Origin of the sequence: Sphingomonas longa (assembly GCF_016892685.1) — a bacterium.
GTDB classification, from domain to species: Bacteria; Pseudomonadota; Alphaproteobacteria; order Sphingomonadales; family Sphingomonadaceae; genus Sphingomonas; species Sphingomonas longa.
The window spans coordinates 1-57,527 of the sequence record NZ_JAFEMC010000008.1; the positions used below are offsets into that span (position 1 = coordinate 1).

A 57,527-nucleotide genomic window follows, 5' to 3' on the forward strand; every position below is an offset into this window, starting at 1 on the left:
TGATATCTGGATTGGAAAATCAGCTCGGCGGCAAATTCATAATTATCGGCCTTAAAGGAGCAAAAGCCGACTGTGATTTGCAGAAGGTCTGCGCCTCCGGAGATACCATTCTCCGTGATAACAAGGCGAAATACTTGCGGCCTAAAGATTTAAGCCTAAGTAGAAAGCCCGTCGCGGCCATCGTTTCTGTATTGACGGCCAGCAATACACCGGAAGGGTTTGACGTCGTCCTGTCAGTTTATGATGTAAAATCAGGTGCCGTAACACAGCGCCGCGCCGAAATCGGATATCGCGGCGGTGAAGTTTCGACACAGGAGCTGCGTCGACTCGTTATAGTCGAAAGCTGAACTACCGGATACGGTGCTGACCGCGATCTGTGACAATCCCGCCGTGCAGTCGGTAGGGGTGGAGGATGACCACCTTCACATCCAGTATCGCTAGCCGCACGTTCGCGCCGCTGCTGCTGCCCGTCCTGCTCATCGCCGGATGCGGACCGGCCGGCAACGGAAGGGCGGAAAACGCGTCGGCAACCGCACCGGACAGGGTTGCTGATCGCCCGGCCACCGCAACGGCGCCGGCGACGCCTGTCGCGATCGCTGGCACACTGGGCGGAAAGCAAGACCTCGCCGTCGTCTACACCGCCGATCTGGCGCAGGCGGTAGCGGGCGCAAGGAAGATCCCCTTCCGGGCAAAGGGTGACATCGGCGGCATGATCTGCTCGCCTGCGACGATCAGCGGCAAGGACGCCGCATCACGCGCGCTGACGCTGACGCTGCCGGAGAATGCCGAGACGCGGGCGCATGTCCTGACCGTGGTTGCGCCGGAACGCGGCCTGCTGGAAATCTATTCGCCCTATGACGGCGCGGCCGAGGCGGACGACCTCGTCATACCGTCGCAGACGATCGCTTGGGCCAAAGCGCGTACCCGGAACGTCTTCACCACTAACACCGACCAACTGGACGGTCTACGCCCGGGCCGTGACGCACCCGAGCCGCTGTTCCTAGAGGCGGGACGTTATCGCTTTGCACTGGTGAGCGGCATTGATGCCGCCCTACTCAAGGCGAACGGCGCCCAGGTTGAGGTGATGGCGGCTTGCTCGTTCGACTGGACGCCGTGATACAAACATCGCAGCAATATCGACAATATACGAAAAACTGATGGTGGAGGCGTTGCACAGCCATCGGGCGGGCCGGGTGAGCCACGGGGCGATCTGAGTGGAGAAGGTGCCGGCTGCGAATTTAGCAGGGCTTCGGCCGACGATGCTCACGTGGATTCATTTGACCAGAATCCGGTTGGATGCATGCGGCAGTGGTTCGAGGACCCGGGTGTGCCGATCCCGTCGGCGATCAGCGCGCTGATCGGGATCAGCGACGCCGATGTCACCGGGCAGCGGATCGACGAGCACGAAGCCACCGGGATCATCGCTGGGTGCGACGTCGTCATTGCCCACAACGCCGCCTTCGATGCACCGCGTATCGAGCAGCGGCTGCCCACGACGGCAGGGCGTGCCTGGGCCTGCTCCTGCCACGAGGTCTCCTGGCCTGAACACGGGCTCGACGGCCGCAAGCTTGGCCATCTCCTCATGCAGCTCGGCCTCTTCCACCGGGTCACCGCGCCGCAGCTGATGTATGGGCGACGGTCAACCTCCTCGCCCAGTCGTTGCCGGGCGGCGATACCACCGGGGTGCTCGAGCTCGTCACCCGCGCTGGGCAGCCCACCCTCAAGGTCGAAGCCTGTGACGCGCCGTTTGCCGCCAAGGACGCGCTCAAAGCGCGGCTACCGCTGGCATGTCGCACGACGCACATGGTGGTCCGAGATCGCGACCGCGGACGAAGCGGTCGAGCGGCAGCGGCTGGCACAAGTCTGCTAGTGCCGGTCACTGCGCATCGCGACGGTTACGTGGTGTGAGCGGCATCGCTGACAGTGGGATGCACAAGGTATCTTGAACAATTTGTCGATGATAATCGGTAAGCTTGGCCCGTTATTCACCGCAAAAAACTTGTGTTTTGACGTCCTAGCGAATTCGCCCCCACCCGCGTTGTCCGCAGGTGGGGGCGAACTCGCAGCCACAGTCATGCCGCAGCCGGGGCTTTAGTTGCTGTCGGAATCGTCTTCCTGATCGTCGATGACGAAATAGGCGCCGACGGCGATGCCGACTGCGATGAGGCCGGCTGCGATCGGGCCGGCGCTGGGGCCGCCGAACTTGTTGGACTTGCCGCTGGTCGACGAGGCGCGGGCGCTGGACAGCGACAGCTTGCTGGCGGCGTTCGACGACGTTGCTGCGGGGGCGGCGCTGGCAGCGACGGGAACGGCGGTCATGGCGATGGCCGAGGCGGCCAGGGCGATGGATTTGAACATAGAGATACTCCCGGGGTTTTCTGCGGCGCGGTGCCGCGGGTCGATCGACAAACAGGTCGACCGGCACCCACCAAACGCCGGCCGCGCCGAAAAGTTTGAAAGCGAGAAATCCGCAAGCGATTATGCTGGCAGTCCGATACGTATCGGCCGTCGATCCGATCATCACTGTGGCGGAACCGCCAACATACTTCCGATTCGGATCGATCGTAGAACTGGCGTTTTGCGAGTCCGATCAGACTGTTAATGGCCAGCATGGGTCACATTGGAAATTTTTAGCGTTGATAGGGCGCTCAAATGGTCGGTCAAACTAGCATATTGAGAAATAACCGAAAACGCTTGGTGGCGATGCGCGGCCTCCCAGTAACGTGTTGCGAGAAGGCAACAATTCCGATTGCGCATGTGGATCGTTGCTCCAAAATCGATTGACAACGAATCCTCTAGTCCGACAAATCGGATCGATCTCAGGACCGCGGCAGAAACAGCGGCCTGATAAGGGGGGATATTCTGATGAAGCATGTTCTGCTGCTGGCTTCGGCCGCACCGATGGCGCTGTTCGCTGCGTTCGCATCTACGCCGGCACTTGCCCAGACAGCCACGCCGCAGGAACAGCAACAGGCCGTACAGCCCGATGCCGGCGTCGACGAGCAGGCTCCCGTCGCACAGGAACGCGCCACGCGGTCCGCGCAGGGACGCAGCCCCGGTACGCAGGCCACCGAAAACCTCGGCGACGACAGCAACGCCCAGGTCGCCGACGAAGGCCGCAGCCCGGAAGAGATCGTCGTCACCGGCTATCGCGCCAGTCTCGGCAGCGCGCAGGCGATCAAGCGCAATTCGGACGCGATCCTCGACGCGATCGTCGCGCAGGATATCGGCAAGCTGCCCGACAACACTGCCGCGGAATCGCTGGCGCGCGTCACCGGCGTGCAGGTCAACCGCTTCAGCGACGAGGTCAGCCAGGTGCTGGTCCGCGGCCTCCCCGACGTCGCCACCACCTTCAACGGTCGCGACATCTTCACCGCCGAGCTGCGCCGGTCGCAGTTGCAGGATTTCCCGGCGGGCGCGCTCGCCGGTCTGGAAGTCTACAAATCCGGCACCGCCGATCTGCTCGAACCGGGTCTCGCCGGCCTGATCAACGTGCGTTCCCGCCGGCCCTTCGACTTCACCGAGAAGTTCGTCCTCGCAGGCGGTATCCGCGGCACGTACAACGACCAGAACAAGAAGTACGACCCGCTGGGCAACGTCCTTGTGTCGGCGCGCGGTGACACGCCGCTGGGCGAGGTCGGCGTGCTGCTGAACGCCTCCTACCAGCAGGCGCATTACCGCAACGCGGTGCGCTGGGCCGATGGTTTCGTGACCAACCCCAGCGCGGGTACGACAATCGTCCCCGCCTCGGTCGGTCGCGACTTCAAGATCCCCGCCGCGGTCGGCGTCTACAACGACAGCGGCAAGCGGTGGCGGCCGGCGGTGAATGCCAGTGTGCAGTGGAAGCCGGCAGGGAATTTAGAGCTCTATTACGACTTCCTGTATCAGGGTTACCGCGGCGACATCGCCAACGACTGGTTCCGCGCGCCGCTGCTCGACAACAACCCCACGCTCAGCAACATCGTGCTCGTCGACGGCAAGCCCGATCAGGTCGAGAGCCTGACCAAGACCGGCGGGTTCCGGCCGGAGGCATATCGCAGCACGCAGCACGGCTACACCAACACCTATCAGGCCGCAGGCGGCGCGAAGTGGGATATCGGCCCGGCGCACCTGTCAACCGACCTCGCCTATACGCGCAGCGAATACGGCTCCGACGAATGGAGTTTCGACACGGCGTGGACCGCCGCGCCGCAGGTCGATGTCGACTTCTTCGTGAAGGGCGGCTCGTCCTTCGCGCTGCCCGGCTTCGACGCGGAGAACCCCGCCAACTACAAATGGCGCGGCTATTACGAGAGCATCTACCGCGTGCAGGGCAAGGGCTGGCAATGGCGCGGCGACCTGGACCTCGACACCAACGTGTCGCTGTTCCCCAAGCTGCAATTCGGTGCGCGCTGGACCGATCGCGAAGCGTCGCTGGAGCGCGGCAACCGCTATGCCTATACCGAGACGCTGGGCCTGACGCTGGCGCAGACTCCCGCCCAGCCGCTGGGGCTGACGCAGAACGTGTTCCGCGGCGATCAGGGCTTTACGAGCTGGCTGATGCCGACCCGTGCCGGCGTGGCGGGCAATGCCGAGGCACTGCGCCAGTTCTCCTATGACTCGCTGGTGAAGATCGTCGCCGCCAACCCGAACGATCAGGGCTATCGCGACGCGCTGGCCCGGTTCGCGACGCCGAACATCCAGCTCAACCCGCAGGACTCGTTCTTCGCGGAGGAACAGACCTACGCCTTCTACGGCCAGACCAAGTACGAGTTCGATGTCGGCTCGCTCAGGGTCGACGGCCTGATCGGTGCGCGCGTCGTCAACACGGTCGGCAAATACAGCGGCATTTCCAGCGTGTTCTTCGACGGTGTCCGGGTGTCGGAGCCGCGCGTGACCAAGGCCAATTACGTCGACATCCTGCCCAATGTCAGCCTGCGCTTCCGCCCCGACGACAAGCTGCAGGTGCGCTTCGGCTTCACGATGACGCGCACGAAGCCGGAATTCGGCCAGCTCAACCCGGCGCTCCGGATCGACCAGAACACGGCCCCGATCACCGGCCCGATCCTGCCCGATACGCGCTTCCCGTTGGCGTTGCAGGGCCGCCCGGTCGCCTATGGCAGCGGCGGCAACCCCGACCTGCAGCCGTTGACGTCGAAGAATTACGACGCGTCGGTCGAATATTATTTCAGCCAGACGGCATCGATCACCGCCGCGGCATTCTACCGCGACCTCAATGGCTTCATCAACAATTTCACCACCCGTACGATCGACCCGGTCTATGGCCTGATCGAGATCAGCCGGCCGGAGAATTCGGGCAAGGGCCGGATCAAGGGCTTCGAGGTCGGCGCGCAGACCTTCTTCGACTTCCTGCCCGGCCTGCTCAGCGGGTTCGGCGTCCAGGCGAACGTCACCTATCTGAAGGGGGAAAACCGCTTCCCGGCCAATCTCTTCCTGGCAGCGACCGGATCGGCGACGCCAGCCCCGTTCGTGAAGATCCCCGGCCTGTCGAAATGGACGTACAACACCGCCCTGTTCTACGAGAAGGGCGTCATCTCGACGCGCCTGTCGCTCAACAACCGCACCGCGTTCCTGAACAACCAGTTCCTGCCGACGTCCGATTTCTACGACGGCGAGGGTACGCAGAATATCGAGCGGCTGGACTTCTCGTTCAACTACACGCCGATCAAGCAGATCACGCTGACGTTCGACGCGGCGAACATCCTGGCGAAGCCGTTCAACAACTATCGCCAATATGCGCAGGATCGCTCCTATCCGCGCGATATCCGCGAAGAGGGCCGCTATTACGGTATCGGCGCTCGCTTCCGCTTCTGATCGACCGGGAGAAGCACAGTGGGTGGCACAGGCGGGACGTTCCCGCCTGTGCCACCCCGATCGTTTACGCCGGGGTCCCTTACCCCTTCAGGCCCTATACCTTCAGGCCCTGCGCCTTCGGCAGCACGGTGATGTCGGACGATCCCGACCAGATGTTGATCTGACCATCGGGGGCCGCGGCGTCGATCGCGGCGAGTTCGTCGCTCTCGAAATCAAGGTTGCCGAGCGCATCGAGCGCATCGTCGAGCTGTTCCACGGTGCGCGCGCCGATCAGCGCCGAGGTGACGCGCGGATCGCGCAGGACCCAGGCGATCGCCATCTGCGCCAGCGTCTGGCCCCGTCCCTTCGCGATCGCGTCCAACGCCCGGACCGCGTTGATATTGCGGTCGGTCAGCAGCGTTTCCGACAGCGACCCTCCACGCGCTGCGCGTGCGTCCTTGGGGACGCCGCCCAGATATTTGTCGGTCAACATCCCCTGCGCTAGCGGCGAGAAGGCGATGCAGCCGGTGCCGAGATCGTCGAGCGTCCCCAGCAGCTCACGCTCGATCCAGCGATTGAGGATCGAATAGCTCGGCTGGTGGATGAACAGCGGCACCTTCTCCGCGGCGAGGATCGCGGCCGCCTGTCGCGTCAGGCCCGGTTCGTAGGAGGACAGGCCGACATACAGCGCCTTACCCTGCCGATGCAGCTGGACGAGCGCGCCCATCGTCTCCTCCAGCGGCGTGTCGGGATCGACGCGGTGCGAGTAGAAGATGTCGACATAGTCGAGGCCCATGCGCTTCAGGCTCTGCTCGCAACTGGCGATCAGGTATTTGCGCGACGATCCGATGTCGCCGTACGGGCCGGGCCACATATCCCACCCCGCCTTGGTCGAGACGATCAGCTCGTCGCGGTGACCGGCGAAGTCGGTCGCGAGGACGCGGCCGAAATTCTCTTCCGCCGAGCCGTAGGGCGGCCCGTAATTGTTCGCGAGATCGAAATGGGTGACGCCGCGATCGAACGCGCGCCGCAGGATCGCACGGCCTGTCTCGAACACGTCGGCACCGCCGAAATTCTGCCAGAGCCCGAGGCTGATCGCCGGCAATCTGAGGCCACTGCGGCCGGTACGCCGATACGGCATCCGGCCATCATAGCGCGCGGGATCGGGAACATAGGGGGCGGGATAGGGCATCAGGCAAACCTCCGTAACGGAGGGCGGGGTTACCGCGCGGGAGCATAGACGCCAACCGCGCCGGGCGACGAAAGTCGCATGGGATCAGGCAATTGATCGGTTGGTGGCGTAGCTGCCGTCTGCCGCGAATGGGGATAAATTTGGAGTGGGCCCGACTTCGTCACGCTCCCGTCTACGGGCTTCGCCATTTGCCGATTGCACCCGGAATCCGCGTGATTCATGGTGGTGGCGCGATGATGCTGAGCCCCCTCTCCCCTGCGCCCGCGCTGACCTTGCCGGTGCTGATCGCGGAGGCGGAGCCGCAGGCGCAGATGCGGTTCCTGGAGTTCTTCGCGGCGACGATCCGGAACGTCCACACGCGGCGCGCCTATGCGCGCGGCTGCGGCGACTTCCTGGCGTGGTGCAGCGAGCGGGGCGTCACTGCCCTGCCGCAAATCCAGCCGCTGCACGTCGCCGCCTGGATCGAGGAACTGGGCCGCGAGGTTTCGGTGCCGACCGTCAAGCAGCGGCTGGCGGGGGTGCGGCATCTGTTCGACTGGCTGGTGCGGACGCAGGTGGTGCCGACCAACCCCGCAGTGTCGGTGCGCGGTCCCGCCTATAGCGTGCGGCGCGGCAAGACGCCGGTGCTCGACCCGCACGAGGCGCGCACCCTGCTCGACAGTATCGACGTGTCGACATGTATAGGATTACGCGACCGCGCGCTGATCGCACTGATGACGTACAGCTTCGCGCGCGTCGGTGCGGCGCTGGCGATGCGGGTGGAGGATGCCTTTACGCAGAACCGCCGGCTGTGGGTGCGGCTGCACGAGAAGGGCGGCAAGCTGCACGAGATGCCGTGCCACCATAATCTGGAGGAGTATCTCCACGCCTATATCGATGGCTGCGGGCTGGCGGAGGATCGCAAGGGGCCGCTGTTCCGCACGATCGCGCGCGGCACCGGCCAATTGAGCCGGACCCCCCTGCCCCAGGCCAATGCCTATCAGATGGTCCGCCGGCGCGGGCTTGCAGCGGGGATCGGGACGGCGATCGGCAACCATTCGTTCCGGGCGACGGGGATCACCGCCTATTTGAAGAATGGCGGCACGCTGGAACGCGCCGCGGCGATGGCGAACCACTCCTCGACCCGCACGACGCAGCTCTACGACCGTCGCCACGACGGCGTGACGCTGGACGAGGTCGAACGCGTGATGATCTGACGTGTCGAGGTGTCGACAGGTATACGCAGGTAGAGGCTACTGGCCGTTCGTCTGATCTAGGCCCACCCGCTTATCGGACGGACGCTTCGAGGTCGGCGTCGGGCCAGCGATACAGGGTGCCGACACGCCATGGATCGGATCCTTCGGGTTCGGGATGGTCCGCGGGATAGCGATAACGCGCCTCGGCATCCTCGGGGAACGCGACGCCCTCGCCCAGCCATAACAGCCGATAGGCGAGTGTGCTGCGGGCAGGTTCCATCGGTCGCACCGGCGCCTGCATCAGCCAGGCGACATCGGCGCGATAGGCATCGAACGCGTCGATACAGGCCCCGATCAGCGACAGGAGAGTATCCCGTGCCTGCATCTGCGGCGGGAGGGCGGGAAAGCGTATTTCGTTCGGGCGCCGGGGAAGGCGCGGGTGTGCCGGCCCGCCGGGCTGGTCGTAGTGGATCTCGACGAGCTGGGCTTCTCCCTCCGCCCGCCGGCGATTCCAGAAGACGATCGTGGTACCGGGATCCGCGTCCGACCGGCGACCGTGCAACCGGGCCAGATCCAGCCATTGTTCGACCGTGAGGTCATCGACCAGCGGCATCGCCTCCATCGTTTCGAAGCTGCCGCCTCGCCCGCGTGGGGAAAGCTCGGCGAACAGCGGATGTACCTGCGCCAGCGCTTTCGCCATGTCGCGCGTGCGCGCGAGATTCCATGCCGGAGGACGCGCTCCTGCCGGCCATTCTACCGAAAGGGACAGATGTTGCGTGATCGAGTCCGTCATCGCGGTTCTGGTGGCATCGGATCATGCAGCACCGGCGTAGCGATGCCGGCCTGCGTGAATATGCCGGCGATGGCCGCCGTGTCATGGGCCGTCTGCACGTGCCATTCGTTACGAATGCCCAGCACGGTAGCTGCCGCCTGCTGATCCCGACCCTGGCCCTCGATGCCGATCGGCGCGTCCGACCAGATCGCATGCGGGCATCACTGAACTCGCGCGATGCGGAGGCTGGGGGTGCCGTCGAAGGAGGCGAGATAGGTTCCGAGTGCGGCGCGCTTGATCTTGACGCTGTCGCCCGTTTCGGGCGGAAAGCGCGAGGCCTCCGCGGTTTTCCAGGTCGATCCGTCGGCCAGGACGACGACCCAGCGATCGCGGCCGGAACGCTCGACGCTGCGCACCGTCGAGTCCAGATTCTGGATCTCGGGCATCTTCTCGCCGGCGCGTCCGAACAGGTTTGTCGTGGGAAGCTGAAACCCGAACAAGGAGCGTCGCTTTTCGGCCACTTCCTCGCGACTGAGGATGGCGATGTCGTTGCTGGCACGCGCGGTTTCGAGCGCCGAGGAGGCCCGATCGAAGCAGGCCAGCCGTTCGGTCGGGCCGGTGATCGAGCGGCAGCGGGTGACGGCCTCGATGAGCTTATCGCCGGTGTCCTTGCCAGCCGTCTGCCCTGTCGAAGGCGCGCTTAGAACCATAAGCGGCACCGCCAACATCACGCGCTCAAAACGTCGCATCGACCATAATCCTATCTCTTTTCCAGTCATCTGCGTCATGCACGATGCCCGGTCGGATCACTGTGCCTGATATGCAACATCGCCTGTGAAAATGGCCGATCCGAGCGCATTATCCCGTCGTCTACGTTGCAATAGTGTTTCACTCGACGCTACGTTTGTAACCAATAAGGGTGCGATCAGAACATCCGGGGACCAAAAAATGCGTCACGCGCACAAGCGCGGGCGCAAAGTCTTTGTTGTAGCTAAAGGGGTGATTTTACATGAACTTCCGTTCGCGTCTGCTGGCGACCACGCTGGCTGCCAGTGTTCTGGCCATCGTACCGGCCCATGCCCAGACCGGCCCCGGCCCGGATTCGGGCACCGGCACGCCGACCAACAACATCGACCAGAACGCGACCGGTGAGCCTGCCGAAGGTGGCGAGATCGTCGTGACCGGATCGCGCATCGCGCGCCGCGACCTCGAAACCGCCGCGCCGATCGCGGTCGTCGGCCAGGAAGAGTTCAAGCTGTCCGGCACGGTGAACGTCGAGCAGGTCATCAACACCCTGCCGCAGGTGATCCCGGGCAGCACCGCCTTCTCGAACAACCCGGGTGGCGGCGTCTCGACGCTGAACCTGCGCGGTCTGGGCGAGAACCGCACGCTGGTGCTGGTCAACGGCCGCCGCTGGATGTTCTACGATGCGAGCCAGATCACCGATCTGAACACGATCCCGGCCTTCCTGCTCGAGGGCGTGGACGTCGTCACGGGCGGCGCATCGGCGGTCTATGGTTCGGACGCGCTGGCCGGCGTCGTCAACTTCCGCCTGCGCACCGACCTGAGCGGTGTCGAAGCCGGTGGCCAGTACGGCCTGACCGAGCGCGGCGACGGCCGTCGTTACGAGGGCTATGTCGCACTCGGTACGGCGCTGGCCGACAATCGCGGTCACGCGACCGTGTATGCCGAGTATTTCCGCCGCGAGGCGATCTTCCAGGGCGCACGCAGCTACTCGCGCGAAGCTCTGGGCGATAATGGCGACGGCAGTGCGCTGATCCCCGGCGGTTCGTCGACGACGCCGACCGCTCGCCTGACCTCTACCTATGGCGCGGCCTGCCCGACCGGGAACATCTTCTGCGGTGGCGGCGCGTTCTTCACGGAGCCGGGCGTCAGCCGTCCACGCGTGGCGACCGACCTCTACAACTTCGCGCCGGCCAACTATTTGCAGGTCCCACAGGAGCGTTACCTTCTCGGCGGTTATGCCGATTACGACATGGGCGGCGGCAACACGGCGTATGTCGAGGCGAGCTTCGTCAACAACCGCGTTGCCAACGAACTGGCGGCGACGCCGGTGACCGGCACGTTCCAGGTGAACATCAACGCGGTGTCGCCGTTCCTGTCGGCCGCCAACATCGCGGCGCTGCGTCAGCTCGACACGGTTGCGATCGCTGCCAACACGGTCCTAGGTGACGGGATCGTGCCGCTGTCCGTGCAGCGGCGCGTGCTGGAGACGGGTGGCCGCAACTCGCTCGACGAGCGCAACGCGTTCCGCATGCTGGTCGGCGTCAAGGGTCCGATCGCCGAGGGCTTCAACTACGACGCGTACTATAGCTATGCGCGGACCCGGAACGCCAACGTGCAGGCGGGCAACATTTCGCGCGCGGCATTCCAGGCGGGTCTGAACGGCTCGGCGGATGCGATCAACATCTTCGGCCCCGGCACGCTGACCCCGGCGATGGTCGATCAGATCTCGATCGTGGCGCAGAACGGCGACATCTCGGTGTTGCAGGTAGCCAACGCCTCGGTGTCGGGCGGCCTGTTCAACCTGGGCCTGGGCGGCGGTGACGTCAGCATCGCGGCCGGTGGCGAGTATCGCAAGCTGTCGGCGGAGTTCATCCCCGACACGGCGCTGTCGTCGGGTGACGTCATCGGCTTCAACGCCGGCGATGCCACCATCGGCAGCTACAACGTCAAGGAAGTGTTCGGCGAGCTGCTGATCCCGGTCGCAGCGCGTATCCCGGGCGTCTACAACCTCGAACTCACCGCTGCGGGTCGCTATTCCGACTATTCGCTCGGTAACGTCGGGGGCGTCTGGACCTATGCGGGCGGCGCGACCTATTCGCCGATCCGCGACATCACCTTCCGTGGTCAGTACCAGCGGGCGGTGCGTGCGCCGAACGTGGCGGAACTGTTCGCCGGCGGTGCGGTGAACTTCCCGCAGGCGCAGGACCCTTGCGCCCTGGCCTCCGCCGCGGCCAACGCGACGATCCGTGGCCTTTGCGTCGCAACCGGCGTCCCGACCAATCTGGTGGGTACCCCCGGACTTCAGATCAACAATCAGATCCAGATCCAGACGGGCGGTAACCCGAACCTTCAGGAGGAAGTTTCGGACTCCTACACCGCCGGCGTGGTGCTGCGTCCCAGCTTCCTGCCGGGCCTGTCGATGACGGCCGACTATTTCAACCTGAAGGTCGAGAACACGGTGTCCTCGCTGGGCGGTGGCTTGGTCAACACGCTGGACCTCTGCTATAACGTTCTACAGGACATCAGCAGCCCCTATTGCCAGGCGTTCGTCGGGACCCGTAACGCATTGGGCCAGTTCGACGGCACGGTCCTGCCGCTGATCGGCACCGCCAACGTGTCGACGTTGAAGGCCGAGGGTGTCGACGTTCAGGTCGATTACCAGACGCGCTTCCCGCTCTCGATGATGGGTCGCGACGACTCCCGCTTGGCCTTCTTCTTCCTGGGCACCTACACCCGGAAGAGCGACCTGACCCCGGTCGCCGAGCAGCCCGATATCGTCACCAAGTGCGCGGGAACCTTCGGGCTTACCTGCGGCAACCCGACGCCCAAGTACAAGTGGACGTCGCGCGTGTCGTGGATCGACGGCGGCCTGACCACCAGCCTGCGCTGGCGTCACCTGTCGGCAGTGCGGGACGACGACGATACGTCGGACTTCTTCGTCGAGCGTATCCCGGCCTACAACCTGGTCGACCTGAGCTTCTCGTTCAACATCACCGACCAGTACAATCTGTCGATCGGCGTCAACAACCTGTTCGACAAGAACCCGACGGTGCTCGGCAGCAACCAGCAGCAGGCGAACACCTTCCCCGGTACGTACGACGTGCTCGGCCGCGATTTCTTCGTGTCCACGCGCTTCAAGTTCTGATCGCGGACGGCGGGCCTAGCGCCCGCCGTCCTTCCGGAAACGGAGCGTAAAGCGCCTGTACGGGACACCGTGCAGGCGCTTTTGCATGCGCGCTGTCGGGCGAAATCATGTTCGCAGGTGAACGCTGGACTCGGGCACGGACGCGGCATCATAAGGTGCGGGTCATGATTGCGGCTATTGTCACTGTCGGCATCCAGGCCGCTACCAGGCTGGTGCTCGGTCGTAGACCGACGCCGTCGTCAGATCACCTAACGTGCTGACGTGTAGGAAACGACTGATGTCCGGTTGGACATGCCACCTGCGCCATTACCGGTCACGAAGCCAACCGGTGATGGCGAAGCGGGTCGCCCGCGCGAATGGCGGAACATAGGTGACGTGATGCGCCTGCGGCACCCGGAATAGGTTCAGCGCATTGAACCGCGGCCGCCAGCCGGCAATGATATCGCCGTCTGCGTCGAGGAAGTTCAGATAACCGCCCCAATCGGGCCGCCAGTCCTCGTCGCAGAGGTTCAGGACATAGGCGACGCGCCGACCTTCGTTTTCATGACTATCGTTATGCACCGCCAAAAAATCGCCGGCGCTGAAGAAGGTGGCCTGTGCATCCGCCTTGATGATCGACGCGATGCCGGTGATCGCGCGAGCCGTGTCGAGGAAGGGCGTGTCGTTCAGATGTTCGACCAGCGCGTCATGCGGCCCGCTTGGCTGCCATGCCTGGAGATAGGCGTGGATCATCGGATAATGCGCGAACCGGAACGCATAATCCTGCCCGGCGGCCGCGGTGTTGACCGCCACGGCCAGCGTCGTGCGTTGTTCCGGCGACATGGCGCGCAGTTCTTCGCGGCGCATCGACGACGGACCGCCAGCGCCGGCCTGCCACGCCGTTCCCCACGGTGTCTCCGATGCGAGAATGCGGCGGATGGCGTGTGCGCACGGGTCGGTCAGAAAATCGCGGATCTGCACGCGGCCGTCCCGCGCGAACGTCGCGGCTGCGGTGCCGATGTCGATCGTCGGCGCGATATCGAACAGCCGCTGCATCCCCTACCCTCCCCATCTCGGTTCGAAAATATGGCAATCTCTTCGATTTGCCGGCTGGGCGTGGCATAAGGCCGGACCGATGTCATCGCCACCTTTTGCCCTGAACCCGGCGCTGGACGCGACCGCCCTCGCCGCCCGCTTCGCGCGGGACGGGCGGTTGCAGATCGTCGATATCCTCGCCCCTGAGTCCGCGACGATGCTGCACGCGATGCTGCGGGAGCGGACCGACTGGCGTCAGGTTTTGAACAGCGGCGGGCGTGTGATGGAGCTGGATCGCGCCACACGCGCAGCGATGTCCGAGGAGCAGCGCGCCGCGCTGGACACGGCGGTGTATGCCGCGGCGCGTGCCGGCTTCCAGTATCGCTACGAAACGATCCGCGTGCCCGACGACGAGGCAGCACGCCGCACTAGCGACGATCCGCTGGCGGCGTTCGCCTCCTGGCTGTCCTCGGGAAAACCGCGAGCGTTCCTGCGGATGGTGACCGGTGCGGACGGCATCGATTTCGCGGATGCGCAGGCCACCGCCTATGCGCCCGGCGATTTCCTGACCGGGCATGACGACGCCGTGGCGGGGCGCCATCGTCATGCGGCTTATGTCCTCAGCCTCAACCCCATGTGGCGGACCGAATGGGGCGGATTGCTGCTGTTCCACGCCGGCGATGACGGCTGGGCCCAGGCGGTGGAGCCGCGCTTCAACACGCTGAACCTGTTCCGGGTACCTCAGATGCACAGCGTGTCGGAGGTGACCCGCGCTGCGGCTTATCGTCGCTATTCGATCACGGGGTGGCTGCGAGGCCAGTGAAAACGGATACATTTTACGAGTGTGACTATCGACTCGTCGAACTGTCGACAATCAGACGATGCGGTGTCTGATTGCAGCGCATGGCAATCTTTGCCATGATACTGGCGGAGACACCGGCATGGCATCCATGAACATATCGCTGCCCGACCCGATGCGGGATTACGTGCAGGACCGGATCGACAGCGGGCAGTATGCGAGCGCCAGCGACTATGTGCGCGACCTGATCCGTCGCGACCGCGGCGGGATCGAGAACGAGGAGCGCTGGCTGCGTGATCTCGACGGCTCGATCGCGCAGAGCCTGGCGGAGATGGCGGCGGGCGGCGGGGTCGACCTCGATGCCGCATGCGACGCGGTGCTGATCGAACTGGCGACGACGGACGGCCAGCACCGTTCGTGAAGGTCGTCCTGTCGTCGCAGGCCGTGATCGACCTACGACACATCGCCCGCTTCATTGCCCGGGACAATCCACCCCGTGCCGTCTCTTTCGTCGCCGAACTGCGCGATGTTGCGGGGCGGCTGGGCGAACTGCCGCACGGTTTCCCGCTGGTGCCGCGTTACGAGCGCCACGGTATTCGCCGACGATCGTGGAAGGGCTATGGCATCCTCTATTCGGCACTGCCCGACCGGGTGTTCGTCCACCGCATCGTCGGGCCGGGGCAGGATCATGATCGGGCGTTGGGACTGAGTTGACGTCCAGTCGACGTGTCGTGATGTAGACGTGTATACTACGTCGATTAGGCCGTCCCTCTCCCCGGCCGACCGAATTCATGCGCCCGTTTCCGTTAAATGGCGTACCCTGCACACGAGCGTATCGCTCCGAGGATCACGGGCATGGCGAAGAGCCAGCGTAAGTCGAACAAGGAAGTCCGCAAACCCAAGGCGGAAAAGATCAAAACCAACGCCTCGGCGGTTTCTACCAAAAATGATCCCGTGGCGATGCTGACTATCAAACGATAGGCGCGCACGACGACGATCGCGATCGTCAGCTTATTTTCTCCCCCGCCAGAATTATGAATGGAACGACGATGTCGCGAGCGATCAACATCACCGCTACCGAAGCCGAAGTCCGCGCCAGCGCCCTGAAGAACGGTGCCGCCATCAGCGCGATCGAGACGATCCTGTCCGGTGGCACCCGGGTCGTGTTCATGAACGGCGACGACGCCGAACGCATGCGCACGGTGTTCAAGAAGCAGGTCATCGCCGGCGCGGTCACGCGCACGCGCTGGGTCCGCAACGTCTGAGCCGGTCTGTGCGTGAACCGGGTAGGGCCTGAACCGGGTAATGCTTGAACCTGACCGCGCGGCCGCGGCGCAGCGCCGCTGGACGCAGACCGACATCACGACGCTTCGCGGCCGTCTGGAGGCCGGCGAGCGCGTCGACGATATCGCATCGGCGCTCGCTCGCACCACCGACGGCGTCCGCCAGATGATGGTGCGGCTAAATCTCGCTCGCTAACGCCTCTACGTGTCGACAGGTCGACAGGTCGACATGTCGACCTGTCGACCTGTAGAGGCGTGGTGCCGATGGTCAATACATGGCTGGCGAGCTACTGCTGAATTCCTACTCGAAAGCACGAACTTTCGATTTTTGAACCCACCCGCAACTCGATATTGGCAACGCCGAGCGATTGCGGCTCGTGACGGATATTCCGACCTCGTCGTCCGTCCTCCAAGAGCAGTATATCGGCTTTTGTCGAGTGTACGAAGAGGGTTGGGAACCCCGAAAGACGGGGTTTGGCACCGATAACGGCACCGGCTCGCAACGTCATCCTTTGCGGCCCATCGTCATAGCCTGCGACGGGGATGCCAAAAGTTCGTGCTTTCGAGTAGGAATTCGCAAATGGCCCGATCGACCACCCCGACCCGTTCCGCAGCCCGGCCTCGGGATAGCAAGAAGCCGGCCACGCCGCGTTCGCCGCAGCGCGATCTGTTCCAGCTCGACAGTCCGCTGACCGCCGAGATCCGCGGCGAACGGTCGCTGATGGCGTTCCCGTTCTTCGCGCTCAGCAAGAATGCGTGGATGAAGCCGCTGACCTATGATCACGCGACCGTCTCGATCGAGGTTCGCCCGTCGGCCAGCGGCGTCGCGACGATCTACGACAAGGAGATCGTGCTCTACATCGCCAGCCTGATGGCGGCGAAGATCGAGGCGGGGGAGGATGTGGTCCAGGACTTCGTCTTCACCGCGCACGACCTGTTCTCGGTCACCGGCTCCAACCACTCGGCGCGCTCCTATGGGCGGCTGTCGGAGGCGCTGGAGCGATTGCAGGGCACCCAGATCAAGACCAACATCGAAGCGGGCGGGGAGGGCGAGGAAGGCTTCTTCTCGTGGCTGTCCGAGGCGCGACTGCACTATTCGCGCACCAAGACCGGCGAGCGCCGGCTGAAGGCGGTCAAGGTGCGGCTGTGCGACTGGCTGTTCCGCGCGATCCTGCGCGATCGTCAGGTGCTCGATTATGCCGCGGCCTATTTCCAGCTCGGCCCGATCGAGCGGCGCATCTACGAGGTCGCACGCTCGACCTGCGAGGAGGGCCCGGACGGACCGGTGCCGCTGGAAATCGATCTCGCCACCTTCCGGCTCCAGATCGGCTACCAGAACCCGCTGTCGAACTTTCGTGCCGCGCTGAAGCAGATCGCGGGCACCGACACGATCCCTGATTACGACATCGCGCTGATCGAAACCGCGCCGGACGCGGAGCCGCGCGCGGGCCGGGGGCGCAAGACCGCCCCGGTCAGCGTCGTTATCACCCGGCGCGAGCGGGTCGAGCCCGAATCACCTGCATTAGCCACACCGATCGATTCGGTAGCGGCTCAGTAATTCCTACTCGAAAGCACGAACTTTCACGGTAATTGTTACTCGAAAGCACGAAGTCGCGCACCAATTCCTACTCGAAAGCACGAACCGGGTGCGACATTTGCATCGGAAATGGTGAAGTTTTTCGAATTCCTACTCGAAAGCACGAACCGGGAACACTTTCACTGTTGGTTTTTTGCTGCAACAAGCGGGGTCACGGCCGGTTGGGCCGGCTACACAAAGCTAATGGAGCGGCTGTGACCACATAAAGGAAAGCCCGGCACGAAGGCCGGGCATCCCAAGGGTATCATTGGAGCGACGTCGCCAAACGTCGAACCGGAAGTAACAACTCCCTCCATCTACCCCCGAACGAACGTCAGTTCAAGGATGCGCGTTTCGCGCCACGCCCTCTTTTTGTCCCGGTCCCAGCCCCTGAAGGGGATGGAAGATGACGGCGTTTACTCTCGGGGAGGCGACGGCGCTGGCGCTCGGCCGCGTTCGGCCGTCCGGAACGGCGCTTCGTAGCGGTGGGCGGACGCCCGCCCGCTCGGGTGCTCCTCACCGTACTGGCGCACCGGTGCTGCGCGGCAGTATCGAGGCGGGGACGTTCGAAGACCTGTTCTTCGCGGTGCCCGCCAAGGGCGAGACCGACCGGCTGCTGCGCATGGCGCGGGCCGCGCTCGATGCCGGACGACGCCTGAAGCGGGCGGCGCGGGTCGAGGCGCGCGAGCTGTCCGCGACCGAACGGACACTCGCCGCGCTGACCGCAGGCGCGGTACGCGTCTATGAGGAGATCTGCACGCTGGCGCGCCTCAACGCCGGCCGCGTGTTCCCCACCTACGATCATCTCGCCCAAGCGACTGCGCTGGGCCGCGCGACCGTGGCGCGCGCGCTCCACGCGCTGGAGGCGGCGGGCTTCCTTCTGCGCCAGCGCCGGTTCAAGCGGGTCGAGGAGGCGGGGGACGAGCCAGCACCAGCAGCATCGGGCGGACGGGGCAGGGGGCCGCGTTACGCCCAGACCTCCAACGCCTATCGCCCGTTGCTGCCCGGCCGCATCCTCGGCCTGCTACCGCGCTGGCTGCGTCCCGCACCGATCCCGGTCGACGCGCTCCAGCATGCCCAGGTCCGCGACGAGGAGGTTGCGGCGATGCATGCCACGCTGTCCTGCCGCGAACTGGCGCAGGCGACCGTCGGGGGCGCGCTCGGCCGGGTCCTCGCCTCGCTGGGGGCACGGATCGACAGCATAGCCTGTGAGTCTCAAAACCATCCGCAACCGCTACTGGATTCCTATATCCCGAGTTCAAACGGAGTTGGCCTGAACGGCCAACAACGAAATTGATGACCACAGAAAAGCGCGTGATCGCGAAATACCCAATCAACAGCACAGCGCCAGTTCAGGAGCGTCGGCTTCGCCGCCGCAATGCTCCCTAGAGGAAGCAGGCGGTTTTCGGTTCGGACGATCGCCAGCGGCGTGCTGGCTGAAACGCCGTCGATATGTCGGAAAGACGTTGAAGTGTTGGTGTCGACATGTAGAGGTACCGACATGAAGACAGCCAGTCGGACGATCGCGATCATCAGCCAGAAAGGGGGGGCGGGGAAAACCACGCTCGCGCTCCACCTCGCCGCGGCCGCCCAGGATGCCGGCGCGGTGTCGCTGATCGTCGACACCGACCCGCAGGCCACCGCCAGCCAATGGGCCGCTTGGCGACGGGACGCTCCCCCAGAAGTGATCGACAGCCCGCCACCCCGCCTCGCCGCCAAGATCGAGGCCGCGAAAGGGCAGGGCGCGCAGGTCATCGTGATCGATACGCCCCCCCACGCCGACAGCGCCGCCCGCGCTGCGGTCGAGGTCGCCGATCTCGTCCTGATACCGTGCCGGCCAAGCGCGTTCGACCTGTCCGCAATCCAGACCAGTGCCAAGCTGGTGCAGTTGCTGCGCAAACCCGCCTTCGTCGTCTTCACCGCCGGGCCACCGAATGCACCGCGCATCTATCAGGAGGCTGGCGAGCTGGTCGAAGGGTTCGGAACGCCGCCCTGTCCGGTGCTGCTCCCCGACCGCGCCGCCTATCGTCACGCGTCCGCCGAGGGCCGGTCGGTGATGGAAGCCGAGCCCGCCGGCAAGGCCGCGGAGGAAGTGCGCGAACTCTACCGCTGGGCGTGTCGACAGCTCGACATGCCGACACCCCGTTTCAGGAAGGTCAAACCATGAGCCGCAAGCCCAGCTTCGCCAATTTGCGCGCCCGCACACCGGAACCGGTCGCTGCGCCTGCGTCGGAGCCGCCCGAACCCCGCGCGAACAGCCGCGAGGGCCGCAAGCAGATCGCCGGCTTCTTCACCCCCGACATGTCCTTCGCGATGCACACCCTGGCGCGGCGTCAGGGGCGGAGTTTACAGTCGCTGATGGCCGAGGCGTTCAACGACGTGCTGCGGAAGCACGGGGAGAGCCCGGTGGGGGAGTGACCCGCTCAGTTGAAGCTCAGTCGCCATTCGCCGCATTGATGATAGCCTTGCCATATGCGGTCTTCTTGAAGACCTCGCCTCTGGCCCGTGCCTGATCGGCGGAGATGAAGCCTTGCTGGAAGGCGATTTCCTCGAGGCAGGCGACCTGGATGCCCTGGCGGTGCTGGATGGTGCGGACGAACTCGGAGGCTTCGAGGAGCGAGTCGTGGGTGCCGGTGTCGAGCCAGGCATAGCCGCGGCCCATCTGTTCGACGAACAGGTCGCCGGCCTGCATGTAGAGGCGGTTGAGGTCGGTGATCTCGAGCTCGCCGCGGGGCGAGGGTTTCAGGTCGCGGGCGAACTGGACGACGCGGTTGTCGTAGAAATACAGGCCGGTGACCGCGTAGTTGGACTTGGGCGCGGCGGGCTTCTCCTCGAGGCTGATGGCGCGGCCACCCTCGAGTTCGACGACGCCGTAGCGCTCCGGATCGTCGACGCGGTAGGCGAAGACGGTCGCGCCGTCCTTGCGTGCGACGGCGCTGGCGAGCAGGTCGGTGAGGTGCGCGCCGAAGAAGATGTTGTCGCCCAGCACCAGCGCGACGTTGTCGTCGCCGATGAAGTCCGCGCCGATCGTGAAGGCCTGCGCGAGGCCCTCGGGCCGGGGTTGCTCGGCATACTGGATGGTCAGGCCGAGCAGCGAGCCGTCGCCGAACAGCTGGCGGTAGTTGGGCAGATATTCCGGCGACGAGATGATCAGCACGTCGCGGATGCCGGCGAGCATCAGCACCGACAGCGGATAGTAGATCATCGGCTTGTCATAGACCGGCAGCAGCTGCTTGTTGATCGCCAGCGTCGCGGGGTGGAGCCGGGTGCCCGAGCCGCCGGCGAGGATGATGCCCTTCATGCGGGTACTCCCAGAAGTTCGTCGAGGATGTCGGAAAGCGCCGCCTGCCAGTCGCGTGGGCGGATGCCGTAGGCGCGCTCGATGGCACCGTGGCCGAGCAGCGAATTCATGGGCCGGCGCGCGGGCGTCGGATAGGCCGCGGTCGCGATCGGCTGGACGGCGGGGGCGGGGCCGCCGCGCAAGGCCGCCTGCCGGAAGATCTCCTCGGCGAAGCCCGCCCAGCTGGTCGCGCCGGCGTTGGAGAAGTGGAAGGTGCCGACGGGCGCGTCCGGGTGCTCGACCAACCGCACCGCGATCGTCACGAGCGCCGCGGCGAGATCGGTCGCCGAGGTCGGGCTGCCATGCTGGTCGGCGACGACCGACAGGGTGGGGCGGTCCGCGCCGACGCGCAGCATCGTCTTGATGAAGTTATGCCCGGTCGCGCTCACGACCCAGGCGGTGCGGACGATGACGTGGCGCGCGGTGCCGGTGCGGACCGCCAGCTCGCCGCCCAGCTTGGAGGCCCCGTAGACGTTGAGCGGTGCGACCGCATCGTCGACCTCCCAGGCCCCGTCCTTGTCGCCGGGGAAGACATAGTCGGTCGACACCTGCACCAGCGGGATGTCCGCCGCCTTGCACGCCGCGGCGAACGCGGCGGGCGCCAGCGCGTTGACCGCCCAGGCGGTGACGAGGTCGTCCTCGGCCTTGTCGACCGCTGTGTAGGCAGCGCCGTTGATGACCGCGGCGAAGGGCTGGCCATCATGGCCGGCCGCGACCCTTGCGGCGATGGCGGCGGTGTCGGTCAGGTCGAGATCGGCCGCATCGCTGGTGACGACATGGTAGCCGTCGGGCCAGACATGTTTGGCGAGCGCGGTGCCGAGCTGGCCACCGCCCCCGGTGACGAGGATGGCCTTCACGCGGCGAGGCCGCGGCGCTGGTCCGCCTGCCGCTCGTCGACGATGGCGCGCCACCACGCCTCGTTGTCGAGATACCAGCGCACGGTCTTGGCGATGCCGGTCTCGAAGGTCTCGGCGGGCTCCCAGCCGAGTTCGTCGCGGATGCGGGATGCGTCGATCGCGTAGCGCGCGTCGTGGCCCGGACGGTCGGCGACGAAGCCGATCTGCGTCGTGTAGCTCTCGCCGTCGGCGCGCGGGCGAAGATCGTCGAGGATGGTGCAGATCGTCTCGACCACCGACAGGTTGGTCTTCTCGTTGTTGCCGCCGACATTGTAGCTGCGCCCCGGCTGGCCACGCTCGAACACGGCGCGCAGCGCGCGGACGTGATCCTCGACGTAGAGCCAGTCGCGCACGTTGGCGCCGCGGCCGTAGACGGGCAGCGTCTCGCCCGCGAGCGCCTTGACGATCATCAGCGGGATGAGCTTCTCGGGGAAGTGATACGGCCCGTAATTGTTCGAGCAGTTGGTCACGACGACCGGCAGGCCGTAGGTGTGGCCCCAGGCGCTGACGAGATGGTCGGACCCCGCCTTCGACGCCGAATAGGGCGAGCGCGGGTCGTAGGGCGTATCTTCGGTGAACAGCCCCTCGTCACCGAGCGAGCCGTAGACCTCGTCGGTCGAGATGTGGTGGAAGCGGAAGCGTGCGCGCGCGTCCTCGTCCAGGCCCGACCAGTAGGTGCGCGCGGCGTCGAGCAGCGTGAAGGTGCCGACGATGTTGGTCTGGATGAACGCGCCCGGCCCGTCGATCGAGCGGTCGACATGGCTCTCGGCGGCCAGATGCGTGATGACGTCGGGGCGGAACCCGGCGAGCGTCTTCGCGACCAGTTCGGCGTCGCCGATATCGCCCTGCACGAAGCGGTAGCGCGGGCTGTCGGACACCGCCTCGACGGTCGTCAGCGTGCCGGCATAGGTGAGCTTGTCGAGGTTCAGGACCTCGTGCTCGCTGTCCGCGATGAGGTGCCGGACAAGCGCCGAGCCGATGAAGCCGGCCCCGCCGGTGACGAGTACGCGCATGCGAATAACCTCAGGAAAGCGGCGCCAGCGGGCGGCCGTCATAGGAAAAGGGGCTGTTGAAGGCGGCGAGCGCGGGTTGGGCCGCGTCCTTGGGCGAAATTTCAGGACTGATGCCGGCTAGCATTAGCTAGTCAATGAAAATCTATAGAACACTAAAATACATTATTTTATTGATAAACAATAGCAACTAAGGCAGAATAATTTCATTGGTTGGAGTTTCTCCCAACGAAATGGTCAGTATTTACGATAAGAAGCCTTCGAAACTTGGTTAAAATAGAGGAAAATGTATAATGCGCTAGAACAGCTTCTCGACCATTAATCCCACGACTAGTAGCATCATATTCGCCATGCGCCTCGGCTAAGGCGGTGACTAGCTCGGTTAACGCATTGACATCGCCCGGTGCAAGTATCCAGCCGGATTGCTCTTCGCGGACGGTCAGCGACAATTCAGAATCTGGGTCAGCGATTGCAATGATTGGCGTGCCGGCAGCCATAACATTGTACATGCGGCTTGGAACAGATAAGCCCTTCATTTCATCGACGAACGAGATGATCGTTGCCGTTGCACTCGCAAGCATCGGGCCAAGCATCTCTCTCGGTTGACGCGGTAAAAAGCGAACATTGGGTAGTTCTCCCGAGGCAATCGCGTTGGCGACGGTGCTAGCTTTCCCACCATATCCGACGAATAGAAAAATAATGTCGTGCCGATTGCGCAGATTGTGTGCGGCCGCGAGGATCGTCTCGATATCGTGCGTACGGCCAATGTTGCCGGAAAACTGAATGATGCAGCGCGCTCGGATATTATTGATCAACAGGAAGGGATTCGTATCTCGGGGTATTGGCTTGATCTCGTCGGGGTCGCCCCAATTCGGGATGATGGTGATCGGCCGCTTAACGTTGCCAATTTTTTGCTGAATTAGTTCGGCCATATCGCGACCGAGCACGATGATGGAATCGTATGCTCGAAAAGTCGCGGAGAACACACGCGAGAGCAAACGATAGGTGATACTGTGGGGGTGAATTATGCCAGTCGCTGCAAGGACTTCGGGATAGACATCGTGAACTAACAGATGAGTATTCATATTTTTGAACCGTGCGATCAAACCGAGCAGAGGCGGCAGCGTCGGAGGATTGGTGACTATGAGCAACTGATCAGCCCGGCGGAACCGGATGAGTGCAAACCAGCCGATCGACAACGTCAGAGTCAGCGTATTGATTGCGCGCAGCAGTAGGCGGTCCTTGTTGAAATGCGTTGCGCGCGCACGGTGGATGCGGACGCCGTTGCGATCTTCATTAGCGGGTGCTAGGATGCCACGCTCGCTGTAGGTCGGTTGGCCGCTGACGACGTTGACAGCCATCGAGGTGGCCAGACCTTCAGCAATGGCAGTTAGGAAATAGCCGGTCGAGGTCTGTTCTGGATAATAAAGTTCGGACACTATCCATAGGCGTGGTGGTGGCATCGTCATCCTTGGCAAATCAGTCGAAAGTAGCGGCGGCTATATCGCGATAGAGTCGCGTGGTGAGATCGTACCGAACGGCGATATTGTCATGGTCCGATAGCCTGCTGTCCGCAAACAGGCGTCCGCCAATCGCGGGCGCTGCGCGTTCGGCGAGGCGCGTAGCCGCGCGCGGCAGGCGCAGCCGGTACAGCCTTTCGCCGCGCGCTTGCGCGGTCAGCGCATAAGTGAAGGGCAACGGGTCCGCCGCAAAGACCACGCCGCTATGGGGCACTTGGGACAGATGCGCGATGACCTCTGCCGACAAGTCGATTCCTATCATCGCGCGAGCGACATCGCCGGTTGGAACGGGCATAATGCGCAGGCGCTGCCAAAGCCGGACAAGCTGTCCAAGCTTTCCTGAAATATTTTGCCCATAAATCAGCGGCAAGCGTAGGATGGTGACCGCGAACCGATCGTCCGTCAAGGCGAGCAGCCCGGTGTCGGCAGCAAGTTTGGAGTGGCCATAGTCGCTGGACGGCGCCGGTAACGTATGGCGATCGATGGCGCGCGCGCCGCCATAGACGGAAAAAGACGAGACGTGGATCAGATGCGCGACACCGGCCGCCTTTGCGGTGGCCGCCAGCCGTAGCGGTAGGTCGACATTGATAAGATGCATCATGCTGCTACTGCCGGTGCTGATCCCCACGCAGTTGATGACGCAGCGAATTCCGTTGAATAGGTACGCCGGGATATCGGCATAATCGCCGACCAACACATGTCGAGGCCGCTGGCTATGTTGTCGGCTAACGTAGCGGGCGCAATCGCCTAGCAACGGTTCCAACGCGGCCGCGATGCGGCTTCCTCCACCGATGACGAGAATTGAGATGTCGCACCCCGGCATCGCATTGTTATACCCGCGCTATAGCTGAGCAATGCTGTAGGAACAGCCCTTTCGTGCGAGGCCGTCAGCGCATATGCGCTGCACATGATTGTGGCACAGGCGGTAATGTGAAGCGTGCGGTGGATTTCATGGCGGCGGGGCTGGCTGCCATCCTGTTGCTGCCGTTGTTTGTCCTGGTCGGCGTGGCCGTGCGCCTGACGTCGCCAGGCCCCGTGCTTTACTGGTCCGACCGCGTCGGGCGCGGCAGCGTCCTCTTTTCCATGCCCAAATTCCGTACGATGAATGTGGGCACTCCCGCTGTTGCCACGCACCTGATGCGCGATGCCAAGTCGGCGTTGACGCCAATCGGGGCACTGTTGCGCCGCACAAGCCTCGACGAACTGCCACAGTTGTGGAGCGTGATGAAGGGTGACATGAGCATCGTCGGGCCTCGGCCTGCGCTGTTCAACCAGGACGACCTGATCGCGCTGCGTCGTGAGGTCGGGGTCGATATCGTCCGCCCTGGCATTACCGGATGGGCGCAGATCAACGGGCGCGACGAGCTCCCGATTCCCGATAAGGTGGCGCTCGACGCGGAATATGTTAAACGCCAATCGTTTTTATTCGATCTCCACATTATTCTCAAAACGGCGGCAAAGCTGCTCGGGGATAAGACAGTAACTCACTAATCTGACTGTTAAGTCAGTTCCATTCAGTAGGACTTACACTAAAATTAGGGTTGACGTTTGCGTGGTAATGGCATCGATAACTGAATTTGCACTGACGCTATCACGACCGGTGAAGCGTGCGATAGCGCTCACGGCCGATGCAGTCCTGTGCGTCGTGAGCGTGCATGTCGCCTATTACCTGCGCACCAACGAATGGCCTGAGTTCTTTGGCCCCGCGTTGTATCCGGTGATGACGGCAATCGTTCTGGCGGTGCCGTTTTTTATCGTGTCAGGGCTGTATCGCGCGATCTTCCGCTACGCAGGTGCGGCCGCGCTTATTGCCATCTTGAAAGCCGTAACACTGTTCGCGGTGCCGTTCGCCTTCATCTACACCTATGTCGGTATTGCCGGCGTTCCGCGTACCATCGGCTTGATCCAGCCCTTGCTGTTGCTGTTGTTCGTCACGGGATCGCGGGGGCTTGCGGGAGCGTGGCTGGGGCGGGGCTATCGCAATGCGGTGCTGGAAAAGGACAAGCCGCGCGTGCTGATCTATGGCGCAGGGGCACTAGGGCGCCAGATCGCCTCCGCACTGCAGGTCAGTGGGCAGGTCCGGCTGGTCGGCTTTCTCGATGACGATAAAAACCTGTGGAAAGCTATCATCAATGGCCAGCGGGTACATGCACCCGCCGAACTCGACCGCCTTGTCTCACGCTCCGGTGTGACAGACGTGCTGCTGGCGATCAACAAGGCCTCGCGGGACCGGCGCAACGAAATCGTCAAGCAGTTGAAGAAGTCGGGCTTGCACGTGCGTACGATGCCCGGCGTCGACCAGCTTGCTCGTGGCACAGTGTCGTTTAGCGATCTCAAGGATCTAGAAATTGAGGACCTACTCGGCCGGGCGCCTATCCCGCCGCACGAGGAACTGCTGCGACAGAACATCAGCGGCAAGGTCGTCCTCGTCACGGGTGCGGGGGGGTCGATCGGCAGCGAAATCTGCCGCCAGATCGCGCGGCTTGGCCCTGACATCTTACTATTGGTCGATTCCAGCGAATTTAATCTCTATACTATTCATCAGCAATTGCTGCATGAGATGACGATTAAATCCGCCACGGTTCGGTCCGTCGTACCGCTGCTGGCGAATGTGCGTGACACGCGCCGGATCGATGAAATCGTCGGCAGCTGGAAACCATATACGATCTATCACGCGGCTGCGTACAAGCATGTGCCTCTAGTCGAGCACAATGTGCTCGAAGGCGTCGCCAACAACGTGTTCGGCACTCTGAACGTCGCGACCGCGGCCCGGGTCCATGGCATTGCGAATTTCGTCCTCATCAGCACTGATAAGGCAGTTCGTCCGACCAACGTGATGGGCGCCAGCAAGCGACTCGCTGAGATTATCCTGCAAGCCCTGGACGCGGACGGGCTGCCCGGAAAATTCTCGATAGTGCGGTTCGGCAACGTGTTGGGATCGAGCGGATCGGTTGTGCCGCTGTTTCGCCGCCAGATTGCGGCTGGTGGTCCGATCACGATAACCCATGCCGACATCACGCGGTATTTCATGACAATCCCCGAGGCCGCGCAACTGGTTATTCAGGCAGGCGCCATGGCCGAGGGGGGCGATGTGTTCGTGCTGGATATGGGTGATCCCGTCAGAATTGTTGACCTTGCGCGCTCCATGATCGAATTGTCGGGACTGAGCGTGCGCGACGACCATTCGGGCGATGGCGATATTGCGATCGAGCAGATCGGCCTGCGGCCAGGCGAAAAGCTCTATGAAGAGTTGTTGATCGGGAACAACCCGAGCATTTCCGCGCACCCGCGTATCCTGCGTGCAAACGAACCGTTCATCGCGTGGAACGAACTGCGCAGCGAACTGGACCGGTTGCGCGCGATGATCGATCACGGCGCCTCACCCGCTGCGCGCAACCTGCTGCAAAAGCTGGTCGTCGAATTCGAACCCATGACCGAGGTTGTCGATTTTGTGACGTTGCGCCAAGAGGAGGTGACGGTTGACGACTAAGCCCCCGCGGAAGGGCAGGGCCGATGTATCGCAACATCATACCCATTCATCACTTCGATCGGGAACAGCGTGACCAAGACTGCACTCATTACCGGTATCACGGGCCAGGACGGCGCGTATTTAGCCGAATTGTTGCTCGCCAAGGGGTATCAGGTTCATGGTCTCAAGCGGCGGTCATCGTCGTTCAACACCGGGCGCATTGACCATATCTATCAGGATCCGCACGAAAACGGCGCGCATTTGCACTTGCACTATGGTGACATGACCGACGCGACGAACCTCATCCGGATCGTCCAGGAAGTCGCTCCTGACGAAATCTATAACTTGGCGGCGCAAAGCCACGTCCAGGTGAGTTTCGACACACCCGAATATACCGCCAACGCCGATGGTCTAGGCACGTTGCGCATTCTCGAGGCAATCAGAATCCTGAACCTCACGGAAAAGACGCGCTTCTACCAGGCGTCTACGTCAGAACTGTACGGCTTGGTCCAGGAGGTGCCGCAGCGTGAGACAACGCCATTCTACCCGCGCTCACCGTATGCGGCGGCCAAACTGTACGGCTATTGGATCACCGTGAACTATCGCGAGGCCTATGGGATGTTCGCGTCGAACGGCATTCTGTTCAACCACGAAAGCCCGATCCGCGGCGAAACGTTCGTCACGCGCAAGATCACCCGGGCGGTGGCTGCCATCCACCTTGGTATCCAGGACAAGCTGTGGTTAGGCAACTTGGATGCGCAGCGCGATTGGGGGCATGCGCGCGACTATGTCGAGGGAATGTGGCGCATTCTCCAGCATGAGCGCGGGGACGATTTCGTGCTTGCGACGGGACAGACCCAGACGGTGCGCCTGTTTGTCGAGCGCGCCTTCGCGCATGTCGGGATCACGCTCGATTGGCAAGGCGAGGGCGTTGGGGAGTGCGGTGTCTGCATGCAAACGGGCCGCACGCTCGTCGAGGTGGACCCACGCTATTTTCGACCGACCGAAGTCGACCTTCTAATCGGTGATCCTACTAAGGCGCTGAACGACCTCGGCTGGCAGGCGACGACCAGTTTCGAGGAGCTGGTGACTGATATGATGGCAGCGGACCTCAAGATCGTTGCGCGCGAGGCCGATCATCGCCGTATCGACGAGACATTGCTGCGCCATCGCGAGAAAGACCGCGTCCATGACTGATTTCGACCTGACCGGCTGCCGCGTCTGGGTTGCCGGCCATCGCGGAATGGTCGGGCAGGCACTTGTCCGTCGGCTTGAGCGTGAGCCGTGCGATTTAGTTGCACCGGACAGCCGAATCGACCTCCGTCGCCAGGACGCCGTCGACTGCTGGATGGCCAATGCGCGACCCGATGTGGTGTTCGTTGCGGCAGCGAAGGTCGGGGGGATCCACGCCAATGACACGCGGCCAGCCGAATTTTTGTACGACAATCTGATGATCGAGGCGAACGTCATCGAGGCGGCGCGCCAGGCCGGGGTCGCCAAACTGGTATTCTTGGGGTCGTCGTGCATCTACCCAAAGATGGCGCCGCAACCGATCCACGAGGATGCATTGCTGACGGGGGCACTCGAGCCGACTAACGAATGGTATGCTGTTGCCAAGATTGCGGGGATCAAGCTGTGCCAAGCGTATCGTCGGCAATATGGCTGCGACTTTATTTCCGCCCAACCGACCAATTTATATGGCCCGTTTGACAATTTCGACCTTACCACCAGCCATGTCCTCCCTGCCCTGATCCGCAAGGCTCACGAAGCGATGGCTGCTGGCGCGCGTGACCTGACCATTTGGGGCAGTGGCACGCCGCTGCGCGAATTTTTGCATGTCGATGATCTCGCTGATGCTCTGGTCTTCCTGGCAATGCGATATTCGGGCGAGGACATCGTTAACATCGGCAGTGGGATCGAAATCACGATTGGTGACCTCGCGCAGATGGTTGCTCGAATCGTCGGGTTCAAAGGGCCAGTCGTGACCGATCCGACGAAGCCCGACGGGACGCCGCGCAAATTGCTCGACACCGGGCGGCTAGAGCAGCTCGGCTGGCGCGCTTCGATCGGCTTGGAGCAGGGTATTACCAGTGCCTATGATTGGTATCTTAAGAATACCCTCTCGACGAGGCATGATGTGTCCCATCAGAATCGCTGACAACGTCAATTCGCCAGTCCCTTTGCCTTCAGCTCGGCGGTCGCCTTGTCGAGGCCGTCTGCGTAAACCGGTTCCGATTTCGCCCATGCGCAGAAACGGGCCAGTCCATCGGCGAGGCTTACCTGCGGCATGAAGCCAAGGAGTGCGCGCGCGCGCGATATGTCGGCGAAGTTGTGGCGAATGTCGCCAACGCGGAATTGCCCGGTGACCTTGATTGGGACGTCCAGCCCGGCAGCGCGCAGCAGCTGCCGCGCCAGTTCGTTGACTGGCGTCGCGATGCCCGAACCGATGTTGCAAATCGTGCCGCTGGGTACGTCGTTCGTCATCGCTGCCATCAGGCCGGCGACGACATCTTCGACGTGAACAAAGTCACGCGTTTCCTTGCCATCCTCATAGATCGGCAGCATCAGTCCCTGCCGCGCGCGGTTGAAGAAGATAGAGATGATGCCGGTATAAGGGTTCTGTAGCGATTGGCCGGCACCATAAACATTTTGCAGGCGCAAAGTGATTGCATCGAAATTCAGCGCCTGTGACGCGGCGTTGAGGAGCAGTTCCTGCGACGCCTTGGTCGCCGCGTAGATCGAGCCAGGGGCGAAAGGCAGCGTCTCGGGCGTCGCGATTGCGCGCAGCGGCACGCCGGTGGCGTCCCGTGGTTCCCAGTGATTGGCGTCCAGTTGCTCGCGCGTGCGTGGGGCCGGTTGGACGATCGCACCCGCCGCATCGATAAAGGCGCCTTCCCCGTACACGCTGCGGCTCGATGTGAGGATGACCTTGCGCGGCCGGTTCGTGCACCGTGCGATTGATTCGAGGAGGGCAGCTGTGCCGCGCTCGTTGACGTCGACATAGCGTTGTATCTGATACATCGATTGGGCGGTGCCCGTCTCGGCTGCGAGGTGATAGACGATGTCGACCCCGCACAGCAGATCCGCTTGCTCATGAATGTTGCGTACGTCGAGCCGCACCAGCGTCGCGCCGTCGGGCAGAACGATCGACGGAGTGTCGCCGTGGACCTGAACCGTCATGCTGTCGACGATCACGACGTCGTGTCCCGCCCGGGTGAGCGAGCGGCAAAGCTGGGTGCCGATGAAGCCGAGGCCGCCGGTTATGAGTACGCGCATGTTGTTCCTTTAGTGGGTAGAGTCAGGATGAAGCCGCATTGGAGGCCGTGTCGGCGATAAGCGCAAAGGTCCGGCGCGCGGTCTTGGCCCATGAATAATCCGCGGCCAACGTCATGGCAGCATGGCTACGGGTTAGCGTTGCTGCCCGATTGCGAAGCACATCACGGATCGCCGTCGCGATTTGGTCCGATTGCGTCGGGTCAAAATACACGCAGGCATCCTGCGCGATTTCCGGCATCGGCGAACGACTGGAGCAGCAGATCGGGATGCCGCACGCCATTGCCTCGATCAGGATGTTCGGCAGGTTTTCACAAGACGACGCGAACAGCAGCAGATCGCTGTCGGCATAGAGCGCGGGCAGGTCTGCGTTGGGCACTTCGCCGACGTAGCGCAGCCTCGTGCCTGACGGATCGACGCGCCCCATCGCCTCTTCAACCTGCTGGCGGTATGGCGGGTTTGCTGGTCCGCAGAAGGTGAGCGAGGCCAACGCAAACTCATCCATGACCGCTGAAAAGGCGGCGATCACCTCAAGCTGGTGTTTGTAGGGTTCAAGGCGGCTGGGGTAGACGATCGCGATCGGTGCGCCGGGATCGGGTGCCGAAGTTCGTGGAACGCCGGAAAAGCGGCCATGATCCACGCCGTGGGGAATGACCGCGACGCGTGGCGGCTGTCGGCGCAGGGCGGCGGAGATGATCGTCCGCGCGGTATCGGACAGATAGATCATGCCATCGGCATCGACAAACGTCGCGGTGTTGCGCCAGCGCAGAAGCTGCAACCGCAGACGCTCAAGGCTGAACCGGGGATACATTCGCCAGAATTCCGAACGGAAAGGCAACATATTGCGGCTGATCGTGACGTAAGGGTGAATATTACCGAAGGCGATGCCACCCGGACAGTAGAGGATATCACACCCAGCCGCCTTGAATTCTGTTGGCAGGCGGCGCGCGACGAAGCGTAGCCGCGCCCAGAGCGACCGTTCGAGTTCGGAATAGGCGTGTTTGATGATCCATGGTCGATCAGGGAAGGCATCCAGCACCTTTGCCGCACCGAACAGATGGATCTCTGCGAAACGGTCTGCCACCGGGTCCGCCGCCTCGAGCAGGTTGCGGATATAATTCATTCCTCCGCCATCGCGGATGTTGTGCAGGTCAATCCCGACGACCATGGCGCGCGTAGGGGTCATGCCCGGCCTCCCAGCCGGTTGGTAGGCGGGTTGAGATCGCCGGGTCGGAGTAGGCGCGGTATCGGTGTGACTGCCTTAGGCATCGCGAGTTGCATGGCCGTGCACGCGAAGACCGCAATTGTAAGAATGATCGGGGTCAGCGGGTCGAATATGACGTCGGTCGCCACCGACAGCGCGACGGCGCGAAAGCCGGTCGCACCGAGAATGATGCCGAGCAGGCTGCCCGTCATCGCGAATCGGATTAGCAGCATGACCGCCGCCCCAGTGAGAAAGGGCAGGATAGCAAAACCCAACCAGCGAAAATCAGCCCATCCGTACAGCAAATACGTACCGGTATTCACGCCTTCAAAATAACGCGTGGCGCTGAATAGATCACGATCGATGAAATGCCATAAAATCGGGCGCAGCAGATAACCGCCATGCAAGGCCGGATCCGACGGAAGATAACCGTCGATCGTGACCGACAGGTTCATGATCGCTGATGCGCCCGAATAGATATAAAGCTGTTCTACCACGGGTCCCGATGCACCTGTCATTTGCACATCGCCAAGACCTCGGGCGTGATTCATCAGGAAGAATCCGACGAACACGCCGATGATTACTGTAGCTACCGTCATCTTGCGCAATTGGGTGCTCAGTAGAAGTTCATAGCTCGCTTTTGGTTGCAGCAGCGCCGAAACCGAGTAGGCAATGACGAGCCAAACAACCGGGCTTTTCTGTAGCGTCAGCGAGTAGCAAATGACCGTAAATATCGGAATGACCAAATATTTAATCTTCTTAGAGCGGATAAAATACGCAAACATAGCGATAGCCGCCATATCCATGAACAGTTCGAGAAAGCTGATTAGCCCGAGGTGAAGGTTATATTGGCTTTCAGCAATCTGCTGATTGTCCAAATTGGAAATATCCGCCAGCCCGGATGACAAGTAGCTGTAGACGAAAACCAGAAAGCCGACGGAGAACAACCCCATGGCCACCACCGGGTTGAAGTCGATGCCTGTAGTACGGCGGGGCACGTCGAAGGCATGAGTCGGCGAGAGCGATTTGATAAGCGAACACCCCGCCCAAAAGGACAGCAGCGCGACGGCCATGGCGATGTACACATAGAGGCTGACCGGGCGATTGAGCTGAATGTACAAAGGCGAGAGGAAATACGGTGGCCAATTCAGCATCACCAACGCGGGCGTCCAGGCAAGAATACCAAGGCTGACCGGGTTGAGCAGGCTGCGCCACCACCATTGCGACAGGGCCAGCAACCCGAAGCAGACGACCAGCGTTATCAGTGTTCCAATCAAGGCTGGAATCCTTGCGGGGGTGCTACCCTTAAATTTGTCATCAGATGCCGACGATAGGTGTCGTAGGAAAGGTGTGCGTCCGCGAAAGTCAGCGACTGTTCGACCATCGAGCGCCGTGCCGCGTGATTGGTGATCGCACAGTGTAAAACGCTGGACCAGGCCGCGTCGTCGGCGACACCGAACCCGACCTGGCTTTCCACCATCAGATCGTGGGCTATGCCGAAATCGCTTGCGACGAACGGGACGCCTGCCGCCATGTAAATGAACAATTTGCCCGCGCCCCTCCACTTGGCATCCTCCGTATCCTCCAACCGAAACAGGCCAAGATCGAATGAGGGCACCACCGTATACTCGGAGTCTTCATTCCACGGCACCAGAGTCAGTTGGGCGTGGCGGAAAACATGGTCGATCGCGCTGACCCCGATCAACATGACCTCAATCGGGTGATCCTTGGCGATCCCGTCGATGATGCGCATGAGGGGCGCGATGAACCGGTATGTTCCCGGGCTGCCTGTCCAGCCGATACGGATCGGTGCAGACGCCGGACGCGGCGCCAAGCGCGCGCGCGCCGCGGCGTAGCGCGACGCATCGATCGGCCCATAAAAATGCGCGCGCACATTCGCCCGATCACGCAGCAGGTCGATATAGGACCGATTTTCCACCATCACGACATCGGCGTGACGGACGATCATGTCGAAGGCCGTGCGGCGCAGTCGTCCCTTCCAGCCGGCACCGTGACGGTCGACCGGGTCGGAAAAATCGAACATGATCTGTCGCCGCTTGCCGAGGTTTTTGATCAGGGCAAGTGGCCAGAGGAGCAGCGATTCCTGCAAAACGACAGCGTCCGCCCAGAAGAAATTCGCAATCCACGCGGGCAGCCGTCCTGCGATTCGCGCAGCGAGGCGCGCTGACAGCGTATTGGCCCCGACAGAAACCAGGCTGTCGACGCGCACCTGGTTCCCTTGCGCTGCGAGCGGACCGACATGGTCCCACACACGAAGCCGTGAACTGGCACGATCGCGAGCGCCGATCGCGAACAGGAAAATATTCACCTCCCGCGCCTGGTGCCTGACACGAATGCCCATGGCATGTAGACATCGCCCTTAAATATCATGTCGCCGACCGGACGGGAGACGCGGTTGCTGTAAAAGTGATCAGTTTTCTGCATCGGCACGCTGTGCTCGGCCAAGCGCGTGACATCGAATAGGTCGGGCAGCCGTTCAAGTGTCCAGTCATCGCCAAGCACGGACTGCAGGTAGGCAATCGAATAGATGTTGTTGTGTTGGTAGCCACGCGCGAACATTGCGTCAAAATCAGTGCCGCTCAGATGCTTCTTGATCTGAACGCATTCGTCACCAATCAGCATCCGAAACAGGAACGAGTGCACCTGCTCACTATTGCGGATCGCTTCCAGCAAGGGCGCGACGGTGGGGATGTGAGGCAGCGTGTTTGCCGAAACGACGCAGTTGCGATCGGTAAGAAAGGGAGCAGGATCAAGAACTGAGCCAACCGTAAAGTCAGCCTTTTTGTCTCCGGCAAAATGACGAAGGCCAGCATCTATGTTAGCAGCATCGATATCCACGCTACGATACGTTATGCCACCATTTTGATACAAACGCGAAATAACAGGATAGTAATGTCCTGGACCACCGCCGAAGTCGACGATATCTAAATCACCACTGGCATACTGGTTGAGGTACCGGCCCATGGCGAGTGCGGAGTCCATTTCCACCTTGTTTTCGAGACGCAATTTTAGAACGTTCGAATATTGTGGGTCGGATGAAAAATAGTTCCACGGCTTATCGGATTCGGTGTTCACATTTTTAGGCATCGATCAAAAGCTCCTCAACGACTCGCCGTACGACATTTGGGTAAGCCCTTGAATTTTCTGGGACATATAATTTCTCGAACGCCACCATATCGGGCGTGTCCCCGTCGGTCAGTGCGTCGCTGCCCGTCATGGACCGTTCGACGAAGCGTGTGACCTCATTGGCGTCATGCGCTAGCGGAAGATGAACCGTGGCGATCAGGTCGCGAAAATGATTGAATCGATAGAAATTGCTGATCATCCCCGGTGCAGCGCCATCTGGTTCAAACGCCACGTTGATCACCGGGCGCCCAACTGCCAGGGCATCAATGGTCATCGTCGATGCCATTGATACGATGCACTCACTGAACCGCAGCTGTGCGGCAAGATGGACCTCGTCTGCCTCGCTCATGACGCGTTCAACATAACGATCCCCGCGGCCGGGTACGAATACGCGCAGATGCGGGATGTCGGCGAAGAATGACTCATCCTCGGACTTGCTGAATGGGTGCAGTCGAACCAGGATGCATGTATCGTTGGGCAGCGTCGGAGCGAGCCGAGCCGCAACCTCCCGAATCAGCCGATATTCCCGCGGGACTGGGTCGCCGGCGACCCGGGTCAGTTCGGCATAGGACGCACTGTAGAGAATGAAGCGGCGGTAGGATCCGAGGCCGATCCGCCCGAGGTAATCGGGGCCATCGCGAATCGTTCCGCTGTTTTCGAGGAGCCGCAGGCGGGGATAGCCCGCCTCTACAATCGTATCGGCGTCGACGTCAAAAATCTGTTCCAGTTCGTCCGCCATCTTGCGGTTCCACACGACGATGCGCACCACGGGAAAGGGGAAAAACCCCTTCGTTGTGAAATTATCCCAGCTACTTGCCGCCGTGAGCTGCGGCAGCCTGCGCCGAGCCGCCTCGACCAGTAGACCATAATCGAGCGAGTTGATCGTCGAGCGCGTTGCGATGACTAGGTCGGGGTCGCCCACAATCTGGTTGGCAGTTGGCCGTGGCGCGGTAGCCAGCAGCAGTCGGGCATACAATCGAAGCGTTCGCTGGGTGCCGATGATCCGTCGCATGGCGACGAGCCCCTTGGCCAAAATACGCTTGAGGCGCGATGCGGCGAGCGCCTGACGCACATAGTAAAATGTGTCGTAGAACATAAGGGGGTAGATCGTCTTGAGCAGTTGCTCAACCCGCGAATCGTGCGGTTCGGCCATTTCGAAGATGCTAACCCGGTCGGATCGGATCGCATCGAATTCGGGCAACGCCGGATTTTGTGTGTAGATCTGCATGCGCACATCCGGGATCGACAGCAGCTGGTCGAGCGTACCGGTGTGGACGAAGTCACGAATTGACACCGCATAGGGCAGGATGACGGCAAGGTTACGCATGGAGGTCAGGAATCCGCGGCATCATAGGCCGTGTCGTCAGTACAAGCGACGCTACGGTCATCAGGATAAGAAAAGGCGTCAGGATAGGAGTGGTGCTGCCTTTACAGACAAAAAACACACTCGGGCAACTGCGGAGAGGATAAGGGCAGCCAAGAAAACCCATATCGATGGTAGCGCATACAGCGCCAATGACAACAGGCACAACAGACTCACCGAGACGATATAGGCACGGTTGACAGTTTGATGCGCCCCTTCCTGCATCAGAAGGATCATGTATCCCTGTTGCAAGGCTGCCGGGATAAACGCGATAAACGCTGCCAACGTTACAAACTGAAAAGTCCAGACGTTAATGTCAGGTTTGTGCAATGCATAGCCGAGTGCAAATGCGGCCGACACGGGATACAGCGCTAAGCACAATAACGTGGACACCCGTTGCAAGTGGTGAAGTAAGCCGCGCTTGTCCGAATGCGTCGTCGCGCGCGCGAGTGCGGAATAGCTGCGCTGATACTCGACGTTGATTGCCGCATTGGCGACGCCCTGAGTCGATTTCGCCAGTCGGTACATCGCAACCGCAGCAGGGGAGCAGAAGGCGGCTAGAATTATCGTCTCGATTGACACACTGCCGTTCTTGAGAAAATTGGTGAGCTGCGCGCCGCTTAGAAAATTGCCAATCGCTGCACGACAGCCCCAACTCAGGGCAAACGGTTGTTTGTCGGGGTCCTGATGGCGATAGGCCGCCACGAGGAGCGCGACTGTCCGAATCGCGTTGGGGGTGGCACCGATTATGAGCATCGTTAGCACCGGTGTATCTCGCACAAACAGCAGCGTAGTGCCCGCGGCCAGCCACGCCGCCATACATGTCGCGTCGGCGACCATGATCCGCCGGCCGTCGACGAGATAGCGTAGCTTGGCAACGACGGCCCCCTGTGCGCTACCGATGCCAGCGAGCAACGCTAGCGCAGCGACCTCCGGGCCCGTACCGGCGGGGATATAACCGATCGCTGCGCCTCCAGTGCAGGCTAGCGTTGCTAGCAGCGCGGCGGTTATCTCAATCGCGAGGCCCGTTCGAAACGCTCGCTCTACGCTGGCGTCGTGTTTCGACACGAGAAAGAACACTAGGTCATGCGTGCGAAGCGTAAAGGCAGTTACAATTAGGAAGACGGCAGCCTGTACCGTCATCATCGTCCCGTAAAGCCTGGCCGGCATCATGAACGCGAGCACCAGCCAGAACACGCTCGATGCGCCAAAATTGGCGACCGCAAATAGCGTTTCCAGATTGTCGCGAACGAGCCGAGTTATCTTATCGCGCACTGGCTGCTTCGATAAAAACATCGACGATATAGTTTTCAACCATCTCAAGCGATTCATACGTGAAGCCACCGATATGCGGCGTCACGAGGAGCCGGCCCTGCAACGCGGCCAAGCGGGCCTGCAGCGCGGTGTCGATCGGCGTGGGTTCGCCCCACAGCACATCGAGGGCGGCCCCGGCGAGGTTTTCCCGCTCAAGAGCAGCCAGCAGCGCGGGCTGGTCGATGATTTCGCCACGCGCGGTGTTCACGACAATGGCGTGTCGGCTCAGACGCGCTAGCAATGTGGTATTGACGATCCCCATCGTCGTGTCGTTGAGCGGCAGATGGATGGAAAGAACGTCGATTGCTGACAGGATGCCGGGAAAGTCACAGCGCATGTCGTCGGGTACGCGATCAGGGATGATGTCACATCCAAGAACGTGGCATCCGAATGCGCGATACAGCGGTGCGACCATCCGGCCTATGCGTCCGTAGCCGTAAAGGAGAACAGTCTTCCCAAACAGTTCGCGTCCCTTGAAGGGATAGCGATTCCAGTTACCCGCCGCGACATCACATGCCGCCGGAGCGAGGCGGCGGATCAAGGCCAGAGCTAACGCCAACGTGTGTTCGGCGGTGGCGTGAATATGATCGAGAAAATCGACACGGCCACGCAGCGAGATGACTCCAACTTCCCGCGCTGCGAAATGGGCAAGATCGATGTGGTTGAGGCCCGTCGTCGGCGAAACGATCCAGCGCAACGCGGGGTAGCGGGCGTGAAAATTGGCGTCCAGTGTCGTTGACAGGCGCACGAACACGACCTCGGCCGCACCGGCACCTGGCGCATTCGGGCCAATCGCGACGGTACCTAAACCGCGCAGCCGATCGATTGCTTCTGTGGGAAAGCCATCAGGCTCAAGGATAAGGATCTGCACGGCGTTGCTCCAGCATCGCGTTCACCAGTAGTAAGTCAATTTCGGTGTCGACGTTGACCGATGAGACGCTGGGCATGACGTAGGGTGCCATGTTGTCGCTAATGATCTGACCCGAAGCGACTTCGCGTGGCCCGAAGACATAGATCGAGCCATTTCGATGGTATATCGGAGGTAGTTCCTGCCGCCGAATTGATGCAAGTTCCGGCATCAGCGATACGAGCTTGTGGTCCACGATCCGGTACATGCGCGCGGGATGCGCATCCTCGACCTGATATACGCTGCATACGGGGATTTCCCCGTTTTCGAAAAAGACGCCGACGGCGCATTCGATGTCGCCCGGCTCCCGGAACGGAGAGGTCGGCTGGAGCAGGACGATCGCCGCCGGTGCGGCAGCGCCCTGATCGGTACGCGTCATGATGACGTGCCGCACCGCATCGATTACCGGACTGGTATCGTCGGCATACCTTGCCGGGCGGACGAGCGCCTCAACACCCTCATCCTGCGCGATTTGGACAATCTCCAGATCATCGGTCGAGACAACGATCGTCGACAGACAAGATGCGTCGCGAGCGGCGCGAATCGTGTGGACTATAAGCGGGACACCCCCAGCCATCCGCCGATTCTTTAGTGGCACGCCCTTCGACCCGCCCCGTGCAGGGATGATGCACAGCACCTCAGACATCGTGAAATCGTTTTCGCGTATCAGGCGTCTCTCCGGCGACCAACGCAGCGATTCGGTCACCCGCAAAGCCATCGCCGTAAAGCGTGCTCGATGCATAGCGTCCGTGATTGACCTGCGCGCGTACCGCCCCGAAAATTGCGTCGGTTTTGCAAGCAACATCAATAACATTGTTGCAGCGCTCGCGACCCAACTGGCGGTCGCCGATATTGACAACGGGCACGCCCAGGTACGCCGACTCACGGATGCCGACGCTAGAATTGCCGATCAGACACTGCGATTGTCGAAGAAGTGCCAGGAACTGACGCCCCTCTAGGTTCTTAATAAAGCGGATCTTATCGTCGCCGCCGCGTTCGCGAAACATGCGGATCGCCTTTGACGTGCCATCTGACCCTGCATCGACGTTCGGCCAGAAGAGAACCGCCGGAATGGCAAGCTGATTAACAGCGTCGAGAACGGTGGCCATCTGACTAAAGCTCTCACCATGCGCGTCGGTTTCGGGATGCTGCATGACCACAAGGAAATCTTGTTCGATGTCGACATGCGCGCCCGTGCCTAGCGAGTCGAGCACCGCCTGAAGATCGACCACCGAAACATCAGCAGATTCGCGAGCGAGATCTACAGAAGGACATCCGGTGACGTGAATCGAGCAGGGTGCTTCACCCATGCGCGCGACACGGTTGCCCGCCAGCGCTGTCGACACGAAATGCATGTCGGCCATCTTGGTGATGGCATGCCGCACCTTTTCGTCGATATTACCGGTGATCTCACCACCTTGAACATGGATCAACGGGATGCCGAGATAGGCGGCTGCGACTGCCGTACCCATGGTCTCATAGCGATCGGCGATCGTGACGACCACATCTGGCTTACCGCGGTGCAGCGCCGCGGCCGTATGATTGGTAGTGGCCGCCATCGTCAGCGCCATATTCACCAGGTCGTCGCCCTCCACGAATGTGTAGAGCTCGTCAACGACACGAAAGCCATCGGCGCGGATCAGGTCGATGACGCGCCCGTAACGGTCGAGCAGCGCCGATCCTGAGCATAGAATGCTCAGTTCGACGTCTTCGCGCCGCTGCAGCGACTCAAGCGCGGAACGGATTCGCGAATAGCTTGGTCGTGCGGTGATCGCTACCCAAATGCGCTTTTTACCTGACATCGTCGGTTCCCAGCATATGATGGACCGGCATATCGCGGACCGCTGTCCGGCCGATCAAAGCATCGCGTTCAGCGTAAGGCAGGCCACCGCCGGGTTTCTTGTAGCCGAGCATTGCATCGGTGATCCGCGTGCCCTTGGGGATGGGTACAGTGGTAAACAGGCTACGCCCGAAGATGCTGCGTTCCTTGCCCAGCCCCCCCAACTGGCGGCCCTTGTCGACGGGATTCTGCCGCATCTGCCACGCTATCGTCGTACCATCCACCAGCGCGCGCAGGCCGCTTGGCGTCAGCGATGACGATATGTCAGGGCCGAACATTCCCTTGTGCAAGGCAAGGTGAACCTCGATGATCGAGGCGCCAAGATAACTTGCGATGACCGCTGGATGTGGCGTTCCTGAATGGTCCGACAGACCGACTGGTATGTCGGGCAACGCCTGGAGATAATCAGACAGGAGATTAAGACCTTCCTCTTCAGGCGGTGTTGGATACCGAGTGGTGCAATGCAACAACGCAACTGAATTGCCGTTGGCCTGCACTCGCCGCGTCGTCGCTAACGCTTCGTCGTGTGCGGCAAGGCCGGTAGACAGAATGACCGGCTGACCAGTTGCTAGGATGCGCTCGAGTAACTCGTCGTTGTTGATCTCGCCAGATGCTACTTTCCAAGCCGGCATTCCCAGTCGTTCAAGCCAGTCGCATGCCGTGAGCGAAAAGGGTGAGCTGAGAAAGCTGATCCCTCGTTTATCGCAATGTGCTTTCAGTATTCCCCACTGCTCTAAGGTGAACTCCATCCGTTTCCAGTAATCGTATCGACTGGCGTCTTGACGGCTAAATGCGACCCGCCAAGGTTCTTGGGGGGTACTTTCTTCAGCGGCGATATGGGTTTGAAATTTTACCGCATCGGCACCACTTTCCTTAGCGGCATCAATGAACGCCATCGCATTGCCCAGACTGCCTTCGTGCGCCTGCGCAATCTCCGCGATGATGTAGGGCCGATGGGCCCGGCTGATGTCTCGGTCGTCGATTCGCATCACAGCCGCAGGTCCGACTGGCCGCGCGGAAGGATGTTCTTGAGATCGTATAGCACGTGACCCTGCTTGCCGAAGCTCCGCAGCGTATCTTCACTCATCGCGACGATCTGGTCATGGCGGACCGCAAGGAGGATCGCGTCATATGTGCCGAATCCCGGCGCATCGACCAGCGACACGTCGTAATGGCTTTTTACTTCATCGGCTGAGACCCACGGGTCGTAGACATCGATCACGCAATTATAGTCACGAAGTTCATTAATGATATCGATCACGCGCGTATTGCGGATATCGGGGCAGTTTTCCTTGAAGGCAAAGCCCATGATCAAAATCCGGCTGGCGTCGACCTGCAGACGCTGCTGTAGCATCTTTTTGACAAGCTGGGCCGTAATGTAGGTGCCCATGCCATCGTTCAAGCGGCGTCCGGCGAGAATGATCTGAGGGTGATAGCCGATCGCCTCCGCCTTGTAAGTCAGATAATAGGGGTCGACGCCGATGCAGTGCCCCCCAACGAGACCCGGGCGGAAGGGGAGGAAGTTCCACTTTGTGCCCGCAGCCTCCAGCACAGCTTCGGTATCAATGCCGAGCTTGTTAAAAATGATCGCTAGTTCGTTGATCAGGGCGATATTCAAATCGCGCTGGGTGTTTTCGATCACCTTGGCCGCCTCAGCGACGCGTATGCTCTCGGCTTGGAAGGTACCGGCGGTGATGATCTCACTATACAGGGCATCAATCAATGATGCGACGGCCTGGGTCGAACCGCTGGTCACCTTGCGGATGCTCGGCAGGCGATGGTTCTTGTCGCCTGGGTTAATCCGTTCCGGACTGTAGCCGGCAAAGAAGTCGTGGTTGAAGACCAAGCTGGACACCTGTTCCAGGATCGGTACGCAAACTTCTTCTGTCGCACCGGGATAGACGGTTGATTCATAGATGACGATGTCACCCCGCTTCAGCACACGGCCGATCGTCTCAGAGGCCTTGACCAGAGGGGTCATATCCGGGCGCTTATGCGCGTCGATCGGCGTCGGAACGGTGACGATATAGCAATTGCAGTCTGCAATATCGTCTGCTGATGCAGTAAAACGCAGGTGCGTGGCAGCCGCTAGCTCGTCCGCCTCGGTTTCCAGCGTATGGTCAATACCCTTGCGCAGCGCAGCGATCCGCGCGACGTCGATGTCAAACCCCACGACCCGACGCCGCTGGCCAAATTCCACTGCTAGCGGTAAGCCCACATAGCCTAATCCAACAATGGCCAAGTTAAGATCGGCCAGTGCGGGCATCGGCATCTGCATAGAATCGTTCACTTCTGATAATACTCCCGAAACCAGCAGACGAAATCGTCGATACCCTGCCGGTAATGCGTTTGTGGACGATAGCCGGTCAAGCGCTGGAGCAGCGATGCGTCGGCCCAAGTGGCGGGAACATCGCCAAGCTGCATCGGCATATAGTTGCGTATGGCTTTGATACCCAGACTGTCCTCAATCGCCTCGATAAAGTCCAGCAGCCGCACCTTGTCTGAATTGCCGATATTGACAATTCGCCAAGGCGCTACCGGGCTTAGCGAATCCCCCTCTGGTACCGCAGCGACGTCGGCCGGACGCACCGGCACTGCATCGATCAGCAAACGGATGGCGCGGACTAGATCGTCAACATAGGTGAAGTCGCGGTACATCTCGCCGTGATTGTAGATGTCGATCGGCCGCCCCTCGAGCATGGCGTCGACAAACTTGTACAGAGCTAGATCGGGGCGGCCCCAAGGGCCATACACTGTGAAAAACCGGAACATTGTGGTGGGCAGGTTCCACAGATGCGCATAGGCGTGGCTCATCGACTCGGTCGCCTTCTTCGTGGCGGCGTAGATCGTCAGCTGGGTGTCGGCCTTCTCGGTTTCGATAAATGGCATTTCCTCGTTGGCGCCATAGACCGACGAGGTGGATGCCATCAGCAGATGGCCTATCCGGTTCCGTCGGGCGGCTTCCATGACGTTAAACGTACCAATCACGTTCGCATCAAGATAGGCGCGGGGGTTCTCCAAACTGTAGCGTACCCCAGCCTGTGCCGCGAGGTGAACGATGGCGTCTGGCGCGAAGGTGTCGATCGCGGCATCCAGCTGCTCGCGGTTCTCTAGAATCGCCTCGATAGCCGAGAAGCCTGGGTCCTGCGCCAGAATGGCATGGCGCCCTTGTTTAATGCGGACGTCGTAATAATCGGTCATGCCGTCATAGCCGCATACGACGAAACCTTCCGCCAATAGCAGGCGGCAAAGGTGAAAGCCGATGAAGCCCGCGCTTCCGGTGACAAATATGCGTCTCATCAATTTACGCTTTCCTGGTCGGACGTTCATGGCAAAATGGAACTGGTTCTAACCGATCCGGACCAGCGAAACTCCGGCAAGGGTGAGAATGAGGGCAGACGCGCTGTCCATGTCGGCACTGGCGAGGATCCGCAACTCGATCGTCCGGCATCCTTCGGGAATCGCTATATTGGCTTGCACGGTTGTGGCTTGGTGCGGCATCGTCTGCGACCAGAAGCTTTGCTGCCCGGAACTGTCCAGGCAATAGCCTTCCCAGCGGACGTCGAGCCCGGATGAGTCTGCTCCCGGAGTAATGGTCTGGCGCAGGCGCCATGTGCCGGGCTGCCTAAAGATGATACGCCGCGCCACGATACCGCCCGTGCCACCGCGGGCGCTGATTCGTAATCGGTCGCCCTCGTCGTAGCCGGCACCGAGGTCCGGGTCGTCGGTCAGCTCCCAAGTTAGCGGCCGCAACCGCCGGTCGACCGTCGACTGGGAAAAGCCGATTGAACGAATCGATGCTTGGTCGGCCGACGGTAATGTCCCCGCATAACTGTTTAGACCTGGGTAATCTTTGTGGACGACGAACGCGCCAATCAGGCTTGCTTGTACCGCGCGGAACGCCGGATCGTTACGAGCAGAAGCGACTTCGGCAACGAGGGCAGCAACGTCGCGTGGTTGGCCGGTCGCGACCGCCTGGGTCAAGAACACGTCGCTCCAAGGGCGATGCCAGCGCAGATAACGCGCCAGTTCAGCCCGGATTTCGGGATTGCCGAGAGCGCCGATGAGCACGGGAAATAGCAGAGCGGGCGCCCGCCTTGATGTCGTCAGCGCGAGGTCATAGTGCGACAATGCACGGTTAATATTGCCATCTGCCACTGCCGCCTCGATCATCCAGATCTGCGTCGGAAGATCGCGGCGCGAGGTCCGCTCGGCCAAGGCCATCAATAGACGGGAATTCGCGGTATTCCCCTTCAGGCTACGCATCATCGCAAGCTGGCGGATTAGGTCGGCGCTCAGCGGTTCCTGGCGCAGTGCAGTCGCGACGGCGCGCGCCTCCGGCGACTGCGGGCCCCCGACGGCACCGGTCGCAATTAGGGTGTCATCAATGCGGTGAGCTAGCGCGATGGGGTGGTCGGGCACCGCGCGCAGCGCGAGGTCGGGCCGGCTGCGGGCGAACGCGTTCCCCGCCGCGTCTCGCGCGACAACGACGGCACCCGCTAGCGCCGCAAGACCGCCGAGACCAATCGCCAGCGATTGGGAGAGAGGGAGAAAGCGCATCGCGACAGGTCAGCGATCAGGTCCGGTCGTCGCCGTAGCGGTCGCCGCCATAGCCGTAGCCGTAGCCGTAGCCATAGCCGCCGCGGCGCTGCTGGAGCTTGGTAAGGATTACGCCAAAAACGTGCGCATGTACCATTTCCAGCCGCGCGATCGAGGACCGAATGCCGCGCACGGGCACGCCGCCGGCTTCCACGACAAGGATGCAGCCCTCGACCGCCTCGCCCAAGATCGGCGCGTCGGTGAGGCCAAGAATCGGCGGGGAGTCGATCACGACATGGTCATACTGGCCCGCGACGCTGGCAATGAAGCGCGGCAGCCGCTCACCGGTGAGCAGTTCGGCCGGGCTGGGCGGCGTCGGTCCTGCGGCGATGAGCGAGACGCCCTTGTACAAAGTTTCCTGGACGTTGCGCTGCCAGTCATCGTCGCCTGCCAGATAGTTGCTGAGGCCGGCGGTGTTGGGGCAGCCAACCAGATCGTGCTGCGACGGCGAACGCATGTCGGCGTCGATCAGCAGGACGTTCTTGCCGGTGCGGCCCATCACCAGCGCCAATGCTAGCGCGGTTGAGCTTTTGCCCTCCGCTGGGCGTGTGCTGGTGACCGACAGCGTGCGGGGCAGGCCGTGGCTCGTCGTGAACGCCAGGTTCGACCGGACGCTAAAATACGCCTCGTAGAGATGCGACTTGGCATCGTTCAGTTCGTGGACGACGTTGCCTTCCACGTTGGGTGTATTCCCCAGCAGCGGCAGGCCGAGCAGCGTCTGCACCTCGGCTGGTTCGCGCACGCCGTCATCCAGCTGTTCTAGCGCGATGACCACGACGCCGGCAACCATCAGCCCGCCGACTAGCGCCAGCGCCAAGTTGAGGAACAGCTTGGGCGAGGACGGTACGACCGGGATCTGCGCGGGTTCGACCACGCTAATGTTGTTGGCGCCGACATTGGCGGCGATGCCGATTTCCTTATAGCGCTGGAGAAGCGCGTCGTAGAGTTGCCGGTTGGTGTCGGCATCGCGCTGGTACACGTTCCACTGGATCCCGGCGCGCTGCTGCTTGGTTAAGCTGCCGCGCAGGCGTTCCACTTCGGCGCGCAGTTCCGTTTCGCGTTGCAGCGACTGGCGGTATTCCTGCGTCCGGCCACCGGCGATTCGATCGGTTTCCTGGCGGATTGCGGTGTCTAGCGCGTCGCGCTGGCGTGCCAGCGCTTCGACGGTTGGATAGCCCGCCTCGTACTGGACGAGCATCTTGGCATATTCGGCTGCGACTTGGGCGCGCTGCTGCCGCAGTCCGGCCAGCGCCGGGCTGGACAGCGCTTCACTGGTGGTGCTGCCCGCAGCGCGCAGACGGCTTTCTGCCAGCACCCGCGCATCGATCGCAACGTTGAGCGCGGTATTCAGCGCATCGAGATTGTTCGCCGCCAGCGTGCGGGTGCTTTGCGTCTTGCCCTCCGAATCGCGGGTCTGGTCGAGCGTGACGATCCCTTCGTCCGAAGCGTAGGAGACGACCATACGCTCTGATTCCTCGAGCCGCTGGCGCAGGTTGGCCAACCGTCGTTCCAGAATGCGCCGCGCATCGGCTGTGGAATCCAGCTGCCGTTCCATGCTTTTGGCGATAAAGGCGGCGGTCCAGGCGTTGGCGATGCGCGCCGAAAAATCTGGTGATCGGCTGGTATAGTTGACGTTGACCAGCCGCGACGTGCGGACCGGCACGATGTCAACATTAGCCAGCAGCAGGTCGATGGCCAGCTTCTCGCGCACTGCGATCCGTTCGCGACCGCCAGCTGCCAGATCGCCGCCAGCGTTCTGAACACCGTGCGCCGCGAAAAACTCGTCGTTGCCCGCCAGACGCAGGTCGCTCGACACTCGTTCGGCAATCGGCCGGGTTTTCAGCAACGCATATTGCGTCGCATAGAACTCCATGTCGCGCCCGGCTTCCTCGGACTCGATGCTCTGGACATTCGTAATCCGCTTCTGCTCGCGGCTGATCTCGAGCTGGACGCTGGCAGTGTAGCGTGGCGCGGTCAGCAGCGTCGCAACCAGCGCCACGACGACGAACGTCGCGACGATGCCGACGATTGTCCAGCGACGGCGCAGGACGGCGTTCCAGTATTGGAGTAGCAGCGGCGAGATGGTCGAGCGCGCGGGTTGAGCCGCGGGTCGTGCGCCACCATCGGGATCGTCGCCCCGATATGGTGAAACCAGAGCCGGGTCGCGAAGCATGTTCATAGAATATCCAGACGATGGCCCCGAATGGCGGGGTACGACGCAGCGTGTATTTGTCTCATGGCTATTGCAGCGCCACGATCAGCGGAGTCGTCAGCAGCGGGGCGGCCGATAGCAGGTCGCGGAACAATCGACGCCCACGTGATTCCCCCACCATGACCACGTCGTTGGCGAACACTTCAGGATCCGGATAGACGCCGTCGCGGATCGCGCGCAGATTGTAGAGTGCTGCGTATTTACGGCCGCCCGACGTGCGGAAGACCACGATGTCGTCCAGCTTGGTGAATTCGGTGGTCCCCTTGGCAGTCGCCACCGCGCGCAGCAGCGTCATGCGGCCGATCACTGGGTAAAGCCCCGGTTCCCGGACCTCACCCTCAATCGTGATGACTTGGCTAACGGTTTCCTTCAGGTTGACCGTGACTTGGGGATTGCGGATAAACTTGCCGCGCAGCCGTTGCTCGATCAGGCTTCCAACCTCACCTGGCGTCTTGCCGGCGATCTCCAGCGTGCCGACCAACGGGAAGGACATCCGTCCGCTCGCATCGACTTGGACCTCCTTGCCGCTGAGCGCGTCGATCCCGAACACGTCGATCGACAATCGATCGAACGGGCCGACATAATAGGGCCGTGCGGCGTTGTCGGTCCGGTCAGGCGCCGGCAGTTCGCTGCTTTCCACGACGTTCAGCCCGGCCGCGCCGCCGAGCTTCGGCTGGTGCGCACACCCGGCCGCGATCAGGTAGGCAGGCAACAGCAAAGGCACCAATTTTCTCATGCGTAGGTCAAATCCTGAACAGGAAGAACCGAGGGGTCGCCGGTATCGCGCCCGCTATCGTCTCGACGGCCACGTCGGGGCCTTGTAGAACCTTTGGGTGCAACCTCTGGCTTATGTGGCCGCCGGTTAGTAAATCGCGCATCAGTATGCAAGGATATGCCGTCGGCGTCCGCCGGCTCCACTCTGTCCGTATGCCGTCGCGGGAATATTGCGTAAAGGTTCGATCGCTGGATGACCGTTGCATGATATCACGTCGCGCCACGCTTGCCGGCACGCTGGGGACCGCGGCCGCAGCTGCCGCCGGCTGGACTCTGGACGGCTGGCCCACGCCGCCAGAACCCGACCATCCCCGGCCCGCCGGTCCGGTTCGAACCGTTTCCGTTCGTGCCTTCGGTGCGACGGGGGGGGGGCTTAGGGATGACACGGCCGCATTTCAGGCGGCGCACGACAGCCTGCCGGATGGCGGGGTCATCGTGGTGGAAACCGGTCGGTACGACTTGCGTACGGTTGCGATCACGCACCGCTACGTCACGATCCGGCTGGCACCGGATGCCGTGCTGCGCCGCATCGGCCCGATCGATTTGGCCAGCCGTGGCATGTTCATGCTGGAATTGGTCGGTGCGCATTTCACGCTGGAAGGCGGTACGATCGACCTGAACGGCGAAGGCCCGATGGCGATCCGGACTTTCGGCCGGCTGCCAAACCGCTATGGCGAGCAGACCGTTGCCGGAATCCGCGCGATCGCAGGACCGGCGAACGCGGCGATCTATGCCGTTCGTACGTCGTACGTCGTCGTGTCCGGTGTGACGATCCAGAATTCGGGCGAAACCGCGCTGTTGTGGCGCAATTGTGGGCATATCCGGGTCGAGGCATGCCAGTTCGCTAATATAGCCAATTTCGGTGTTGAGTATTCGTTGGTTGCCGCCGATCATGACGGTGCCACCGGACCCATGCCGATGCGCGGCGACTGCACCGTCGCAGACTGTACCTTCGAGGATATCGACGATTACGGCTTGGGTACGGGCAACGGCGTCGGGGTCGGTGGTGGCGGTGGCAGCGATCTGGGGACGTTTGCTGGTTTCGAGATCGTGGATTGCGCGTTCGCGCGCTGCCAGCGTGACATCCATATCGAGTTCCTGTCCGGTAGCCGCATCGAACGGCTGATCATCGCCCGCATCCGCTCACACGATGCGCGCCAAGGCAGTTTCGGGCTGATCGGCGTGCGCGACGTGATCATCGACGATTATGTCGCGATCGATCCCGGATCCGCACCGACGGCCGCGCTGGCTGGCCATTATCCTAGTATCTATGGCGGTATCCTGTCGGGCGATTTCGATCGTGTGCGGCTGGAGAACCTGCGGATACTGGACCGTCGTGACCACGGCGTCCGGTCCGGGCGACAGGCGGCGATCACTGCGGGAAGCCGGGAGTGCATTGCGCAGGACGCGACGTTCGGCGCCGGTGACGTCGGGGCGTTGCTGGGGATCCGCGGCGCCAATCCGGACGGGGCATGGTATGTCGGCAGGATTGCTGCGGTCTTGGCACCCGATCGCGTCAGGCTGGACCTACCGGCGGGCGCGACGGTGCGGGCGGCCGCCTATGCCTATGGTGGAGCAACGCGGGAAGGACTGGTGCTGACGCATGGCGGCCGCGTCACGCTGCGGGCTGTGCGGATCACGGCGGGTCGTGGAAGCGGGCTGCCGGGCGAGCCGCCCGCTGCTGGCTTGCGCATCGAGGCGCTGACTGCACCGCTCCAGGCGTCCACCACGACGATCGCCGCACCCCCCGGCAACACGGGCGGGGCAGCGGGTATCCGGTCGCCGGATGGCGGCCGGTTGCGAATGGCTGTCTCGATGCCCGGAATTGAGGTACGCGGGTTTAGCGTTTCCAGGCCTGTATCCTGACGGTCTGGATGTTCCCGGATCAGCGTGGCCGACGTCGTCTGCCGCGCTCGTCACCGTGGCCGATCCGCTCGAGCGCTGGCCGTGCCTCCAGCCAGAGCAGGGCGATCACGAAGAACGTCATCATCGATGGAACGCGCAACGGATAGTCGCCGATGCTGGCCAGTCCCAGCAGCAGCAGGACGATCGTGGCGGTTCGCGCCAGGAGCGGATTGGTCTGCCCGCCGCGCCGCCATGCTCGCCACCCCAGCACGACAATCGTGGCCATCGCGAACAGAAGGATCAGCAGTCCGGGCAGCCCGGCCGTCATTACCACCTCTAGCCAATCGTTATGGACATGGTTTGAATAATTTAGCGTCAGCACGTCGCGCGGCTCGTTTGCCTGAAAAACCTTGATGTAGCTGCCAATTCCCGATCCGAACGGGAAATACTGGCGCGTCATCGCCAGCACCGGCTCCCAAACCTGTAGTCGCCGGTCCCCGCTCGCATCGGACGCTAGCAGGCGTTGTAGCGACTCCGCGCGGGCGGCAAAGACGAAGACGAGCCCAAGCAGGACGAGGCCAACGCATCCGCCGGCATAGACCAGCATCGCCAGCCGCCGCGTGGCCTTCGGTAGCGTTGCCAGGCGATCCATTGCGAGGAATGGAGACAACAGGATTGCCAGCACCGTGCATAGCAGTCCGGCGCGGGAGCCGACCACCAGGACGAGCGCCACCAGGACAACCGCGACTGCGCTGGCCAGCCACAGCGTTCGCTGTCCGTCCCGTGCGGCCGACCGGCTGATTGCATAGGTCGCCAGCAGCGGGAACATGCACGCCAGAAGTACGCCGCCATGGTTGCGGTTCGCGAACAGCCCGTTGGCGGTCCCCATGGTGGTCTGTGCGTACAGGAACAGAGGGCCACCGGGATTACCGGCAATCTGGAGCAGGCCGAGCAGCCCGGATGCGATGCCGAACAGGATGAACACCGGCACCAGCATGGCCCGTTCGCGATCATCCAGGCGAACCGCCAGCAGCAGAACCGCCACAGGTACGGTCAGCGAATACAGGGCGTTGCGCGTCATCGCAGGCACCATCGTCAGCGGTCGCCATAACGGGCCAATGCCGCTGGCGCGATCGATTTCCACAATTAGATCACGACCGGGCATCGCCGTCCAGAGCGCAGGCGGCAGCGGCATAAGATGGAGCACAGTCAGCAGTGTGGCAGAGCCAAGCAAGGCAAACGCCATGGGAAAGCGGCGGACATCGTCCAGACGTATCCCGAACAGGCCATAGGCCATGACGAGCAATGCCAGCGGCCGCAAAAAGACGAGCGACTGAACATCAGTCCGCGAGGCGCCGCCGCCAAGGAAGACGACGATCAGAAACGTCGTGAGGATTCGGAACGTTGGGCTGGTCCGCACCACACGGTTTCTGGATGACGCGAACGAGGGCATCGCGAGAGCACTTCCTGCCAGTTTCCGAAGGAGGCGCGCTTATGCAGACCCGCCGGTCAAAAGAAAAGCCATGGGCAAGGGTTAGAGCATTCGCCGCTAATAATATGATAATGTCCTTTATCATAAGCGAGTGGGCAGGCGCTAATCCCTGGCGGTTTGACGGTGCGATCCTGTCGTTGGAGCCGTCAGCGGTTTTCCTCACTTGTCGCTACGCTGGTAGTGCGAAACTCAGCACATTTGCGACACGCCAATGCCAGCGCTTGGAAGCGGCCGGTCTGCTAACGCTTAAGTGCGGTCGTTTAGGCCAGCGTTCGCGTTGCCCGAGAGCAGTCGCCCGTTCAGGTACCGGCCTCGTATGCTTTCAGTAGCCGCCATAAACCCGCGCAGTCTGCGCCCTGCTGCTCGACGGCGTTGCGAAGGGCGTAGAATTCATCGTCGCTTTTGATGTGACCCCGGCGAACAACTCGCTGCACTAGCTTAGAAGACCTTGTGCGTATTTCCGACAGTGTTGGTAAACCCGATTGCAAGAGCTCGTGGTCGCACGCGGTCACGTCGTTCGAGGACCAATCACTCGTAAAATCCACAACGTCGCCGATCGCCATACCGAGGCCGCTCCGCGCCTTGGCCGGTGTTTTTACTGCCATTCTGTCAAGAATGGCTATCGGATGAGTATCAGGGTTGAGCAGGTCCGAAGGGAAAACCTTGGGAACCATATAACTGAACCACGACCGCAGGCGCGCATATTCGGAGGGATCGATCCGCATAGCCGTTATGCTGCCAGCGCAGGGCTTTTAGCGCAACGGCAGCTTGCCGGCCTTCAGTTCCCGAAAGCAAACCGTCCGCTCTCCACCACTTCCGGACATGCCAGTGTCGCCCAATTGCGGATATTGCCTAAGCCCTACGCCAACTTTGCGCGCCGGAATGGCTTGAAGGACGCTCCGCTTCGGCTAGCCTTGCTCGATAGGAGATCGTGATGCTGCTGGCGCTCGTCGGATGGACTCTCATTGCTGGCTTACAAGGACCGGGTGGCACGCCTCCAGCTCCTCTCGCTCCAGGTACCGCACCAACATCTGCACAGATTGAGCAACGGCGTGCGCAATCGTCCAGCCTTGGGCGCATGCTCTACGAATACGATCGTGCCGCTTGGCTCAGCTCGGATGCGCTCACAGCGAAGATCCCAAAGGAAAAGCTCGCAGGAGCTGGCGGCTATATCGTCGAGCAAATTGGCGACCAGTTGCTCCGCGTCACCTACTACCGTGGTGGGGTTGCTGATGCGCAAGCCTTCTTCGTCGCTGACGTGCGCGGGGGGAAAGTGATCCGGAACGAGGTGCTTGCCCAACCGATCGCTCTGACGCGGGAACAGACTGTTTTGGCGCGTGCCCGGGAAATCGGCGCAGTCACAGCGCAAGAGCGATCTTATCGACCCTGCAACTCACGGCCTTTCAACACCGTCGTTCTGCCCTCGCGTAACGGAGGCCCGACTGCCGTCTACCTGTTGTCGGCCCAGCAGGATGCCGGAACATACCCGCTGGGTGGGAACTACCGTGTTGTGGTGGGATCAGACGGCAAGGTTCTCAGCTATCGGCCCTACAGCGTGAGCTGCTTGAACATGAAGGTGCCCAAGCTGCCAGCCGGTGCGACACCGGTCGGCTTCATGATCAATCACCTGTTGGATCCTGCTCCTACCGAGCTCCATGTGTTCGCCTCCTACAGCCTTGGCATGCCGTTGTATGTGGCCACGCCTGACAAGAGAGTTTGGCAGGTAAAGGGAAGTGACATCATGCTTTCGAAGCCGAATTAGCAATTAGCTCGGGCCACTGACGCGACGTCCCAAAGCGGCGAGTAAGCCACCTTCGCCCAGAGAGCAGATGTTCCGCCTTCCACCAGGTTCGGGCATGCGGCTGTCGCAAAAGCGGCATCATATGCGACGTCCGAAATCCAGGACATTAGCGACATTGACGTCTCAGAGGTTGAAAGCGCCGGATCGCACCGACCATTTGCAGCTCTTATCTAGCCAACCTACAATTTGGCGGATGTTAGCTGCTGTAGCATTTTACCGAGGTATTGAATGAAGCTCATATGCGCCTTCCTGACGGCTGCACTGACGGCGCCGCTCGCAGCGCGCGACCTGAATGTGCCGGTCGATAAAGGATGGATGCACGCCGAGACCGGCATCGTGCTGCGACCGCAGCTTGCTGGCCTGATGCGCACGGCACTCCAGGATGCCACGCAAAGCGAGCGCGACGTCACCGCTCAATTTGGGGCGCCCGACAAGAGCGTTGTCGCCACAATCTACGTCTTCCGCCCTGCCATTGCTGACGTCGGCATGTGGTTCGACCGGTCGCGGACCGCGCTTGAAGGCAGGAGCACCTTCAAGAACACGTCGCCCGCAACGGCAGACCCCGTCGCCTTCGCGGCGGGCGGCTCGTCGTCACTTTTGTCGCTGCGTCAGGTGTACGCCAGCCCCGACGGACCATTTCGCAGCACCGCGCTCGCGGTCGTACCCGTAGGCCAGTGGATTGTCGGGATCAGGATGAGCGCCGCGACACTTAGTGCGGGCGAACTCGATGGACGGCTTTTGCAGGTCATTAGCGCAATCAAGTGGCCGAACACATCAGACATCCCTTCGCTCGCCGCAACGCCGATCAATGCGTGCGCCACGCCGATAGCTTTCCACAAAGCCAAGCAGATCAAGCCAAGTGGATCCGAAATGCTTATGTCCCTGATCGGCGGCAGCATGGTGGCCAAGCAGCAAGCCGAGCAGAAAGACTCGCCGGCACCCATCTCCACTTGGTGCCGCAACGGGACGGCAACCACGGAGTACGGCATCTACCAATCGGACGGCCGCCTGAAGGGCTATGTCCTTGCTCTGTACGACGCCGGCAGGGTCGTGAGCGTCTATCCTTCGATCATGGGCCAGATCGACGACACTGGAACCTACTCGGTCACGCTAGAAGACGTGGATGGCACCGTTTCCACGTTTCCATCCTTCAGCGCGCTGCCTGATCCAAAGCAGGTCTGGGAGTTGATCAATAAGGTCAGTCCTTCCGGCTTTGCGAAAGGGAAGACCATAACGCTCGACCCGAAAAGCCTCCGCTAATTTATCCGATTAGCCCGTGCTGTCGACCGCATCACAGCCCTGAGGGGCCTTGGCTGCCTGCGATTACGGTTTGCTGCTCAGAGGGGCTCACAGGCGGCTCAACGTACCGGTATGTTGCAGAGGAGGGCTGTCAAACTCCTGCTAGCGGCTCAGGGCTTCAATCCGTCTTGCACAGATCATCTCCACCACGCGTCCAAGCTCAGCCACCCGATCGCCGAGCCAGCTGAGCTCGTCCTCGTCGATGCTGTAATGGCGCGAATAGCGTGCCTTCACATAGGCCTCCTTCAGCTTTTCGAACATGGCGCGATCCCGCTTTGCGTCGCGGGGCCACACCTCTGCCAGCTGCGGGTCGATCCGCTCGGCCTGAGCGCGCAGGACGCCAAGGTTGTGCGAGTGCGGTGTGTAGAAGGTGTGGACCAACAGCACGCAGTGGTAAAACCGCTCGGCCGCTTGGTGGAGCTGAAAGGCTGCTTCTTTGAGCCGTCCTTAATCAAGGACGTAGCGGGCAGTGTCGAGTTGGCCTGAAGCGCTCGGCCACCATTCATCCAGATATTCTTGTGCCAGCGCGAATGCCTCGGCCGGCGTTTTGGGGCGAGGTTCGGCCAGGCCGTTCGGCTCCGATTGGTAGTGCGCGATCCCGTCGCGGGCGATGTCCATGAAGAAGTAGCGGCCCTGTGCCAGGCCGGCATTCACCTGGTCGAGACTGTGCACGATGAAGCCGACCGGCGTGCGTAAGTCGCCCGTGATCATTAGCTCGCGGTTGAGCCGATCCTCGGCCGCCGACCAGAACTCGACGCGGTCGGTCAGCTTGTCGTGATTGACGATGATCAGCAGGTCGAAATCCGATTGATAGCCCTTGGCGGTATGGGGTTCATCGACCCAGCCGCCACGGGCATACGACCCGTACAAAATGACTTTGAGGATACGGGCCTGACGCTTCCAGTCCGCGGTTGCGATCGCGGTGGCGGAGGCGAACTCCTCGAACAGGATCCGGACCACCCGTTCGAGCTCGCGCTGCTTGGCGGGCGGCAGGTGATCGAGGGTGGTGCGCATGGCATCACCTCTAGCGGGAGACAGGCTCTTTCGCGAGGTCAGGCGTGCGTGGAGACGGGGGGCAAAACCAGCGACCCGGGCGAGTTTGCTTCAGTCGGTTCGAAGCGTTCTGGCATCGCTACATCCTTGTCGATTTCGGCCGATCACCAAAGCTTTCGGGCGAAGGATGAGGGCAGGGGCCATGCCCGCCAAGTCCACCATTGCGGCCCGTTCGCCCGCCGCTGCAACCGTCGGTATCCACGACGATCCTGCACCTGCCTCCGTGTCAGTTTCCGGATCGTGCGATGCGCTGGATTCCTCGTCTGCCAGTCGCGACCTTGTTCGTGAGCCGCCAAAAGCTGCGACTGGCGGCTTCCGAGACCATCGCGGATCGCCGTGCCGCGCTGCGTAGTGCCGACAGGATGCGGGGCAGGGCGATCGGAGAATGCACACAGCGCAACGGAGTGCAGGTTGGAGCGGGCAGTGTTCCCTTTAGCGGGGAACAGGCTTTTCCTTGAGGTCGGAAATCCGAAATCCGGGCGAGTTTGCCTCAGTTGGTTGGAGGCGTTTCGGGCATCGCTGCACCCTGGCCAATTCCGCAAATCACAAATCTGTCGAGGGGGTCATGCTCGCTAAGTCCAGCATTGCACCCCATTCGCCCGGTGCGGAAACCTGCAATATCCACGACGATCCTGCACGCTGCTGACCATCAGTTTGCCGATCGCGCGACGCGCGCAATTTCTCTCTCAATGACCTCAAGGTGGGGGCCCTATTCGTGAACCGCCGAGGGCTGCAACTGACGGCTTTTCGGACCTTCAGGACATCGCCGTCGAGGACCGATTGGAACGAGAAGCAGGCGGCCGGAAATGCACCGCGGCAGGGATGTCGAACTTGAGACCTACTGGCGAACTTTCATGCGCCCGGGTCAAAGCCGAACGCGAAAATCGTCGCGAAGGTGAAGGGCGACAGGGCGACAATCCGGGCCACAGCGGCCGACCGTTTCTCGTCGATTTCCGCTTGGCAGCGGCGCAGCGGCTCCCCGGAATCCTGGACGCCGCGCATCGCCCGGAGCCGGGTTTCAACGCCATCATCAGCAACAACGATTGAGGACTACAGTAGTGCACACCCTATGCAGGCTCCGCCTGCCTTTTTCCCTTATAGTTCAGTGGCTTAGACGTTTTGGGGTCGTGAGAAGTCCGGCGTCTGATTGTCTGACACGTGTCTGCCATATGTCTGACGCCCAAAAAACGGCTGATTTCTGCGGGCTTGCGCGTCAGCCATTTGTCGGACGCGACCGCGTTAGCCATTTTTCAACCTCGGCATCACCGACCATTCATCGTAAGTGTCTTGCCTCGACGAAGAGCTCACCATTCTCCCTGCAAGAAGGTTGGTATGCGAAATCGCTACAACGCTGCACCATCAGCCTCTCGCCTCTGCAAAGGGCGAAACTTGATGAGGTGGCCGCTCTCGAAAAGCGCAATTACTCTGCCGTCATTCGCGCAGCGTTCGACTGGATTATCCAGCAGGACCACCCGGAAGTTAGGGAACGTTTGATCGCTGAAGCTGATCGCCGGATGGCGATTCATCATGGCGCGCGATGATCCCGAAAAACCGCGCAAGGACTTAGAAATGATGGCCGTCATATTCCGCAGGAGCACCACTCGCCGCGAGGGTCAGCGCCGCGGAAAAGCGAACGCCTCCAGACGTCCTGAGGCTGCCATTTGGTGCACGGG

At 61.9% G+C, this 57,527-nt stretch carries 54 protein-coding genes and 1 pseudogene; 24 read left to right on the plus strand and 31 right to left on the minus strand.

What is annotated here, in order from left to right; all coding sequences use genetic code 11:
* The 3 genes from ILT43_RS18760 to ILT43_RS18770 all read left to right on the plus strand — a co-directional run.
* Window positions 1-347, plus strand: a 347-nt coding sequence (locus ILT43_RS18760) for a hypothetical protein (RefSeq protein WP_204200522.1), incomplete at its 5' end; no start/stop codon positions are given.
* Window positions 348-412: 65 nt separating this feature from the next.
* Window positions 413-1,117 carry a hypothetical protein gene (locus ILT43_RS18765; protein ID WP_204200523.1) on the plus strand — a complete coding sequence of 235 codons (705 nt, stop codon included), beginning with the start codon at window positions 413-415 and terminating at the stop codon, window positions 1,115-1,117.
* 183 nt (window positions 1,118-1,300) lie between these two features.
* On the plus strand, window positions 1,301-1,870 hold the full coding sequence (locus ILT43_RS18770) for a hypothetical protein (protein ID WP_204200524.1): 570 nt from the start codon (window positions 1,301-1,303) through the stop codon (window positions 1,868-1,870).
* Window positions 1,871-2,091: 221 nt separating this feature from the next.
* Here ILT43_RS18770 and ILT43_RS18775 read toward each other — a convergent pair whose 3' ends face one another.
* Complete coding sequence (locus ILT43_RS18775; RefSeq protein ID WP_204200525.1) at window positions 2,092-2,358, minus strand: hypothetical protein; 267 nt, start codon at window positions 2,356-2,358, stop codon at window positions 2,092-2,094.
* A gap of 507 nt (window positions 2,359-2,865) precedes the next feature.
* Between ILT43_RS18775 and ILT43_RS18780 the strand changes: the two genes are divergently transcribed.
* Entirely contained in the window at window positions 2,866-5,814 is a 2,949-nt protein-coding gene (locus tag ILT43_RS18780; RefSeq protein ID WP_204200526.1) for a TonB-dependent receptor, read from the plus strand.
* A 94-nt stretch (window positions 5,815-5,908) separates the two neighbouring features.
* On the opposite strand, the gene mgrA is transcribed toward ILT43_RS18780, so the two are convergent.
* On the minus strand, window positions 5,909-6,985 hold the full coding sequence (gene mgrA, locus ILT43_RS18785) for an L-glyceraldehyde 3-phosphate reductase (RefSeq protein ID WP_204200527.1): 1,077 nt from the start codon (window positions 6,983-6,985) through the stop codon (window positions 5,909-5,911).
* 236 nt (window positions 6,986-7,221) lie between these two features.
* On the opposite strand from mgrA, the gene ILT43_RS18790 reads away from it, so the two are divergent.
* Window positions 7,222-8,181 carry a tyrosine-type recombinase/integrase gene (locus ILT43_RS18790; protein ID WP_425530314.1) on the plus strand — a complete coding sequence of 320 codons (960 nt, stop codon included), beginning with the start codon at window positions 7,222-7,224 and terminating at the stop codon, window positions 8,179-8,181.
* 70 nt (window positions 8,182-8,251) lie between these two features.
* On the opposite strand, the gene ILT43_RS18795 is transcribed toward ILT43_RS18790, so the two are convergent.
* From ILT43_RS18795 to ILT43_RS18800, 3 genes are all read right to left on the minus strand, one after another.
* The gene (locus tag ILT43_RS18795) at window positions 8,252-8,953 is read right to left on the minus strand and encodes a hypothetical protein (RefSeq protein WP_204200529.1); all 702 of its coding nucleotides are present in this window, start codon (window positions 8,951-8,953) and stop codon (window positions 8,252-8,254) included.
* Complete coding sequence (locus ILT43_RS19735) at window positions 8,950-9,078, minus strand: hypothetical protein (RefSeq protein ID WP_275431476.1); 129 nt, start codon at window positions 9,076-9,078, stop codon at window positions 8,950-8,952. The genes ILT43_RS18795 and ILT43_RS19735 overlap by 4 nt, the downstream gene beginning before the upstream one ends.
* Before the next feature lie 75 nt (window positions 9,079-9,153).
* Window positions 9,154-9,720, minus strand: a complete 567-nt coding sequence (locus ILT43_RS18800; RefSeq protein WP_204200530.1) for a hypothetical protein — start codon at window positions 9,718-9,720, stop codon at window positions 9,154-9,156.
* A gap of 221 nt (window positions 9,721-9,941) precedes the next feature.
* Here ILT43_RS18800 and ILT43_RS18805 point away from each other — a divergent pair, with 221 nt between their 5' ends.
* A complete protein-coding gene (locus tag ILT43_RS18805; RefSeq protein ID WP_204200531.1) occupies window positions 9,942-12,824 on the plus strand; it encodes a TonB-dependent receptor domain-containing protein in 2,883 nt (960 codons plus the stop codon).
* A 306-nt stretch (window positions 12,825-13,130) separates the two neighbouring features.
* Here ILT43_RS18805 and ILT43_RS18810 read toward each other — a convergent pair whose 3' ends face one another.
* Window positions 13,131-13,859, minus strand: coding sequence for a 2OG-Fe(II) oxygenase (locus ILT43_RS18810; protein WP_204200532.1), 729 nt, complete (start codon window positions 13,857-13,859; stop codon window positions 13,131-13,133).
* A gap of 79 nt (window positions 13,860-13,938) precedes the next feature.
* Between ILT43_RS18810 and ILT43_RS18815 the strand changes: the two genes are divergently transcribed.
* The 10 genes from ILT43_RS18815 to ILT43_RS18855 all read left to right on the plus strand — a co-directional run bounded on the left by ILT43_RS18815 (window position 13,939) and on the right by ILT43_RS18855 (window position 19,914).
* The gene (locus ILT43_RS18815; RefSeq protein ID WP_204200533.1) at window positions 13,939-14,661 is read left to right on the plus strand and encodes a 2OG-Fe(II) oxygenase; all 723 of its coding nucleotides are present in this window, start codon (window positions 13,939-13,941) and stop codon (window positions 14,659-14,661) included.
* Between the two features lie 118 nt (window positions 14,662-14,779).
* Complete coding sequence (locus ILT43_RS18820) at window positions 14,780-15,058, plus strand: type II toxin-antitoxin system ParD family antitoxin (protein WP_204200534.1); 279 nt, start codon at window positions 14,780-14,782, stop codon at window positions 15,056-15,058.
* Entirely contained in the window at window positions 15,055-15,351 is a 297-nt protein-coding gene (locus ILT43_RS18825; protein WP_204200535.1) for a type II toxin-antitoxin system RelE/ParE family toxin, read from the plus strand. The genes ILT43_RS18820 and ILT43_RS18825 overlap by 4 nt, the downstream gene beginning before the upstream one ends.
* Before the next feature lie 141 nt (window positions 15,352-15,492).
* On the plus strand, window positions 15,493-15,618 hold the full coding sequence (locus ILT43_RS19740; RefSeq protein ID WP_275431477.1) for a hypothetical protein: 126 nt from the start codon (window positions 15,493-15,495) through the stop codon (window positions 15,616-15,618).
* A 68-nt stretch (window positions 15,619-15,686) separates the two neighbouring features.
* Window positions 15,687-15,902, plus strand: coding sequence for a hypothetical protein (locus ILT43_RS18830; RefSeq protein ID WP_204200536.1), 216 nt, complete (start codon window positions 15,687-15,689; stop codon window positions 15,900-15,902).
* 40 nt (window positions 15,903-15,942) lie between these two features.
* Complete coding sequence (locus tag ILT43_RS18835) at window positions 15,943-16,116, plus strand: hypothetical protein (RefSeq protein ID WP_204200537.1); 174 nt, start codon at window positions 15,943-15,945, stop codon at window positions 16,114-16,116.
* A 384-nt stretch (window positions 16,117-16,500) separates the two neighbouring features.
* Window positions 16,501-17,478, plus strand: coding sequence for a replication initiator protein A (locus ILT43_RS18840; RefSeq protein ID WP_204200538.1), 978 nt, complete (start codon window positions 16,501-16,503; stop codon window positions 17,476-17,478).
* A gap of 424 nt (window positions 17,479-17,902) precedes the next feature.
* Entirely contained in the window at window positions 17,903-18,793 is an 891-nt protein-coding gene (locus ILT43_RS18845; RefSeq protein WP_204200539.1) for a helix-turn-helix domain-containing protein, read from the plus strand.
* A 204-nt stretch (window positions 18,794-18,997) separates the two neighbouring features.
* Window positions 18,998-19,663 (plus strand): ParA family partition ATPase, encoded by a 666-nt coding sequence (parA, locus tag ILT43_RS18850; RefSeq protein WP_204200540.1) that lies wholly within the window; start codon window positions 18,998-19,000, stop codon window positions 19,661-19,663.
* Complete coding sequence (locus tag ILT43_RS18855) at window positions 19,660-19,914, plus strand: ribbon-helix-helix domain-containing protein (RefSeq protein ID WP_204200541.1); 255 nt, start codon at window positions 19,660-19,662, stop codon at window positions 19,912-19,914. The genes parA and ILT43_RS18855 overlap by 4 nt, the downstream gene beginning before the upstream one ends.
* Window positions 19,915-19,930: 16 nt before the next feature.
* On the opposite strand, the gene rfbA is transcribed toward ILT43_RS18855, so the two are convergent.
* From rfbA to ILT43_RS18880, 5 genes are all read right to left on the minus strand, one after another.
* Window positions 19,931-20,797: a glucose-1-phosphate thymidylyltransferase RfbA gene (rfbA, locus tag ILT43_RS18860; protein ID WP_204200542.1), complete on the minus strand. Its 867-nt coding sequence runs from the start codon at window positions 20,795-20,797 to the stop codon at window positions 19,931-19,933.
* Window positions 20,794-21,693, minus strand: coding sequence for a dTDP-4-dehydrorhamnose reductase (rfbD, locus tag ILT43_RS18865; RefSeq protein ID WP_204200543.1), 900 nt, complete (start codon window positions 21,691-21,693; stop codon window positions 20,794-20,796). Before rfbD ends, rfbA begins: the two co-directional genes overlap by 4 nt.
* A complete protein-coding gene (gene rfbB / locus ILT43_RS18870; RefSeq protein WP_204200544.1) occupies window positions 21,690-22,745 on the minus strand; it encodes a dTDP-glucose 4,6-dehydratase in 1,056 nt (351 codons plus the stop codon). Before rfbB ends, rfbD begins: the two co-directional genes overlap by 4 nt.
* 203 nt (window positions 22,746-22,948) lie before the next feature.
* Window positions 22,949-24,181 carry a glycosyltransferase gene (locus tag ILT43_RS18875; RefSeq protein WP_204200545.1) on the minus strand — a complete coding sequence of 411 codons (1,233 nt, stop codon included), beginning with the start codon at window positions 24,179-24,181 and terminating at the stop codon, window positions 22,949-22,951.
* 40 nt (window positions 24,182-24,221) lie between these two features.
* On the minus strand, window positions 24,222-25,085 hold the full coding sequence (locus ILT43_RS18880; protein WP_204200546.1) for an NAD-dependent epimerase/dehydratase family protein: 864 nt from the start codon (window positions 25,083-25,085) through the stop codon (window positions 24,222-24,224).
* A 107-nt stretch (window positions 25,086-25,192) separates the two neighbouring features.
* On the opposite strand from ILT43_RS18880, the gene ILT43_RS18885 reads away from it, so the two are divergent.
* The 4 genes from ILT43_RS18885 (at window position 25,193) to fcl (ending at window position 29,889) form a co-directional block, all read left to right on the plus strand.
* The gene (locus ILT43_RS18885) at window positions 25,193-25,753 is read left to right on the plus strand and encodes a sugar transferase (RefSeq protein ID WP_211534613.1); all 561 of its coding nucleotides are present in this window, start codon (window positions 25,193-25,195) and stop codon (window positions 25,751-25,753) included.
* 109 nt (window positions 25,754-25,862) lie between these two features.
* Window positions 25,863-27,752: an SDR family NAD(P)-dependent oxidoreductase gene (locus ILT43_RS18890; RefSeq protein ID WP_204200547.1), complete on the plus strand. Its 1,890-nt coding sequence runs from the start codon at window positions 25,863-25,865 to the stop codon at window positions 27,750-27,752.
* A 69-nt stretch (window positions 27,753-27,821) separates the two neighbouring features.
* A complete protein-coding gene (gene gmd, locus ILT43_RS18895; protein WP_204200548.1) occupies window positions 27,822-28,928 on the plus strand; it encodes a GDP-mannose 4,6-dehydratase in 1,107 nt (368 codons plus the stop codon).
* Window positions 28,921-29,889: a GDP-L-fucose synthase gene (fcl, locus tag ILT43_RS18900; RefSeq protein ID WP_275431479.1), complete on the plus strand. Its 969-nt coding sequence runs from the start codon at window positions 28,921-28,923 to the stop codon at window positions 29,887-29,889. The genes gmd and fcl overlap by 8 nt, the downstream gene beginning before the upstream one ends.
* 5 nt (window positions 29,890-29,894) lie before the next feature.
* Here fcl and ILT43_RS18905 read toward each other — a convergent pair whose 3' ends face one another.
* The 16 genes from ILT43_RS18905 to ILT43_RS18980 form a co-directional block, all read right to left on the minus strand.
* Window positions 29,895-31,007, minus strand: a complete 1,113-nt coding sequence (locus tag ILT43_RS18905) for an NAD-dependent epimerase/dehydratase family protein (RefSeq protein ID WP_204200549.1) — start codon at window positions 31,005-31,007, stop codon at window positions 29,895-29,897.
* A gap of 22 nt (window positions 31,008-31,029) precedes the next feature.
* Window positions 31,030-32,190, minus strand: a complete 1,161-nt coding sequence (locus tag ILT43_RS18910) for a glycosyltransferase family 4 protein (RefSeq protein ID WP_204200550.1) — start codon at window positions 32,188-32,190, stop codon at window positions 31,030-31,032.
* Entirely contained in the window at window positions 32,187-33,485 is a 1,299-nt protein-coding gene (locus ILT43_RS18915; protein WP_204200551.1) for an O-antigen polymerase, read from the minus strand. The genes ILT43_RS18910 and ILT43_RS18915 overlap by 4 nt, the downstream gene beginning before the upstream one ends.
* Window positions 33,482-34,570: a glycosyltransferase family protein gene (locus ILT43_RS18920; RefSeq protein WP_204200552.1), complete on the minus strand. Its 1,089-nt coding sequence runs from the start codon at window positions 34,568-34,570 to the stop codon at window positions 33,482-33,484. Before ILT43_RS18920 ends, ILT43_RS18915 begins: the two co-directional genes overlap by 4 nt.
* Complete coding sequence (locus ILT43_RS18925; RefSeq protein ID WP_204200553.1) at window positions 34,534-35,304, minus strand: class I SAM-dependent methyltransferase; 771 nt, start codon at window positions 35,302-35,304, stop codon at window positions 34,534-34,536. Before ILT43_RS18925 ends, ILT43_RS18920 begins: the two co-directional genes overlap by 37 nt.
* Window positions 35,305-35,308: 4 nt before the next feature.
* Window positions 35,309-36,682 (minus strand): hypothetical protein, encoded by a 1,374-nt coding sequence (locus ILT43_RS18930; RefSeq protein WP_204200554.1) that lies wholly within the window; start codon window positions 36,680-36,682, stop codon window positions 35,309-35,311.
* Window positions 36,683-36,760: 78 nt separating this feature from the next.
* The gene (locus ILT43_RS18935; protein ID WP_204200555.1) at window positions 36,761-37,993 is read right to left on the minus strand and encodes a hypothetical protein; all 1,233 of its coding nucleotides are present in this window, start codon (window positions 37,991-37,993) and stop codon (window positions 36,761-36,763) included.
* Window positions 37,983-38,903 (minus strand): NAD(P)-dependent oxidoreductase, encoded by a 921-nt coding sequence (locus tag ILT43_RS18940; protein ID WP_204200556.1) that lies wholly within the window; start codon window positions 38,901-38,903, stop codon window positions 37,983-37,985. The genes ILT43_RS18935 and ILT43_RS18940 overlap by 11 nt, the downstream gene beginning before the upstream one ends.
* Window positions 38,884-39,585 carry an acylneuraminate cytidylyltransferase family protein gene (locus ILT43_RS18945; RefSeq protein WP_204200557.1) on the minus strand — a complete coding sequence of 234 codons (702 nt, stop codon included), beginning with the start codon at window positions 39,583-39,585 and terminating at the stop codon, window positions 38,884-38,886. The genes ILT43_RS18940 and ILT43_RS18945 overlap by 20 nt, the downstream gene beginning before the upstream one ends.
* Window positions 39,578-40,741, minus strand: a complete 1,164-nt coding sequence (neuC, locus tag ILT43_RS18950) for a UDP-N-acetylglucosamine 2-epimerase (protein ID WP_204200558.1) — start codon at window positions 40,739-40,741, stop codon at window positions 39,578-39,580. Before neuC ends, ILT43_RS18945 begins: the two co-directional genes overlap by 8 nt.
* Window positions 40,731-41,768, minus strand: a complete 1,038-nt coding sequence (locus tag ILT43_RS18955) for an N-acetylneuraminate synthase family protein (RefSeq protein WP_204200559.1) — start codon at window positions 41,766-41,768, stop codon at window positions 40,731-40,733. Before ILT43_RS18955 ends, neuC begins: the two co-directional genes overlap by 11 nt.
* Window positions 41,768-43,045 (minus strand): Vi polysaccharide biosynthesis UDP-N-acetylglucosamine C-6 dehydrogenase TviB, encoded by a 1,278-nt coding sequence (tviB, locus tag ILT43_RS18960; RefSeq protein ID WP_204200560.1) that lies wholly within the window; start codon window positions 43,043-43,045, stop codon window positions 41,768-41,770. Before tviB ends, ILT43_RS18955 begins: the two co-directional genes overlap by 1 nt.
* Before the next feature lie 20 nt (window positions 43,046-43,065).
* Window positions 43,066-44,079 (minus strand): NAD-dependent epimerase/dehydratase family protein, encoded by a 1,014-nt coding sequence (locus ILT43_RS18965; protein WP_204200561.1) that lies wholly within the window; start codon window positions 44,077-44,079, stop codon window positions 43,066-43,068.
* Window positions 44,080-44,127: 48 nt separating this feature from the next.
* A complete protein-coding gene (locus ILT43_RS18970; RefSeq protein ID WP_204200562.1) occupies window positions 44,128-45,339 on the minus strand; it encodes a hypothetical protein in 1,212 nt (403 codons plus the stop codon).
* A 16-nt stretch (window positions 45,340-45,355) separates the two neighbouring features.
* On the minus strand, window positions 45,356-47,551 hold the full coding sequence (locus tag ILT43_RS18975) for a GumC family protein (protein ID WP_204200563.1): 2,196 nt from the start codon (window positions 47,549-47,551) through the stop codon (window positions 45,356-45,358).
* A gap of 67 nt (window positions 47,552-47,618) precedes the next feature.
* Complete coding sequence (locus ILT43_RS18980; RefSeq protein ID WP_239475101.1) at window positions 47,619-48,326, minus strand: polysaccharide biosynthesis/export family protein; 708 nt, start codon at window positions 48,324-48,326, stop codon at window positions 47,619-47,621.
* Window positions 48,327-48,568: 242 nt separating this feature from the next.
* Between ILT43_RS18980 and ILT43_RS18985 the strand changes: the two genes are divergently transcribed.
* Entirely contained in the window at window positions 48,569-50,230 is a 1,662-nt protein-coding gene (locus tag ILT43_RS18985; protein WP_204200565.1) for a glycoside hydrolase family protein, read from the plus strand.
* 19 nt (window positions 50,231-50,249) lie between these two features.
* Here ILT43_RS18985 and ILT43_RS18990 read toward each other — a convergent pair whose 3' ends face one another.
* Entirely contained in the window at window positions 50,250-51,662 is a 1,413-nt protein-coding gene (locus tag ILT43_RS18990) for an O-antigen ligase family protein (RefSeq protein ID WP_204200566.1), read from the minus strand.
* Window positions 51,663-52,000: 338 nt separating this feature from the next.
* Window positions 52,001-52,426, minus strand: a complete 426-nt coding sequence (locus tag ILT43_RS18995) for a hypothetical protein (RefSeq protein WP_204200567.1) — start codon at window positions 52,424-52,426, stop codon at window positions 52,001-52,003.
* Window positions 52,427-52,635: 209 nt separating this feature from the next.
* On the opposite strand from ILT43_RS18995, the gene ILT43_RS19000 reads away from it, so the two are divergent.
* Both ILT43_RS19000 and ILT43_RS19005 read left to right on the plus strand, forming a co-directional pair.
* Entirely contained in the window at window positions 52,636-53,463 is an 828-nt protein-coding gene (locus ILT43_RS19000; protein ID WP_204200568.1) for a hypothetical protein, read from the plus strand.
* 267 nt (window positions 53,464-53,730) lie between these two features.
* Complete coding sequence (locus tag ILT43_RS19005; protein WP_204200569.1) at window positions 53,731-54,762, plus strand: hypothetical protein; 1,032 nt, start codon at window positions 53,731-53,733, stop codon at window positions 54,760-54,762.
* Window positions 54,763-54,903: 141 nt separating this feature from the next.
* Here ILT43_RS19005 and ILT43_RS19615 read toward each other — a convergent pair.
* Together ILT43_RS19615 and ILT43_RS19020 are read right to left on the minus strand one after the other, a co-directional pair.
* Window positions 54,904-55,815 (minus strand): annotated as a pseudogene (locus tag ILT43_RS19615) (HEPN domain-containing protein).
* 891 nt (window positions 55,816-56,706) lie between these two features.
* The gene (locus tag ILT43_RS19020; RefSeq protein ID WP_204200571.1) at window positions 56,707-56,856 is read right to left on the minus strand and encodes a hypothetical protein; all 150 of its coding nucleotides are present in this window, start codon (window positions 56,854-56,856) and stop codon (window positions 56,707-56,709) included.
* Window positions 56,857-57,023: 167 nt separating this feature from the next.
* Here ILT43_RS19020 and ILT43_RS19025 point away from each other — a divergent pair, with 167 nt between their 5' ends.
* Window positions 57,024-57,395, plus strand: a complete 372-nt coding sequence (locus ILT43_RS19025; protein WP_204200572.1) for a hypothetical protein — start codon at window positions 57,024-57,026, stop codon at window positions 57,393-57,395.
* The last annotated feature ends 132 nt before the right edge of the window (window positions 57,396-57,527 follow it).

Coding starts and splice junctions, on each gene's coding strand:
- ILT43_RS18920 (WP_204200552.1), bottom strand. CDS start 34,570: ATGGGCATTCGTGTCAGGCACCAGGCGCGGGAGGTGAATATTTTCCTG.
- neuC (WP_204200558.1), bottom strand. CDS start 40,741: ATGTCAGGTAAAAAGCGCATTTGGGTAGCGATCACCGCACGACCAAGC.
- ILT43_RS18905 (WP_204200549.1), bottom strand. CDS start 31,007: ATGCGCGTACTCATAACCGGCGGCCTCGGCTTCATCGGCACCCAGCTT.
- ILT43_RS18810 (WP_204200532.1), bottom strand. CDS start 13,859: ATGCAGCGGCTGTTCGATATCGCGCCGACGATCGACATCGGCACCGCA.
- ILT43_RS18840 (WP_204200538.1), top strand. CDS start 16,501: ATGGCCCGATCGACCACCCCGACCCGTTCCGCAGCCCGGCCTCGGGAT.
- ILT43_RS18880 (WP_204200546.1), bottom strand. CDS start 25,085: ATGCCGGGGTGCGACATCTCAATTCTCGTCATCGGTGGAGGAAGCCGC.
- ILT43_RS18855 (WP_204200541.1), top strand. CDS start 19,660: ATGAGCCGCAAGCCCAGCTTCGCCAATTTGCGCGCCCGCACACCGGAA.
- ILT43_RS18995 (WP_204200567.1), bottom strand. CDS start 52,426: ATGCGGATCGATCCCTCCGAATATGCGCGCCTGCGGTCGTGGTTCAGT.
- ILT43_RS18790 (WP_425530314.1), top strand. CDS start 7,222: ATGCTGAGCCCCCTCTCCCCTGCGCCCGCGCTGACCTTGCCGGTGCTG.
- ILT43_RS18805 (WP_204200531.1), top strand. CDS start 9,942: ATGAACTTCCGTTCGCGTCTGCTGGCGACCACGCTGGCTGCCAGTGTT.
- ILT43_RS18795 (WP_204200529.1), bottom strand. CDS start 8,953: ATGACGGACTCGATCACGCAACATCTGTCCCTTTCGGTAGAATGGCCG.
- ILT43_RS19025 (WP_204200572.1), top strand. CDS start 57,024: ATGTCTGACGCCCAAAAAACGGCTGATTTCTGCGGGCTTGCGCGTCAG.
- ILT43_RS18975 (WP_204200563.1), bottom strand. CDS start 47,551: ATGCTTCGCGACCCGGCTCTGGTTTCACCATATCGGGGCGACGATCCC.
- ILT43_RS19000 (WP_204200568.1), top strand. CDS start 52,636: ATGCTGCTGGCGCTCGTCGGATGGACTCTCATTGCTGGCTTACAAGGA.
- ILT43_RS18770 (WP_204200524.1), top strand. CDS start 1,301: ATGCGGCAGTGGTTCGAGGACCCGGGTGTGCCGATCCCGTCGGCGATC.
- ILT43_RS19020 (WP_204200571.1), bottom strand. CDS start 56,856: ATGCGCGGCGTCCAGGATTCCGGGGAGCCGCTGCGCCGCTGCCAAGCG.
- ILT43_RS18990 (WP_204200566.1), bottom strand. CDS start 51,662: ATGCCCTCGTTCGCGTCATCCAGAAACCGTGTGGTGCGGACCAGCCCA.
- ILT43_RS18930 (WP_204200554.1), bottom strand. CDS start 36,682: ATGCGTAACCTTGCCGTCATCCTGCCCTATGCGGTGTCAATTCGTGAC.
- ILT43_RS19740 (WP_275431477.1), top strand. CDS start 15,493: ATGGCGAAGAGCCAGCGTAAGTCGAACAAGGAAGTCCGCAAACCCAAG.
- ILT43_RS18830 (WP_204200536.1), top strand. CDS start 15,687: ATGTCGCGAGCGATCAACATCACCGCTACCGAAGCCGAAGTCCGCGCC.
- ILT43_RS18800 (WP_204200530.1), bottom strand. CDS start 9,720: ATGACGCAGATGACTGGAAAAGAGATAGGATTATGGTCGATGCGACGT.
- tviB (WP_204200560.1), bottom strand. CDS start 43,045: ATGCCCGCACTGGCCGATCTTAACTTGGCCATTGTTGGATTAGGCTAT.
- rfbB (WP_204200544.1), bottom strand. CDS start 22,745: ATGCGCGTACTCGTCACCGGCGGGGCCGGCTTCATCGGCTCGGCGCTT.
- rfbA (WP_204200542.1), bottom strand. CDS start 20,797: ATGAAGGGCATCATCCTCGCCGGCGGCTCGGGCACCCGGCTCCACCCC.
- ILT43_RS18965 (WP_204200561.1), bottom strand. CDS start 44,079: ATGAGACGCATATTTGTCACCGGAAGCGCGGGCTTCATCGGCTTTCAC.
- fcl (WP_275431479.1), top strand. CDS start 28,921: ATGACTGATTTCGACCTGACCGGCTGCCGCGTCTGGGTTGCCGGCCAT.
- ILT43_RS18845 (WP_204200539.1), top strand. CDS start 17,903: ATGACGGCGTTTACTCTCGGGGAGGCGACGGCGCTGGCGCTCGGCCGC.
- ILT43_RS18815 (WP_204200533.1), top strand. CDS start 13,939: ATGTCATCGCCACCTTTTGCCCTGAACCCGGCGCTGGACGCGACCGCC.
- ILT43_RS18985 (WP_204200565.1), top strand. CDS start 48,569: ATGATATCACGTCGCGCCACGCTTGCCGGCACGCTGGGGACCGCGGCC.
- ILT43_RS18955 (WP_204200559.1), bottom strand. CDS start 41,768: ATGCGAATCGACGACCGAGACATCAGCCGGGCCCATCGGCCCTACATC.
- ILT43_RS18820 (WP_204200534.1), top strand. CDS start 14,780: ATGGCATCCATGAACATATCGCTGCCCGACCCGATGCGGGATTACGTG.
- ILT43_RS18980 (WP_239475101.1), bottom strand. CDS start 48,326: ATGAGAAAATTGGTGCCTTTGCTGTTGCCTGCCTACCTGATCGCGGCC.
- parA (WP_204200540.1), top strand. CDS start 18,998: ATGAAGACAGCCAGTCGGACGATCGCGATCATCAGCCAGAAAGGGGGG.
- ILT43_RS18775 (WP_204200525.1), bottom strand. CDS start 2,358: ATGTTCAAATCCATCGCCCTGGCCGCCTCGGCCATCGCCATGACCGCC.
- ILT43_RS18835 (WP_204200537.1), top strand. CDS start 15,943: ATGCTTGAACCTGACCGCGCGGCCGCGGCGCAGCGCCGCTGGACGCAG.
- ILT43_RS18780 (WP_204200526.1), top strand. CDS start 2,866: ATGAAGCATGTTCTGCTGCTGGCTTCGGCCGCACCGATGGCGCTGTTC.
- ILT43_RS18945 (WP_204200557.1), bottom strand. CDS start 39,585: ATGTCTGAGGTGCTGTGCATCATCCCTGCACGGGGCGGGTCGAAGGGC.
- ILT43_RS18910 (WP_204200550.1), bottom strand. CDS start 32,190: ATGACCCCTACGCGCGCCATGGTCGTCGGGATTGACCTGCACAACATC.
- ILT43_RS18765 (WP_204200523.1), top strand. CDS start 413: ATGACCACCTTCACATCCAGTATCGCTAGCCGCACGTTCGCGCCGCTG.
- ILT43_RS18970 (WP_204200562.1), bottom strand. CDS start 45,339: ATGCGCTTTCTCCCTCTCTCCCAATCGCTGGCGATTGGTCTCGGCGGT.
- mgrA (WP_204200527.1), bottom strand. CDS start 6,985: ATGCCCTATCCCGCCCCCTATGTTCCCGATCCCGCGCGCTATGATGGC.
- ILT43_RS19005 (WP_204200569.1), top strand. CDS start 53,731: ATGAAGCTCATATGCGCCTTCCTGACGGCTGCACTGACGGCGCCGCTC.